The sequence below is a fragment of the Pseudomonas sp. EA_65y_Pfl1_P113 genome (assembly GCF_963970525.1).
In the GTDB taxonomy this organism is placed as follows: Bacteria; Pseudomonadota; Gammaproteobacteria; order Pseudomonadales; family Pseudomonadaceae; genus Aquipseudomonas; species Aquipseudomonas tritici.
The window spans coordinates 1-55,155 of record NZ_CAXAQM010000016.1 but is presented as its reverse complement, the minus strand read 5'-3'; the positions used below and the strand labels follow the sequence as shown (position 1 = coordinate 55,155).

General features: G+C 60.0%; 59 protein-coding genes (1 of these 59 only partly in view). 36 read left to right on the top strand and 23 right to left on the bottom strand.

Features of this window, described 5'->3' with window-relative positions:
- Window positions 1-823, bottom strand: the 5' end (the start) of a protein-coding gene (gene glyS / locus AACY52_RS16260) for a glycine--tRNA ligase subunit beta (RefSeq protein ID WP_339560617.1). It extends 1,232 nt beyond the left edge of the window; 823 of the gene's 2,055 nt are visible here — the first part of the coding sequence; it begins with the start codon at window positions 821-823; the stop codon falls past the left edge of the window.
- The gene (glyQ, locus tag AACY52_RS16255; protein WP_003187265.1) at window positions 820-1,773 is read right to left on the bottom strand and encodes a glycine--tRNA ligase subunit alpha; all 954 of its coding nucleotides are present in this window, start codon (window positions 1,771-1,773) and stop codon (window positions 820-822) included. Before glyQ ends, glyS begins: the two co-directional genes overlap by 4 nt.
- A gap of 81 nt (window positions 1,774-1,854) precedes the next feature.
- Between glyQ and AACY52_RS16250 the strand changes: the two genes are divergently transcribed.
- Window positions 1,855-2,412: a DNA-3-methyladenine glycosylase I gene (locus AACY52_RS16250; protein ID WP_339419281.1), complete on the top strand. Its 558-nt coding sequence runs from the start codon at window positions 1,855-1,857 to the stop codon at window positions 2,410-2,412.
- 40 nt (window positions 2,413-2,452) lie between these two features.
- Window positions 2,453-3,340 carry a lysophospholipid acyltransferase gene (locus tag AACY52_RS16245; protein ID WP_339560616.1) on the top strand — a complete coding sequence of 296 codons (888 nt, stop codon included), beginning with the start codon at window positions 2,453-2,455 and terminating at the stop codon, window positions 3,338-3,340.
- Window positions 3,341-3,411: 71 nt separating this feature from the next.
- Here the strand turns inward: AACY52_RS16245 and AACY52_RS16240 are convergent, their stop codons facing one another.
- The 5 genes from AACY52_RS16240 to def all read right to left on the bottom strand — a co-directional run bounded on the left by AACY52_RS16240 (window position 3,412) and on the right by def (window position 7,973).
- Window positions 3,412-3,723 (bottom strand): hypothetical protein, encoded by a 312-nt coding sequence (locus AACY52_RS16240; protein ID WP_339560615.1) that lies wholly within the window; start codon window positions 3,721-3,723, stop codon window positions 3,412-3,414.
- Window positions 3,724-3,741: 18 nt separating this feature from the next.
- On the bottom strand, window positions 3,742-5,115 hold the full coding sequence (gene trkA, locus AACY52_RS16235) for a Trk system potassium transporter TrkA (RefSeq protein WP_339419278.1): 1,374 nt from the start codon (window positions 5,113-5,115) through the stop codon (window positions 3,742-3,744).
- A gap of 21 nt (window positions 5,116-5,136) precedes the next feature.
- The gene (rsmB, locus tag AACY52_RS16230) at window positions 5,137-6,447 is read right to left on the bottom strand and encodes a 16S rRNA (cytosine(967)-C(5))-methyltransferase RsmB (protein WP_339419277.1); all 1,311 of its coding nucleotides are present in this window, start codon (window positions 6,445-6,447) and stop codon (window positions 5,137-5,139) included.
- On the bottom strand, window positions 6,444-7,397 hold the full coding sequence (gene fmt / locus AACY52_RS16225; protein ID WP_339427735.1) for a methionyl-tRNA formyltransferase: 954 nt from the start codon (window positions 7,395-7,397) through the stop codon (window positions 6,444-6,446). The genes rsmB and fmt overlap by 4 nt, the downstream gene beginning before the upstream one ends.
- 69 nt (window positions 7,398-7,466) lie before the next feature.
- On the bottom strand, window positions 7,467-7,973 hold the full coding sequence (def, locus tag AACY52_RS16220) for a peptide deformylase (protein ID WP_339427736.1): 507 nt from the start codon (window positions 7,971-7,973) through the stop codon (window positions 7,467-7,469).
- Window positions 7,974-8,108: 135 nt separating this feature from the next.
- On the opposite strand from def, the gene AACY52_RS16215 reads away from it, so the two are divergent.
- From AACY52_RS16215 to AACY52_RS16205, 3 genes are all read left to right on the top strand, one after another.
- On the top strand, window positions 8,109-8,885 hold the full coding sequence (locus tag AACY52_RS16215; RefSeq protein WP_339456382.1) for a peptidoglycan-binding protein: 777 nt from the start codon (window positions 8,109-8,111) through the stop codon (window positions 8,883-8,885).
- Between the two features lie 63 nt (window positions 8,886-8,948).
- On the top strand, window positions 8,949-10,043 hold the full coding sequence (gene dprA, locus AACY52_RS16210; protein WP_339427738.1) for a DNA-processing protein DprA: 1,095 nt from the start codon (window positions 8,949-8,951) through the stop codon (window positions 10,041-10,043).
- A 54-nt stretch (window positions 10,044-10,097) separates the two neighbouring features.
- Window positions 10,098-10,655, top strand: a complete 558-nt coding sequence (locus AACY52_RS16205; RefSeq protein ID WP_012721468.1) for an L-threonylcarbamoyladenylate synthase — start codon at window positions 10,098-10,100, stop codon at window positions 10,653-10,655.
- Window positions 10,656-10,722: 67 nt separating this feature from the next.
- Here the strand turns inward: AACY52_RS16205 and AACY52_RS16200 are convergent, their stop codons facing one another.
- On the bottom strand, window positions 10,723-11,700 hold the full coding sequence (locus AACY52_RS16200; protein WP_339438445.1) for a quinone oxidoreductase: 978 nt from the start codon (window positions 11,698-11,700) through the stop codon (window positions 10,723-10,725).
- A 159-nt stretch (window positions 11,701-11,859) separates the two neighbouring features.
- Between AACY52_RS16200 and hemF the strand changes: the two genes are divergently transcribed.
- Complete coding sequence (hemF, locus tag AACY52_RS16195) at window positions 11,860-12,792, top strand: oxygen-dependent coproporphyrinogen oxidase (RefSeq protein ID WP_339427740.1); 933 nt, start codon at window positions 11,860-11,862, stop codon at window positions 12,790-12,792.
- A complete protein-coding gene (aroE, locus tag AACY52_RS16190) occupies window positions 12,792-13,616 on the top strand; it encodes a shikimate dehydrogenase (protein WP_339560614.1) in 825 nt (274 codons plus the stop codon). The genes hemF and aroE overlap by 1 nt, the downstream gene beginning before the upstream one ends.
- Before the next feature lie 5 nt (window positions 13,617-13,621).
- Here aroE and AACY52_RS16185 read toward each other — a convergent pair whose 3' ends face one another.
- The 5 genes from AACY52_RS16185 to betC form a co-directional block, all read right to left on the bottom strand.
- Window positions 13,622-14,065 (bottom strand): type II toxin-antitoxin system death-on-curing family toxin, encoded by a 444-nt coding sequence (locus AACY52_RS16185; RefSeq protein WP_339436892.1) that lies wholly within the window; start codon window positions 14,063-14,065, stop codon window positions 13,622-13,624.
- A 2-nt stretch (window positions 14,066-14,067) separates the two neighbouring features.
- Window positions 14,068-15,081 carry a DNA-binding protein gene (locus AACY52_RS16180; protein ID WP_339438449.1) on the bottom strand — a complete coding sequence of 338 codons (1,014 nt, stop codon included), beginning with the start codon at window positions 15,079-15,081 and terminating at the stop codon, window positions 14,068-14,070.
- Window positions 15,082-15,240: 159 nt separating this feature from the next.
- Window positions 15,241-16,809, bottom strand: coding sequence for a SulP family inorganic anion transporter (locus AACY52_RS16175; RefSeq protein WP_339436890.1), 1,569 nt, complete (start codon window positions 16,807-16,809; stop codon window positions 15,241-15,243).
- 98 nt (window positions 16,810-16,907) lie between these two features.
- A complete protein-coding gene (gene choX / locus AACY52_RS16170) occupies window positions 16,908-17,822 on the bottom strand; it encodes a choline ABC transporter substrate-binding protein (RefSeq protein ID WP_339419262.1) in 915 nt (304 codons plus the stop codon).
- Window positions 17,823-17,836: 14 nt separating this feature from the next.
- Entirely contained in the window at window positions 17,837-19,354 is a 1,518-nt protein-coding gene (betC, locus tag AACY52_RS16165; RefSeq protein WP_339506634.1) for a choline-sulfatase, read from the bottom strand.
- A 103-nt stretch (window positions 19,355-19,457) separates the two neighbouring features.
- Between betC and AACY52_RS16160 the strand changes: the two genes are divergently transcribed.
- From AACY52_RS16160 to AACY52_RS16135, 6 genes are all read left to right on the top strand, one after another.
- Window positions 19,458-20,408, top strand: a complete 951-nt coding sequence (locus tag AACY52_RS16160) for a LysR family transcriptional regulator (RefSeq protein WP_339419258.1) — start codon at window positions 19,458-19,460, stop codon at window positions 20,406-20,408.
- A gap of 31 nt (window positions 20,409-20,439) precedes the next feature.
- A complete protein-coding gene (locus AACY52_RS16155; protein ID WP_339419256.1) occupies window positions 20,440-20,766 on the top strand; it encodes a DOPA 4,5-dioxygenase family protein in 327 nt (108 codons plus the stop codon).
- A gap of 164 nt (window positions 20,767-20,930) precedes the next feature.
- The gene (locus AACY52_RS16150) at window positions 20,931-21,890 is read left to right on the top strand and encodes a 2-dehydro-3-deoxygalactonokinase (RefSeq protein WP_339419254.1); all 960 of its coding nucleotides are present in this window, start codon (window positions 20,931-20,933) and stop codon (window positions 21,888-21,890) included.
- 1 nt (window position 21,891) lies between these two features.
- On the top strand, window positions 21,892-22,512 hold the full coding sequence (locus tag AACY52_RS16145; RefSeq protein WP_339506632.1) for a 2-dehydro-3-deoxy-6-phosphogalactonate aldolase: 621 nt from the start codon (window positions 21,892-21,894) through the stop codon (window positions 22,510-22,512).
- Between the two features lie 48 nt (window positions 22,513-22,560).
- Window positions 22,561-23,709 carry a galactonate dehydratase gene (gene dgoD / locus AACY52_RS16140; RefSeq protein WP_339419250.1) on the top strand — a complete coding sequence of 383 codons (1,149 nt, stop codon included), beginning with the start codon at window positions 22,561-22,563 and terminating at the stop codon, window positions 23,707-23,709.
- Between the two features lie 124 nt (window positions 23,710-23,833).
- Window positions 23,834-25,144 (top strand): MFS transporter, encoded by a 1,311-nt coding sequence (locus tag AACY52_RS16135; protein WP_339419248.1) that lies wholly within the window; start codon window positions 23,834-23,836, stop codon window positions 25,142-25,144.
- 146 nt (window positions 25,145-25,290) lie between these two features.
- Here the strand turns inward: AACY52_RS16135 and AACY52_RS16130 are convergent, their stop codons facing one another.
- From AACY52_RS16130 to trpB, 3 genes are all read right to left on the bottom strand, one after another.
- Complete coding sequence (locus AACY52_RS16130; protein WP_339560613.1) at window positions 25,291-25,731, bottom strand: anti-virulence regulator CigR family protein; 441 nt, start codon at window positions 25,729-25,731, stop codon at window positions 25,291-25,293.
- A gap of 136 nt (window positions 25,732-25,867) precedes the next feature.
- On the bottom strand, window positions 25,868-26,677 hold the full coding sequence (gene trpA, locus AACY52_RS16125) for a tryptophan synthase subunit alpha (protein WP_339419245.1): 810 nt from the start codon (window positions 26,675-26,677) through the stop codon (window positions 25,868-25,870).
- The gene (gene trpB, locus AACY52_RS16120; protein ID WP_339419243.1) at window positions 26,677-27,903 is read right to left on the bottom strand and encodes a tryptophan synthase subunit beta; all 1,227 of its coding nucleotides are present in this window, start codon (window positions 27,901-27,903) and stop codon (window positions 26,677-26,679) included. Before trpB ends, trpA begins: the two co-directional genes overlap by 1 nt.
- Before the next feature lie 111 nt (window positions 27,904-28,014).
- Here trpB and AACY52_RS16115 point away from each other — a divergent pair, with 111 nt between their 5' ends.
- Window positions 28,015-28,911, top strand: coding sequence for a LysR family transcriptional regulator (locus AACY52_RS16115; RefSeq protein WP_339419242.1), 897 nt, complete (start codon window positions 28,015-28,017; stop codon window positions 28,909-28,911).
- Here the strand turns inward: AACY52_RS16115 and AACY52_RS16110 are convergent.
- Window positions 28,908-29,234, bottom strand: a complete 327-nt coding sequence (locus tag AACY52_RS16110; protein WP_032885107.1) for a YqjD family protein — start codon at window positions 29,232-29,234, stop codon at window positions 28,908-28,910. The genes AACY52_RS16115 and AACY52_RS16110 overlap by 4 nt on opposite strands.
- A gap of 155 nt (window positions 29,235-29,389) precedes the next feature.
- Here AACY52_RS16110 and AACY52_RS16105 point away from each other — a divergent pair, with 155 nt between their 5' ends.
- Both AACY52_RS16105 and AACY52_RS16100 read left to right on the top strand, forming a co-directional pair.
- Complete coding sequence (locus AACY52_RS16105; RefSeq protein WP_049710778.1) at window positions 29,390-29,605, top strand: dodecin; 216 nt, start codon at window positions 29,390-29,392, stop codon at window positions 29,603-29,605.
- A 113-nt stretch (window positions 29,606-29,718) separates the two neighbouring features.
- Window positions 29,719-29,943 carry a DUF1161 domain-containing protein gene (locus AACY52_RS16100; RefSeq protein ID WP_049710777.1) on the top strand — a complete coding sequence of 75 codons (225 nt, stop codon included), beginning with the start codon at window positions 29,719-29,721 and terminating at the stop codon, window positions 29,941-29,943.
- A gap of 58 nt (window positions 29,944-30,001) precedes the next feature.
- Here AACY52_RS16100 and AACY52_RS16095 read toward each other — a convergent pair whose 3' ends face one another.
- Window positions 30,002-31,003 (bottom strand): LLM class flavin-dependent oxidoreductase, encoded by a 1,002-nt coding sequence (locus tag AACY52_RS16095; protein ID WP_339419239.1) that lies wholly within the window; start codon window positions 31,001-31,003, stop codon window positions 30,002-30,004.
- A 217-nt stretch (window positions 31,004-31,220) separates the two neighbouring features.
- Between AACY52_RS16095 and AACY52_RS16090 the strand changes: the two genes are divergently transcribed.
- Window positions 31,221-31,652 (top strand): OsmC family protein, encoded by a 432-nt coding sequence (locus AACY52_RS16090; protein WP_065875609.1) that lies wholly within the window; start codon window positions 31,221-31,223, stop codon window positions 31,650-31,652.
- Window positions 31,653-31,820: 168 nt separating this feature from the next.
- A complete protein-coding gene (locus AACY52_RS16085; protein ID WP_339419237.1) occupies window positions 31,821-32,060 on the top strand; it encodes a DUF1161 domain-containing protein in 240 nt (79 codons plus the stop codon).
- Here AACY52_RS16085 and AACY52_RS16080 read toward each other — a convergent pair whose 3' ends face one another.
- A complete protein-coding gene (locus AACY52_RS16080) occupies window positions 32,061-32,483 on the bottom strand; it encodes a hypothetical protein (RefSeq protein ID WP_339560612.1) in 423 nt (140 codons plus the stop codon).
- Window positions 32,484-32,625: 142 nt separating this feature from the next.
- Here AACY52_RS16080 and AACY52_RS16075 point away from each other — a divergent pair, with 142 nt between their 5' ends.
- On the top strand, window positions 32,626-33,669 hold the full coding sequence (locus AACY52_RS16075; RefSeq protein WP_339456375.1) for an aminopeptidase: 1,044 nt from the start codon (window positions 32,626-32,628) through the stop codon (window positions 33,667-33,669).
- Between the two features lie 86 nt (window positions 33,670-33,755).
- Here the strand turns inward: AACY52_RS16075 and AACY52_RS16070 are convergent, their stop codons facing one another.
- Window positions 33,756-34,415 (bottom strand): HAD family hydrolase, encoded by a 660-nt coding sequence (locus AACY52_RS16070; protein WP_339456374.1) that lies wholly within the window; start codon window positions 34,413-34,415, stop codon window positions 33,756-33,758.
- Window positions 34,412-34,954 carry a gamma carbonic anhydrase family protein gene (locus tag AACY52_RS16065; RefSeq protein ID WP_339419231.1) on the bottom strand — a complete coding sequence of 181 codons (543 nt, stop codon included), beginning with the start codon at window positions 34,952-34,954 and terminating at the stop codon, window positions 34,412-34,414. Before AACY52_RS16065 ends, AACY52_RS16070 begins: the two co-directional genes overlap by 4 nt.
- 101 nt (window positions 34,955-35,055) lie before the next feature.
- Here AACY52_RS16065 and prlC point away from each other — a divergent pair, with 101 nt between their 5' ends.
- From prlC to AACY52_RS16025, 8 genes are all read left to right on the top strand, one after another.
- Window positions 35,056-37,107: an oligopeptidase A gene (gene prlC, locus AACY52_RS16060; RefSeq protein WP_339456373.1), complete on the top strand. Its 2,052-nt coding sequence runs from the start codon at window positions 35,056-35,058 to the stop codon at window positions 37,105-37,107.
- Window positions 37,104-37,379 carry a YheV family putative zinc ribbon protein gene (locus AACY52_RS16055; RefSeq protein WP_339419227.1) on the top strand — a complete coding sequence of 92 codons (276 nt, stop codon included), beginning with the start codon at window positions 37,104-37,106 and terminating at the stop codon, window positions 37,377-37,379. Before prlC ends, AACY52_RS16055 begins: the two co-directional genes overlap by 4 nt.
- 276 nt (window positions 37,380-37,655) lie before the next feature.
- Window positions 37,656-38,408 (top strand): gluconate 2-dehydrogenase subunit 3 family protein, encoded by a 753-nt coding sequence (locus tag AACY52_RS16050; RefSeq protein WP_339427747.1) that lies wholly within the window; start codon window positions 37,656-37,658, stop codon window positions 38,406-38,408.
- A 2-nt stretch (window positions 38,409-38,410) separates the two neighbouring features.
- A complete protein-coding gene (locus tag AACY52_RS16045) occupies window positions 38,411-40,195 on the top strand; it encodes a GMC family oxidoreductase (RefSeq protein WP_339419223.1) in 1,785 nt (594 codons plus the stop codon).
- 12 nt (window positions 40,196-40,207) lie between these two features.
- Window positions 40,208-41,506, top strand: coding sequence for a cytochrome c (locus tag AACY52_RS16040; protein WP_339560611.1), 1,299 nt, complete (start codon window positions 40,208-40,210; stop codon window positions 41,504-41,506).
- 81 nt (window positions 41,507-41,587) lie between these two features.
- Complete coding sequence (locus AACY52_RS16035) at window positions 41,588-42,646, top strand: PA0069 family radical SAM protein (RefSeq protein ID WP_339427749.1); 1,059 nt, start codon at window positions 41,588-41,590, stop codon at window positions 42,644-42,646.
- 227 nt (window positions 42,647-42,873) lie between these two features.
- A complete protein-coding gene (locus AACY52_RS16030) occupies window positions 42,874-43,605 on the top strand; it encodes a carbonic anhydrase (protein WP_339419217.1) in 732 nt (243 codons plus the stop codon).
- An 85-nt stretch (window positions 43,606-43,690) separates the two neighbouring features.
- Complete coding sequence (locus tag AACY52_RS16025) at window positions 43,691-45,238, top strand: SulP family inorganic anion transporter (RefSeq protein WP_339560610.1); 1,548 nt, start codon at window positions 43,691-43,693, stop codon at window positions 45,236-45,238.
- 125 nt (window positions 45,239-45,363) lie between these two features.
- Here AACY52_RS16025 and AACY52_RS16020 read toward each other — a convergent pair whose 3' ends face one another.
- Window positions 45,364-46,011 (bottom strand): hypothetical protein, encoded by a 648-nt coding sequence (locus tag AACY52_RS16020; protein WP_339419213.1) that lies wholly within the window; start codon window positions 46,009-46,011, stop codon window positions 45,364-45,366.
- Window positions 46,012-46,379: 368 nt separating this feature from the next.
- Between AACY52_RS16020 and coxB the strand changes: the two genes are divergently transcribed.
- The 4 genes from coxB (at window position 46,380) to AACY52_RS16000 (ending at window position 50,765) form a co-directional block, all read left to right on the top strand.
- Window positions 46,380-47,507 (top strand): cytochrome c oxidase subunit II, encoded by a 1,128-nt coding sequence (gene coxB / locus AACY52_RS16015; RefSeq protein ID WP_339419211.1) that lies wholly within the window; start codon window positions 46,380-46,382, stop codon window positions 47,505-47,507.
- 58 nt (window positions 47,508-47,565) lie between these two features.
- A complete protein-coding gene (gene ctaD / locus AACY52_RS16010) occupies window positions 47,566-49,152 on the top strand; it encodes a cytochrome c oxidase subunit I (protein WP_065875623.1) in 1,587 nt (528 codons plus the stop codon).
- A 138-nt stretch (window positions 49,153-49,290) separates the two neighbouring features.
- Window positions 49,291-49,842 (top strand): cytochrome c oxidase assembly protein, encoded by a 552-nt coding sequence (locus tag AACY52_RS16005; protein ID WP_339560609.1) that lies wholly within the window; start codon window positions 49,291-49,293, stop codon window positions 49,840-49,842.
- Between the two features lie 35 nt (window positions 49,843-49,877).
- Window positions 49,878-50,765 carry a cytochrome c oxidase subunit 3 gene (locus AACY52_RS16000; RefSeq protein WP_339419208.1) on the top strand — a complete coding sequence of 296 codons (888 nt, stop codon included), beginning with the start codon at window positions 49,878-49,880 and terminating at the stop codon, window positions 50,763-50,765.
- 6 nt (window positions 50,766-50,771) lie between these two features.
- Here the strand turns inward: AACY52_RS16000 and AACY52_RS15995 are convergent, their stop codons facing one another.
- Window positions 50,772-50,975: a twin transmembrane helix small protein gene (locus tag AACY52_RS15995; RefSeq protein ID WP_339427752.1), complete on the bottom strand. Its 204-nt coding sequence runs from the start codon at window positions 50,973-50,975 to the stop codon at window positions 50,772-50,774.
- Window positions 50,976-51,003: 28 nt separating this feature from the next.
- On the opposite strand from AACY52_RS15995, the gene AACY52_RS15990 reads away from it, so the two are divergent.
- From AACY52_RS15990 to AACY52_RS15970, 5 genes are read left to right on the top strand one after another with little or no spacing between them, the layout of a single operon-like run.
- The gene (locus tag AACY52_RS15990; protein ID WP_339419205.1) at window positions 51,004-51,768 is read left to right on the top strand and encodes an SURF1 family protein; all 765 of its coding nucleotides are present in this window, start codon (window positions 51,004-51,006) and stop codon (window positions 51,766-51,768) included.
- Window positions 51,734-52,318 (top strand): hypothetical protein, encoded by a 585-nt coding sequence (locus tag AACY52_RS15985; protein ID WP_339419203.1) that lies wholly within the window; start codon window positions 51,734-51,736, stop codon window positions 52,316-52,318. The genes AACY52_RS15990 and AACY52_RS15985 overlap by 35 nt, the downstream gene beginning before the upstream one ends.
- A 10-nt stretch (window positions 52,319-52,328) precedes the next feature.
- Complete coding sequence (locus tag AACY52_RS15980) at window positions 52,329-53,408, top strand: COX15/CtaA family protein (RefSeq protein ID WP_339560608.1); 1,080 nt, start codon at window positions 52,329-52,331, stop codon at window positions 53,406-53,408.
- Window positions 53,396-54,295 (top strand): heme o synthase, encoded by a 900-nt coding sequence (gene cyoE, locus AACY52_RS15975; protein WP_339419201.1) that lies wholly within the window; start codon window positions 53,396-53,398, stop codon window positions 54,293-54,295. Before AACY52_RS15980 ends, cyoE begins: the two co-directional genes overlap by 13 nt.
- On the top strand, window positions 54,292-54,927 hold the full coding sequence (locus AACY52_RS15970) for an SCO family protein (RefSeq protein WP_339419199.1): 636 nt from the start codon (window positions 54,292-54,294) through the stop codon (window positions 54,925-54,927). The genes cyoE and AACY52_RS15970 overlap by 4 nt, the downstream gene beginning before the upstream one ends.
- The last annotated feature ends 228 nt before the right edge of the window (window positions 54,928-55,155 follow it).

Sequence of the window (55,155 nt, the reverse complement as noted above, 5' to 3'; positions counted from 1 at the left end):
TAGTGATCAGCGCTTCTTGCGGCACATCGAGGAAACGTTCTTCGAACGAGCACACCAGCGGCACCGGCCATTCGAGCAACGCGGTCACTTCGTCGAGCAGGCTTGGCGGCACGATGGCGGTACCTTCCTGCAGGCGTGCCAGCTCCTCGGTGCGCTTGCTGATCAATTCGCGACGCTCATTGGCGTCGGCCAGCACGTAGGCAGCACGCAGGTCTGTCACGTAGTTGGCCGGCGAAGTGATGCGCACGGCTTGCGGGTGGTGGAAGCGATGACCACGCGAATCACGGCCTGCTTTTTGGGCGAGGATCGTGCAGTCGATGACCTGGTCACCGAGCAGCATTACCAGCCACTGGGTCGGACGTACGAACTCTTCTTTGCGCGCACCCCAGCGCATGCGCTTCGGGATCGGCAAATCGTTCAGCGAGTCCTCAACGATGGTCGGCAACAAGCTGGCGGTCGGTTTGCCAGTGATGACCTGGCTGAACCGCAGTTTCGGGCCGCTCTGGTCGATCTCGCTCAGCTCGACGCCACACTTCTTGGCGAAGCCAAGGGCGGCTTGAGTCGGGTTGCCTTCGGCGTCGAACGCAGCCTGGCGTGGCGGGCCGTCAATGTTGATGCTGCGGTCCGGCTGCTGGGTTTCCAGTGCGGTCAGCAGTACCGCCAGGCGACGTGGCGCGGCGTAGACCTTCTTCGCTTCGAACTTCAAGCCAGCGCTTTGCAGGCCTTTTTCGATACCGGCCAGGAACGCGTCGGCCAGTGTGTTGAGGGCCTTGGGTGGCAGCTCTTCGGTGCCCAGTTCAACCAGGAAATCTTGAGCACTCATTGTGCAGCCTCCAGCTTAGCCAACACTTCATCACGCAGGTCCGGGGTTGCCATCGGGAAGCCGAGCTTGGCGCGAGCCAGCAGGTAGGCTTGGGCGACGGAACGCGCCAGCGTGCGCACACGCAGGATGTATTGCTGACGTGCGGTCACCGAGATAGCACGGCGCGCATCCAGCAGGTTGAAGGTATGGGACGCCTTCAACACCATTTCATAGCTTGGCAACGGCAGCGGCTGGTCGAGCTCGATCAGGCGCTTGGCTTCGCTTTCATAGAAGTCGAACAGTTCGAACAGCTTGTCGACGTTGGCGTGTTCGAAGTTGTAGGTGGACTGCTCCACTTCGTTCTGGTGGAACACATCGCCGTAGGTGACCTTGCCGAACGGACCGTCAGCCCACACCAGGTCGTAGACCGAGTCCACGCCCTGCAGGTACATGGCCAGGCGCTCGAGGCCGTAGGTGATCTCGCCGGTCACCGGGTAGCACTCGATGCCACCCGCTTGCTGGAAGTAAGTGAACTGCGTCACTTCCATGCCATTGAGCCAGACTTCCCAACCCAGGCCCCAGGCGCCCAGGGTTGGCGACTCCCAGTTGTCTTCGACGAAACGGATGTCGTGCACCAGTGGGTCCAGGCCGACGTGTTTGAGCGAGCCCAGGTACAGTTCCTGGAAGTTGTCCGGGTTCGGCTTCAATACCACCTGGAACTGGTAGTAGTGCTGCAGACGGTTCGGGTTTTCGCCGTAGCGGCCGTCAGTCGGGCGACGACTGGGCTGCACATAAGCGGCGTTCCAGGTTTCCGGGCCGATGGCCCGCAGGAATGTAGCGGTGTGGAAAGTGCCGGCGCCTACTTCCATATCGTAGGGCTGAAGTACCACACAACCTTGCTCGGCCCAGTATTGCTGGAGGGCGAGGATCAAGTCTTGGAAGGTACGCACGGCTGGCGTAGGCTGGCTCACGAAATTCACCTGTTACTTGGGCTGCGATTTAAAGAGCGGGAGTATACCCGATTCGGCCGCGCCACCATCCCCTGGAGCCTTATGCCACGCTGCTTTTGGTGTTCTGAAGATCCGCTGTACATGGCTTATCACGATCAGGAGTGGGGAACGCCGCTGCGCGATGCGCAGGGTTTGTTCGAGTTGCTTTTGCTCGAAGGGTTCCAGGCGGGCCTGTCCTGGATCACCGTTTTACGCAAACGCGAGCATTATCGAAAGGTCTTGTTCGGGTTTGATGCGCAACGGTTGGCGCAGTTGAGCGATGGCGAGATCGAAGTACTGATGCAGGATCCTGGCATCGTGCGCAATCGCCTGAAACTCAATGCCACCCGCCGCAATGCCGCCGCCTGGCTGGCGCTGGAAGATCCGGTCGGCTTGCTCTGGTCCTTCGTCGGTGGCAAACCCAAGGTCAATCATTTCAAGGACCGCAGCGAAGTCCCGGCGATCACGCCCGAGGCCGAAGCCATGAGCAAAGCCCTGAAAAAAGCCGGCTTCACCTTTGTCGGCCCGACCATTTGCTACGCGTTCATGCAGGCCTGCGGCATGGTCATGGACCACACCCAAGACTGCGACCGTTACGCGGACTTGGCCAACGCCGGTTAGAATGCCGGCTTTGCGCACCACACACGAACAGGAGTGACCTGTGGAAAAGTTTAAAGGCGCCTTGCTGGTAGGCGCTCTCCGGTTGTTTGCCCTGCTGCCTTGGCGCGCTGTGCAGGCCGTCGGCACGGCCATTGGCTGGGTCATGTGGAAAACCCCCAACCGCTCCCGCGAGACGGTGCGGATCAACCTCTCCAAGTGCTTCCCCGACATGGACCCCGCCGAGCGCGAAGCGTTAGTCGGCCGCAGCCTGATGGACATCGGCAAGTCCCTGACCGAAAGCGCCTGCGCCTGGATCTGGCCAGCCCAACGCTCAATCGACCTGGTGCGCGAAGTCGAAGGCTTGGACGTGCTGCACGAAGCCCTGGCTTCGGGCAAAGGCGTGGTCGGCATCACCAGCCACTTGGGCAACTGGGAAGTGCTGAACCATTTCTATTGCAACCAGTGCAAACCCATCATTTTTTACCGTCCGCCCAAGCTCAAGGCAGTGGATGAGTTGCTGCGCAAGCAGCGGGTGCAACTGGGTAATCGAGTGGCGGCGTCGACCAAGGAAGGCATCCTCAGTGTGATCAAGGAAGTGCGTAAGGGCGGCCAGGTGGGTATCCCCGCCGACCCGGAGCCGTCGGAATCTGCGGGGATCTTCGTACCGTTCTTCGCCACCCAGGCGCTGACCAGCAAGTTTGTGCCAAATATGTTGGCGGGCCACAAAGCGGTCGGCGTGTTCCTGCATGCGCTGCGGCTGCCCGACGGTTCGGGTTACAAAGTGATCCTGGAAGCGGCGCCGGAAGATATGTACAGCACCGACACCGCCACGTCCTGCGCGGCGATGAGCAAGGTGGTGGAGCGGTATGTCGGTGCTTACCCGAGCCAATACATGTGGAGCATGAAGCGCTTCAAGAAACGCCCGCCGGGTGAGGCGCGGTGGTACTGAGCCACCCCTGACTCAAGACCCATGAAGATCTTCTGTGGGAGCAGGCAAGCCAGCTCCCACAGAAGATCGGCTCAAGGTTGGCGGTCGAGTTTCTTCAGGAACACCGTCATCTCTTTTTCGGCCTGTTTATCACCATGGGCCTGTGCCGCTTCAATGCCCCTCTCCCATGCCAGCCGCGCCGCCGAACGATCTTCCAACCCCAACTGCGCCTTGCCCAGAAGCTTCCACGCCGCTGAATACTTCGGATCAAACCCGACGCACTTCTGCAGATGCTCCGCCGCCTTGGCGTTTTCCTTCACGTCCAGATAACCCTTGCCCAAACCAAACCGAAGCAGCGAGTTATCCACACCTTTGGCGAGCATTTTTTCCAGGGATTCGAGCATGTCGGTCACTCCGCTTGATCAGAAGAAGCTCAACCCCACGTGGAACAGTTTCTCCACATCGCGGATATGTTTCTTGTCCACCAGGAACAGGATCACATGGTCCCCGGTTTCGATCACCGTGTCGTCGTGGGCAATGATCACCTCTTCGTCACGAATAATCGCGCCGATGGTCGTTCCCGGCGGCAAGCCGATATCGCGAATGGCCTTGCCGATCACCTTGCTCGACTTCGAGTCACCGTGGGCAATTGCCTCGATGGCTTCGGCCGCGCCACGGCGCAGGGAGTGCACGCTGACGATGTCGCCCCGGCGCACGTGGGCCAGCAAGGTGCCGATGGTTGCCAACTGAGGGCTGATGGCGATGTCGATATCGCCGCCCTGGATCAGGTCGACATAGGCCGGGTTGTTGATGATGGTCATCACCTTCTTCGCGCCCAGCCGTTTGGCCAGCAAGGAGGACATGATGTTGGCTTCGTCATCGTTGGTCAGGGCCAGGAAGATATCGGCGTCGGCGATGTTTTCTTCCATCAGCAGGTCGCGGTCCGAGGCGCTGCCTTGCAGTACGACGGTGCTGTCTAGGGTGTCGGACAAATGCCGGCAGCGTGTCGGGCTCATCTCGATGATCTTCACCTGATAGCGGCTTTCGATGGCCTCGGCCAATCGCTCGCCGATCTGCCCGCCGCCCGCGATGACGATGCGCTTGTAGGTCTCGTCGAGGCGGCGCATTTCGCTCATGACGGCACGAATATTCGCCTTGGCGGCGATGAAGAATACTTCGTCGTCGGCCTCGATCACCGTATCGCCCTGGGGCAGGATTGGCCGGTCACGCCGGAAAATCGCCGCGACGCGGGTTTCCACGTTGGGCATGTGCTCACGCAACTGGCGCAGTTGCTGGCCGACCAGTGGGCCGCCGTAATAGGCCTTCACCGCGACCAGTTGCGCCTTGCCGCCGGCAAAGTCGATCACCTGCAAGGCGCCCGGAATTTCGATCAGGCGCTTGATGTAGTGGGTGACCACCTGTTCCGGGCTGATCAATACGTCCACCGGAATCGCGTCGTTGTCGAACAAACCGGCGCGGGTCAGGTAGGCCGCTTCGCGCACACGGGCGATTTTGGTCGGGGTGTGGAACAGGGTGTGGGCGACCTGGCAGGCGACCATGTTGGTTTCGTCGCTGTTGGTCACGGCCACCAGCATATCCGCGTCATCGGCACCCGCCTGGCGCAGCACCGTCGGGAACGACGCGCGGCCTTGTACGGTGCGGATGTCGAGGCGGTCGCCGAGGTTGCGCAGGCGCTCGGCATCAGTGTCGACCACGGTGATGTCGTTGGCTTCGCTGGCCAAATGTTCAGCCAGCGTGCCGCCGACCTGCCCTGCTCCAAGGATGATGATTTTCATCCGGTCACTCCCTTAAACCATTTAGCCGCGCGCGGCGGCAATCTTGATCAGTTTGGCGTAGTAGAAGCCATCGTGTCCGCCTTCTTGCGCCAGCAGTTGGCGACCGTGGGGCTGCTTGATGCCGGCGGTTGTGGCGAGGTCCAGCTCCCGGGCGCCGCTGGTGCGGGCAAGGAAGGCTTCGATCACCTCGGTGTTTTCAGTCGGCAAGGTGGAACACGTGGCGTAGAGCAGGATGCCGCCGACTTCCAGGGTCGGCCACAGCGCGTCGAGCAGCTCGCCTTGTAGCACGGCCAGGGCGGCAATGTCGTCGGGTTGGCGGGTGAGCTTGATGTCTGGGTGGCGGCGGATCACACCGGTGGCGGAGCACGGCGCATCAAGCAGGATGCGCTGGAACGGTTTGCCGTCCCACCAGGTGGCAGTGTCACGGCCGTCGGCGGCGATCAGCTCGGCGCTGAGGCCCAGGCGTGCAAGGTTTTCCCGCACGCGCACCAGGCGCTTGGCTTCGAGGTCGACAGCGACGACACCGGCGAGGTCGTTTTCGACTTCCAGAATGTGACAGGTCTTACCGCCAGGTGCGCAGCAGGCGTCTAGCACGCGTTGGCCGGGCGCCAGGTCGAGCAGGTCGCCAGCCAGTTGCGCGGCTTCATCCTGCACGCTGATCCAGCCTTCGGCAAAGCCCGGCAGGCTGCGCACATCAGCGGCCGCTTCGAGCACGATACCGTCGATGCTGTACACGCACGGCGTGGCATTGATGCTGGCGTCGATGAGCAATTGCAGGTAGGCGTCGCGGCTGTGATGACGGCGATTGACCCGCAGGATCATCGGCGGGTGCGCATTGTTGGCTGCGCAAATGGCTTCCCATTGCTCAGGCCAGCACGCTTTCAACGATTTTTGCAGCCAGCGTGGGTGAGCGGTGCGCACTACCGGATCATGTTCCAGTTCGGCCAGCAGCGCTTCACTCTCGCGCTGGGCGCGGCGCAGCACGGCATTGAGCAAGGCCTTGGCCCAAGGTTTTTTCAGCTTGTCGGCGCAACCGACCGTTTCACCGATGGCGGCGTGAGCGGGCACGCGGGTGTAGAGCAGCTGATAGAGGCCTACCAGCAGCAGCGCTTCGACGTCAGCATCCGCAGCCTTGAACGGCTTTTGCAACAACGTGGCCGCCAACGCCGACAAGCGTGGCTGCCAGCGGGCGGTGCCAAAGGCCAGGTCCTGGGTGAAGCCGCGATCACGGTCTTCAACCTTATCCATCTGCGTGGGCAACGAACTGTTCAGCGATGCCTTGCCATTGAGCACGGCGGCAAGGGCCTTGGCGGCGGCCAGTCGCGGGTTCATTGGGCGACCATCCCGAGAACGGTGCCCAGGGCAAACTTCTCACGACGGCTGTTGAACACATCGCTGAAATTCAGCGCCTTACCACCGGGCAATTGCAGACGGGTCAGGCACAGCGCCTGTTCGCCGCAAGCGACCAACAGGCCGTCCTTGCTGGCGCCGATGATTTCACCCGGAGCGCCTGTGCCCTCGGCCAGGGTCGCGGCCAGTACTTTCAAGGCGTCGCCGTTGAGGGTGCTGTGACAGATCGGCCACGGGTTGAAGGCGCGTACCAGGCGTTCCAGTTCCACGGCCGGGCGGCTCCAGTCGATGCGCGCTTCGTCTTTGTTCAGCTTGTGGGCGTAGGTGGCCAGGCTGTCATCCTGCACGTCGCCTTCCAGGATGCCGGCAGCCAGGCCGGCGATGGCCTGGATTACGGCGGGCGGGCCCAGCTCGGCAAGGCGGTCGTGCAGGCTGCCGCCAGTGTCTTGGGCGGTGATCGGGGTGGTGACTTTGAGCAGCATCGGGCCGGTGTCCAGACCCGCCTCCATGCGCATCACGGTCACGCCGCTTTCGCTGTCACCCGCCTCCACTGCGCGTTGGATCGGTGCCGCGCCGCGCCAGCGCGGCAACAACGACGCATGGCTGTTGATGCAACCCAGGCGTGGAATATCCAGCACCACTTGCGGCAGGATCAAGCCGTAGGCCACCACCACCAGCAGGTCCGGCTTCAGGGCAGCCAGCTCGGCCTGAGCCTCGGCGTTACGCAGGGTTGGCGGCTGCAGCACGGGAAGGTTGTGTTCCAGCGCCAGTTGCTTGACCGGGCTCGGCATCAGTTTTTGTCCACGACCGGCCGGGCGATCCGGCTGGGTGTACACCGCGACGATGTCATAAGGGCTGGCAAGCAGTGCCTTCAGGTGTTCGGCCGCGAATTCAGGCGTGCCGGCAAAAACAATGCGCAGTGGCTCGGTCATGGGTGGTCTCGGTTAAAAGCAGTCACAAAAGAAAAAGGCTTGCCGCAGCAAGCCTTTGGAAGGAGGGCATCAAGCTTGCTGGCGATGCTTTTTTTCCAGCTTCTTCTTGATTCGGTCGCGCTTGAGCGTCGACAGGTAATCGACAAACAGCTTGCCATTGAGGTGGTCGCACTCGTGCTGGATGCACACCGCCAGCAGGCCTTCGGCGATCAGCTCGAACGGCTTGCCGTCGCGGCCCAGGGCCTTGATCTTCACGCGCATCGGGCGCTCGACGTTCTCATAGAACTCCGGCACTGACAGGCAGCCTTCCTGGTATTCGCCCATCTCTTCAGTCAGCGGTTCGAACTCGGGGTTGATGTACACCCGCGGCTCGCTGCGGTCTTCCGACAGGTCCATGACCACGACACGCAAATGCACGTTGACCTGGGTCGCGGCGAGGCCGATGCCCGGGGCTTCATACATTGTTTCAAACATGTCATCGACCAACTGACGAACCTTGTCGTCCACTACGGCCACCGGCTTGGCGACAGTGCGCAGGCGCGAGTCGGGGAATTCGAGGATGTTCAAAATAGCCATAAGCGTAATTGCTGCACATGTGAGGTAGAGGCAAATCGGCGTTGGGATGGACCCAGACCGCCGGTGTGAAACACCCAAAAGCCACGAAGGCTCTGGCATTTCACGCGAACGCACATAATAAAGGAGATTCACCCCATGAGGAAATCGCTACTCGTCTTGCTATTGTGGGCCCCGTTCGCCATGGCCCTGCTGCCGCCGCCCGTGCAGCGGCTGGATCAGCCGACGCAACAGGCTATCCAGCGCTTTTTACTGCATAACCGCCTTCTTGATTCGCCTCGAGACCTGGACAACGCGCCGTACATCGTTGCCGCCGATGCTGGCCGAGTGCTGGGTGCCAATGGCGAGCGGGTATATGCCAGGGGCGACTTGGAGCCTTCCCAGCCGAATTACGGAATATTCCGACGAGGCAAGGTTTACACCGACCCGGTGACTAAAGAGCTGTTGGGCGTCAACGCCAATGATATTGGCACTGCGCGATTTGTCGTGGCGGGCGACCTTACTACCCTGACCGTACAGCGAGTCACGCAGGAGGTGCGCCCCGGAGACCGCTTGCTGCGTGCACAACCTCCTATCGTCCCGACAACCCTTGCGACCGCGCCCACCGCGCCCTTTGTCGAAGGGCACATCATCGATATCCCCAAGGGTGTTACGCACATCGGCGTGCTCGACGCCGTAACCCTCAACAAAGGGCGTCGCGATGGTCTGGTCGAAGGCCAACTGCTCAGCGTGATCAAGACCGGCGCCACCGTCCGCGATGGCCTTAGTGGCGCGTCGACGCAACTTCCTGATGAACGCGCCGGCACCCTGCTGGTGTTTCGCACCTACGAAAAGCTCAGTTACGCCCTGGTGCTCAGTGCCTCACGGCCGCTGGCGGTCATGGACCGTTTCGAGACTGCCCATCAAACACAATAAATAGCCTGCTAAATAAGTTACCAACAGAGTTATCCACAGCTTGTTCCGGTCAAGGACGATCAAATGCACCCGATACACAACCAAGAAATCTCCCCGTCAGAACTGGAAGCCCGACTACGCTTGCACAGGCTGCCGGAACTGGGTCCGAAGCGTTTTCGCTTACTGATCGAAGCGTTCGGCTCTGCGTCAAAGGCCATCAGCGCGCCTGCCAGTGCCTGGCGTTCGCTGGGGTTGCCAGCCATTAGCGCCGATGCCCGGCGCAGTCATGAAATCCGCGACGGCGCCAGTGCGGCATTGGCCTGGCTGGCGTGCCCGGCCCAGCATTTGCTGATGTGGGACCAACCGGAGTACCCCGCTCTGCTCGCCGAGATTGATGATGCGCCGCCGCTTTTATTCGTCGCCGGTGACCCTGCAATCCTGGAAAGACCGCAACTGGCGATGGTCGGAAGTCGTCGCGCGTCTCGTCCTGGCATGGACACCGCCGCTGCGTTTTCGCGCAGTCTGGCGAGCGCTGGTTTTGTCATCACCAGTGGCCTTGCATTAGGCATCGACGGCGCAGCCCATCAAGCGGCATTGGAGGTGGGCGGTCAGACAATCGGCGTCCTCGGCACCGGGCTCGAAAATTTTTATCCACAACGTCACAGACGGCTCGCGGAGGCGATGATTGACCAGGGCAGCGCCGTAGTTTCCGAGTTTCCACTGGACGCCCCGCCCCAGGCCAGCAACTTCCCCAGGCGTAACCGGATCATCAGTGGTTTGTCCCTGGGCGTACTGGTGGTGGAAGCCGGCATGGCCAGTGGTTCGCTGATCACCGCGAAGTTGGCGGCCGAGCAGGGGCGTGAGGTGTATGCGATCCCGGGCTCCATCCATCATCCCGGCGCGAAGGGCTGTCATCAGTTGATCCGCGACGGCGCGGTGCTGGTGGAGACCATCGAGCACATCCTTGAAGGTTTGCGTGGCTGGCAAGCGCTGTCGCGCCCGGCGCCGATGCCTGTCGTCCATCCGCTGGTGGCGCTGTTGCACGCAGCACCCCAGACCAGTGAGGCCCTGGTGATTGCCAGCGGGCGCCCTTTGTCCCAGGTGCTGGCGACGCTGACCGAGTTGGAGCTGGAAGGCCAGGTTATCTGTGAAAATGGGCGCTGGCTTGCGCGCTGCTAGGTTTTGTAAAGAAGATCGGTAAACTGCGCAGAGCTTTAGTCTGGAGAGTAAACAATGGTCAACCGGTGGCGTGTGCTGGAAACCGCACGAGAAATTCGCGCAGGCGCGGTGATTGCCTATCCAACAGAAGCGGTTTGGGGCCTTGGCTGCGACCCGTGGAATGAAGAAGCAGTGGACCGTTTGCTCGCCATCAAGAACCGCTCGGTGGACAAGGGCCTGATCCTGGTGGCGGACAATATCCGCCAGTTCGACTTTCTGTTCGAAGACTTCCCGCAGGATTGGATCGATCGCATGGCCAGCACCTGGCCTGGCCCGAACACCTGGCTGGTGCCTCATCAGGGGTTGCTGCCGGAATGGGTGACAGGTGTGCACGACACCGTCGCGGTGCGGGTCACTGACCATCCGCTGGTGCGGGATTTGTGCTCGTTGGTAGGGCCTTTGATTTCCACCTCGGCCAACCCCCAGGGGCGCCCGGCTGCGCGCACGCGGATCCGCGTTGAGCAATACTTCCGTGGGCAGGTGGATCTGGTGTTGGGTGGTGCGCTGGGTGGGCGCAAGAACCCAAGCTTGATTCGGGATTTGGTGACGGGTGAGGTGGTGCGGCCTTCCTGAGACCGCCTCATGGCCATCGCGGGCTTGCCCGCGATGAGGCCCTTACAGACTCCAGATATCCATTGCTTTACGGCAGGAGAATGGTCGACCCAGTCGTCCGTCGCCCCGACAACTCGGTCTGCGCCTTTGCCGCATCCGCCAGCGAATACCGCTGGTTGATATCAATACGCACCTTGCCACTGTTGATCATCGAGAACAGGTCATCAGCCATCGCCTGCAAGTTCTGCGGGTTGTTGGCATAGGTCGCCAAGGTTGGCCGGGTGACGTACAGCGAGCCCTTGGCCGACAGAATCCCCAGGTTCACCCCATCCACCGCGCCTGACGCATTGCCGAAGCTCACCACCAGCCCACGCGGCGCCACGCTGTCCAGCGACGTCAGCCAGGTGTCCTTGCCGACGCCGTCGTACACCACCGGGACTTTTTTGCCGTCGGTCAATTTCAACACGCGCTCTGCGACGTTTTCCTTGCTGTAGTCGATGGTTTCCCAGGCGCCGAGGGATTTGGCCAGTGCGGCCTTTTCCGGCGAGCTCACGGTACCGATCAACTTCACGCCCAGGGCCTTGGCCCATTGGCAGGCCAGCGAACCCACGCCACCGGCAGCGGCGTGGAACAGGATGGTTTCACCGGCTTTCACTTCATAGGTCTGGCGCAGCAGGTACTGCACGGTCAGGCCCTTGAGCATGGCGCCGGCCGCTTGTTCGAAGCTGATCTCGTCCGGCAGGTGCACCAGGTTGGCGGCGGGCAGCACGTGCAGATGGCTGTAGGCACCCAACGGACCACTGCCGTAGGCCACACGGTCGCCGACCTTGAATTGGGTGACTTCGCTGCCGATCGCGTCGACCACGCCGGCGCCCTCTGCGCCCAACCCTGAAGGCAATGCTGGCGGCGCGTACAGACCACTGCGAAAATAGGTGTCGATGAAGTTCAGGCCGATCGCCTCGTTACGCACGCGAACCTGCTGCGGGCCAGGCTCCGCAGGCGTGTAGTCGACATACTCAAGCACTTCGGGACCGCCATGGGCGCTGAACTGGATACGTTTTGCCATCTGCCTTCTCCTTGGTTCGAACTCGCGTAGCCGCCTATCGAACTCCTAAGCTTGATCTTCGTCAACTGCGGCGCAATGGGGTGGGGTGTTATCCTGTGCGCCCATTTGCCGCCGACGCCCAATGGCTTCGCGTAGCTTTGCCCGATTCAAGGTGATGCCATGACTACCCGCACCGAGGCCGTAAAGGCCTACCTGCTTGATCTGCAAGACCGCATTTGCAGCGCCCTGGAAACCTTCGAGACGGACACTCGCTTTATCGAAGACGCCTGGACCCGGCCTGCCGGCGGCGGCGGTCGCACCCGTGTGATTGCAAACGGTTCGGTGATCGAAAAAGGCGGCGTTAACTTCTCCCACGTATTTGGCAGCGGTCTCCCACCGTCCGCCAGTGCGCATCGCCCAGAGTTGGCCGGTCGCGGCTTTGAGGCCTTGGGCGTATCGCTGGTGATCCACCCGCATAATCCCCACGTACCGACTTCCCACGCCAACGTGCGCTTTTTCATCGCCGAAAAAGAAGGCGAAGAGCCGGTGTGGTGGTTTGGCGGCGGTTTCGACCTCACGCCCTACTACGGCAACGAAGAAGACTGCATCCACTGGCACCGCGTGGCCGAGCAGGCCTGCGCGCCGTTCGGCCCGGACGTGTATTCGCGCTACAAGGCTTGGTGCGACAGTTATTTCCATATCAAGCACCGCAATGAACCGCGTGGCATTGGCGGCCTGTTCTTCGATGACGTGAACGAGTGGGACTTCGACACCTGCTTCGCCTTTATCCGCGCCATCGGCGACGCTTATATCGACGCCTACCTGCCGATCGTGCAGCGCCGAAAGGCCATCGCCTACACCGAGCAACAGCGCGAATTCCAGGAATTCCGTCGCGGCCGCTATGTTGAATTCAACCTGGTCTACGACCGTGGCACCCTGTTTGGCCTGCAATCGGGCGGGCGCACTGAGTCGATCCTGATGTCGCTGCCACCGCAAGTGCGCTGGAGCTATGACTGGAAGGCCGAGGCTGGCAGCGAAGAAGCGCGCCTTACCGATTATTTCCTGCAAGACCGCGACTGGCTGGGCCTTGCTGCGCCCAAGGCGGCGGTCTGATGGACCGTTATGTGGTGTTCGGCAACCCCATCGGCCACAGCAAGTCGCCGCTGATCCACCGCATGTTCGCAGAGCAGACGGGCGAGCACTTGGACTACAGCACCTTGCTTGCGCCGCTGGAGGATTTCGCCGGCTGCGCCCGTGAGTTTTTCCTACAAGGCCGTGGCGCCAATGTGACTGTGCCGTTCAAGGAAGACGCCTACCGCCTGGCCAACACCCTCACCGAGCGCGCCCAACGCGCAGGCGCGGTGAACACCTTGAGTAAACTCGCCGACGGCACCTTGCTCGGCGACAACACCGACGGCGCCGGCCTGGTGCGCGACCTCAAGGTAAACGCCGGGTTGACGCTGCAAGGCAAACGCATCCTGCTGCTGGGCGCCGGTGGGGCGGTGCGCGGTGCGCTGGAACCGTTACTGGCCGAACAGCCGGCTTCGCTGATCATCGCCAACCGCACGGTGGAAAAGGCTGAGTTGCTCGCCGAGTTGTTTGACGATCTGGGCCCCGTATCTGCCAGTGGGTTCGACTGGCTGCGTGAGCCGGTAGACGTGATCATCAACGCTACGTCGGCCAGCCTGTCAGGCGATGTACCGCCGATTGCTGGCAGCCTGATCGAGCCGGGTAAGACCTTTTGCTACGACATGATGTATGCCAAGGAACCTACCCCGTTCTGCCGCTGGGCGACTGAACAAGGCGCAGCCTTGGCAATGGATGGGTTGGGCATGTTGGTGGAGCAAGCGGCGGAAGCGTTCTACCTGTGGCGCGGTGTGCGCCCGGCGTCGGCGCCGGTGTTGGCTGAATTGCGCAGACAGTTAGTCAGTCAGTAAGCAATTTATACTTCTCTCGATATAGCTTCAATGAGGAGGATTTTCAGTTCATCGCTGTAATCTTCTTCATATAGCAACGATTCAAGAACTTTTCCCAAAAGAACTTTGTTGATTTTTCCTTCAGCAACCCATACTGCGATGTTTTCCATACTGCGTACAAAATGATGTACGCAATACGCGTAACCATTTAACTCAAGGAAATACGCTCCTAATGCGATGCTACTACGCTTGTTGCCATCAGCAAATGCATGTGATTTATTTACTGCAAAAACTAGGTGCAGGAGCTTCTCTTCAAAGCTTGGATAATAGTCATCGTTCTGAATGTGGTTCAAAAGACTGTCTAATAGACCCAAGTCGTTAGCACCCGCTCTACCCCCAGTATTTTCAATTATCCAATCATGGACGCCTACAGCATGCTCCAAGTCGAAGTATAGAAAATAGCTGCTCATTATTATCTATCTTTTAGGCGCTTAAAAACTTCCAATGTTTTCGGATCAGACAACCGACTTTCCAAGGATTGACTGGTCTCCCCTAAAAATCTTTCAAAATCAGCGATAGGAACGCATTGAACGTAGGATTCTAGTTTTTGGTGCAAGGCGTCACGGAAATGCAAATCCCGACTGGCCATGCGCGTTCGTGCGGCATCAAGTTGAGGTGCTAAGTAAGGATTTCGTTCGACGCCAGCTATCATTTCATCTAGTTCTTTTGGAACTAGCTTTCGTTTCAATGTGCTAGACTTTTCGACCATTTGATTGGCTAAGCCGTTTTCAATGCTCGCTATCGCCTGCAACACTTCTGCATACATTGTTTCTCTTGGGTTGTCCTTTTCTGCAAGATTAAGAATCTTTTTATATTCTTTGGATCTCTCCTTAAACACAACTTGGTATATTCGGTCGGTGTAAATTCCGTACTTTATATTTCCCATTTCAAGGCAGTCGCGTAGCGCGTTGGTGAAAATTTTTCGGTAGCTAAATTCTTGGTATGCTGCTGGTAAATACGCTTCATCTCTTTGATTAATGAAGCGGGTGTGACCTCCAGCTCGTTCAGCTAATACATCCATGACAATATCAAGCATTCTGGTTCGAATGGCTTGGGCTCGATCGCTTTCAGTCAATAGCATTGCTAGGTTCAGGACTGCTCGGAAGCTAAAGATGCCCAGCGCTGGTGCTTTGTTGCCCTCACCAATGAGGGAGACATCCACCAACCCCTTGAAATTCTTGAGTTTTGTCCCTTTTAGGACGGTGTATCCGTTGAGGCGGAGCTCATCATCGTGAGTAGCAAGGTATCGCTCAACGGTGGCATCGCTGATATTGAAAAGCGCGACAATCTGAGCCTTCGTAAAGACGGTTTCGCCAGCGAAGGCCGTCCCACCCAGCGCGAGATATTCCTCTGCCTTCACAAGCGCATATCGATTGTTCAGAACATTTTGGCGATCTATAGCAGAATTGGTTAAATCTTTGCTCATTTTTATTCGCATAGACTAAATAATTTAAGAACTGATATTTTCTCAGAAAAATTTAAACATAAACTCTGCTAAGAATGCACTTGCTCCCACGAAACCACAAGAGCTGTGAGGGTACGCGTGTATGGCGCCATCCATGAACTTAAAGATTTTTTGAAAAAATCACTCTTGAAAGTTAATGGGACATTGGTCGGCCCCTTCCAGTTTTTTCAACTCATCCACCACCTGCGGCCTAGCCCGGCGCAACGTCAAACTTCGCCCCAACCCCTTCAACCTCCGCGCTTCCTGGTGCAGCATCTCCACCCCCGAATAATCGATGAAATTGATTTGCTGCGCCTCAATCACCACCCGCTCGCCCTGCAAACTTTGCAGGCGTACTTGCAGATAATGGCTGGCGCCAAAAAAGATTGAGCCGCCCACCCGCAGCACATCCTCATCCCCGTCTCGCCATTGCTGAACCCGAGGTTGCGACGTGCGTTTGAGATAGAAAAACAGCGATGCCAGCACCCCGGCGTAAATCGCGGTTTGCAGCTCTAGGAGTAAGGTGGCGACGCACGTCAGGCTCATTACCACAAACTCTGCGCGACTGACGCGGAACAACGCGCGAATGCCGCGATGGTCCACCAACCCCCAGCAAATCAGCAGGATGCTCGCGGCCATGCTCGGGATTGGAATGTGCGCGATCAGCGCCGCACCAAACAAGGCGAACAACGCCACCCACAGCGCAGAAAACACGCCGGCCAACGGCGAGCAGGCGCCCGCCTCATAGCTGAGGCCCGAACGGGTAAAGGAGCCGGCCGACAGATAACCAGAGAAAAATCCGCCAACGATATTGGATAGACCTTGCGCACGAACTTCTTGGTTGGCATCAAGCAATTGCTGCGAACGCGCCGACAGCGAGCGGGCAATCGACAGGCTGGTCACCAGCCCCAGCATGCCCACCGCCACGGCGCTGGGCAGCAGGCGCAGGATCATGTCCAAGTCCATCGGCAACGGGCTGAACGGCGGTAGCTTGCCAATAAACGAACTGACCAGCGCCACATGCCCGAACATCGCCGGCCACAACCACGCCACCAGGCTGCCCAAAGCCAGCGCGATCAACAGCGTCGGCCAGCGGGGCACCAGGTACTTGAGCAGTGCGCCCACCAGCAGAGTTCCCAGCCCCAGGGCAAGGGATGCGTGGTCCCATTCGCCGCTGTGGTGGATCAGTGCCAGCAGGCTATTGATCGCCGTGGCCTGGCTCGGTAGATCCAGCCCCAACAGGTTGGGCAATTGCCCCACGGCAATCACCACGGCGGCGCCCAGGGTGAAACCGAGCACCACCGAGTGGGAGACAAAATTCACCAGCGCGCCGAAGCGCAGCATGCCCAGCAGCCACTGGAAAACCCCGGCGAGGAAGGTGAGCAGCAAAATCAGGGTGATGTAGTCCTGGGAGCCCGGCACGGCCAAGGGACTGACGCTGGCATACAGCACAATGGAAATCGCCGCCGTGGGGCCGCAGATCAGGTGCCAGGATGAACCCCAGAGGCACGCGATCAGCACCGGGATGATCGCAGCGTACAGGCCGTATTCGGGGGGCAGACCGGCGATCAGTGCGTAGGCAATCGACTGTGGCAGGGCGAGCACGGCGCCGCTGAGGCCGACCAGTGCGTCCCGACCGACGCTGGCGCGGGTCTGGCGCGGGAGCCAGGCGAGGAAGGGGAAGAGTGTATGGCGGTTGGGCCGGGGCATCGCGAACTCGGTTTAAAGGTTTGGCGCAGAATATCAGTACTGATTAGTTCCCGTGGGAGGGGGACTTGCCCCCTCCCACATTTGGATTGCATCAAGCCTTAGAGTTTGGCTTTAACTGCAGATAGTGCGTCTTTGCCGTCCAGTGTTTTTACACCATCCAGCCATTTGTCCAACACCGCCGGGTTGGCTTTGATCCACGCCTTCGCCGCCTCAGCGTTGCTGACCTTGTTATTGGCCACCTGCGCCATGATTGCGTTCTCCATCTCCTGAGTAAAGCTCAGGTTGGTCAGCAATTTCCCTACATTCGGGCAGGCCTGTGCATAGCCCTTGCGGGTCAGGGTGTACACGCTGCCGGTGTCGCCAAAGTATTTCTCGCCTCCTTTGAGGTAGTGCATTTTCAACTGCACGTTCATCGGGTGCGGGGTCCAGCCAAGGAAGGTGACGAATTTCTGCTTCTTAACAGCCCGTGATACTTCGGCGAGCATCGCCTGTTCGCTGGACTCCACCAGCTTCCACTGGCCGAGATCAAAGTCGTTTTTCTTGATGATTTCCTGCAGCGAGATATTCGCCGGCGCACCGGAGCCGATGCCATAAATTTTCATGCCGAACTTGTCGGCAAACTTGTTCAAGTCGGCGAAGTCATGCACCCCGGCGTCCCATACGTAGTCGGGCACGGCGAGGGTGAACTCGGTGCCGTCGAGGTTTTTCCCCAGTTGCACCACATCGCCGTTGGCCACGAACTTGTCGTAAAAGCCTTGCTGCGCCGGCATCCAGTTACCCAGGAACACATCCACCTGGCCGTCCTTGAGCCCGCCGAAGATGATCGGGACCGCGAGGGTGTCGACCTTGGCCTTGTAGCCCATGCCGGTCAGTAAAAAACCGGTGATGGCATTGGTGGCCGCAATATCGCTCCAGCCTGGATCGGCCATCTTTATCGTTTCGCAGCTGGCGTCCGCGTACACATTGGCACTACTCAACACCAACATACCCAGCACTACAGTCAACTTTTGCATGGCCTTCCCTCAGTCTATTTATTGGTTTTGGCAGGTTGTGGATAACGTGCCTTGCGCTCCAGGTCGTCGAGGTCGATGTGGTTGCGCATGTACTGCTGACTGGCGTCCACCCATGGCTGGTGATCCCAGCTCTTCAGCTTGCCTTGGGTCAGTGCTTCAAACACCAGACGGCGGCGGCGTTGGCTGGCGAGCACCTGTTGGTGGATCGCCGGGACGTCCCATTTGGCCCGCGCCTCGTCAAGGAAGGCTGCAAACAGCGCCCGATGCTGCGGCGACTGGCTGAGTTCTTCCTGTTCCCGAGGGTCGTTGTGTACATCGAACAGTAGACAAGGGTCGTCTTCGCTGTAGAGGAATTTGTACGCGCCACGGCGAATCATCATCAGCGGGCTGATGGTGCCTTCAGCCATGTATTCGCCGAACACCTCGTCGTGCCCCCCCTGCCCTTGCAAGTGTGGGACCAGCGAACGGCCGTCCAGCGGCAGGCGCGGGTCCAGCTCGCCGCCGGCCAGTTCCACCAGGGTCGGCAACAGGTCGGCGGTGGACACGGCTTTGGACACGCGGCCTGCCGCGAATTGCCCCGGCGCACTCACCAGCAGTGGCACGCGGGCGGCCATTTCGAACCAGTGCATTTTGTACCAGAGGCCACGCTCGCCGAGCATGTCGCCGTGGTCGCCGGAGAAGATGATGATCGTGTCGTCGGCCAGGCCGGTGTCTTCCAGGGTTTGCAGGAGCTTGCCGACATTGCTGTCGATGTAGCTGCACGCGCCGAAGTAGGCACGGCGCGCATCACGAATCTTATCCACAGGCAGCGGCTTGTCCCACAGGTCGTAGACCTTGAGCAGCCGCTGGGAATGCGGGTCGAGATCACCTTGCGCGGGTGTTGCAGGCAACGGGATGTCGGCGTCGTCGTACAGGTCCCAGAATGGCTTGGGAATCGTGTACGGATCGTGTGGGTGAGTCATCGACACGGTCAGGCAGAACGGCTGGTCGCCGTCCTCGCGGATGTGGTCGAACAGGTACTGCTGCGCCTTGAACACCACTTCTTCGTCGAAATCCAGCTGGTTGGTGCGCACGCACGGGCCGGCTTGCAGCACCGAGGACATGTTGTGATACCAAGTGGGTCGTACGTCCGGCTCATCCCAGTTCACCGCCCAGCCGTAGTCGGCGGGGTAAATGTCGCTGGTCAGGCGTTCTTCATAACCGTGCAGTTGATCTGGTCCGCAGAAGTGCATCTTGCCCGACAACGCGGTGCGGTAGCCGAGGCGCCGAAGATAGTGGGCATAGGTCGGCACATCGGCGGGGAAATCGGCGGCGTTGTCGTAGGCGCCTATCTTGCTCGGCAACTGGCCGCTGACCAGGGTGAAACGCGACGGTGCACACAGCGGGCTGTTGCAGTACGCCGCGTCGAACACCACGCCCTGCGTAGCGAGGCGGCTTAGATTAGGCAGCTTGATAGGCGAAGAACCGTAGAACGGAAGCAACGGCGCGGCCATTTGATCGGCCATGATAAAAAGAATGTTCTTGCGCTTCATGGGTTCTCGGCATTCCATAGGCGATGTTTATGCGAATGAGCATGCAGCCCATGCAAACTGGGGTAAAGCCCATGAAAAGCAATGTCTAGGATAAGCACAGCTTATGTATGAAGCCCTCGGTGACGTGTCCCTCGATTTGCTGCGCGCCTTCGAAGCCGCAGCGCGCCACCGCAGCTTCACCGCCGCCGCGATGGAGCTGGGCACCACCCAACCGGCCATCAGCCAGCAGATCAAGCGCCTGGAAGAGCAACTGGCGAACCGCTTGTTTGATCGAATCTACCGTGGCATTGAGCTGACCGACGCCGGCGCCCTGCTGTTCGAGCATGTGCAAGGTGGCTTGCAGGCCATCAACCAAGGTCTGAGCGCAATCGCCCAACAGGATCAACATGAAGTGCTGCAAGTCGCGACGGACTTTGCGTTTGCCGCCTACTGGTTGATGCCGCGCCTGCACCGCTTTCACCACGCCAATCCCCAGGTAGACGTAAGCCTGGTGACCAGCGAACGCAACCACGCCACCCTGCGCAGCGATATCGATGTGGCGGTGCTGTTTGGCGATGGCCGTTTCAAGCAGGGCGACAGCCTGTGGCTGTTCAACGAAGAAGTGTTCCCGGTGTGCAGCCCGCAATGGCTGAAGAACCAGGCGTCACCGCTGACTGTACAAAATTTGCACGATGTTCCTCTGCTGCACCTGCGTCAGGAAAACAACAGCCAGTGGTTCGACTGGAGCGGTGTGTTTCGCGAGCTGGGTATCACCACTGCACCCACACCCGGCCAACTGCGCTTCGATAATTACACCCTGCTTATCCAGGCCGCGATTGCCGGCCAGGGCGTAGCCATCGGCTGGCGCCACCTGGTGGATAACTTGCTGGAGCAGGGCTGGTTGTGCCGGCCGGTGAGCGGTACGGTGATCTCACGTTTCGGCTATTACGTGGTGCAGCCACAGCGCAAACGCCGGAGGCAATTGGTCGAGCGGTTTGTCGACTGGCTGGTGGCCGAGCAGGCCAGCAGCGCGCAGTCGCTGACCGGGCTGGCCCTGCCGTCCATTGCGGTCTAGGATTTTGCGCACATTGGATCCGGAGTCGGTCATGCAACGTATCAAGGGCTATCACGCCCATATCTACTTTGACGCCAGCACCATTGAGCAGGCGCGCACCTTGTGCGAAGACGCCGCCAAACTCTTCCCGCTGCGCATGGGCCGTGTACACGAACGGCCCGTGGGCCCTCACCCGGACTGGAGCTGCCAGCTGGCGTTCGACGCCGAATACATTGGCGTGGTGTTGCCGTGGTTGGTGATCCATCGCAATGGGCTGGTGGTGTTCCTGCACCCCAATACCGGCGATGAGCTGAAGGATCACACCGACTACGCGGTGTGGATGGGGGCGGTGCGCGAGCTGGATCTGTCTGTTTTGTAACCTCTTTCTAATCCGCAACCCCCTGCTGCCTTAAAGGGGTGTGGGATTTTGCGCGCTCAACTCCCAGTATGTGGGACTGATATTTATATATTGAGATATTACTGGTCATAGGTTTATATTCGCCCATCTGCTTTTTTCAGCACCCACTCATTTCAGGTGAAGCGATGCAGGCGCAATTGATCGCGCTCGATTGGGGAACCAGTTCCCTTCGTGCTTATAAACTCGGCCCCGCAGGCGTAGTGCTGGAACAGCGCTCGCTGGCGTGGGGCATCATGCATTTGCCCAGCGAACCCCGCGACATCGCCGGCGTGCGCTGCAGCGATGGCTTCGAGTTGGCGTTCGACGCGGCATGCGGGGATTGGCTCGAAGCGCACCCCGACCTCCCGGTGATCGCCTGCGGTATGGTCGGCAGCGCCCAGGGTTGGAGCGAAGCGGCTTATCGCAATACGCCCGTCGACGTCGCCCGCTTGGGCCAGGCGCTGCATAAGGTGCGCAGCCAGCGCGGGGTTGATGTGCATATCGTGCCCGGTGTGATCGAGCAAAGCGGTTTGCCCAACGTGATGCGCGGCGAAGAAACCCAAGTATTGGGCGTGCTGCAAGGGTTGGGCGCCGATGTATTGATCGGCCTGCCCGGCAGCCATTCCAAGTGGGTCGAGGTGGTCGATGGCTGCATCACTCACTTCGATACCTTCATGACCGGTGAGCTGTTTGCAGTGCTGAGCAAGCACAGCATCCTTGGCCGTACCCAGCAACCGTCCGAAATATTCCAGGCCGAAGCGTTTGACCGAGGCGTGCAAGTGGCGCTCTCCAAAGACGGCCAGCGCGGCGTGCTGTCGACCTTGTTCAGCGCGCGCACCCTTGGGCTCACCGCCCAACTCGCCCCAGACGAACAGCCCGATTACCTCTCGGGTTTGCTCATCGGCCATGAACTCGCCGGCTTGCCCGGCAAAGCCAAACACACGCCGATCATTCTGGTCGGTGCAGCGCCGCTCTGTGCCCGCTATCAACGCGCCCTCGCCCTCTGCGGCTTCGCCCACGTCAGCCTGGCGCAGGAAGCCAGCGAACGCGGCCTGTGGCAACTGGCAGTGGCGGCGGGGCTCACTCAACCTGTATCGGAGGCCTGACATGCTCAAGCAAGCACTCGCGCAAAACGGTTTGATCGCCATCCTGCGCGGCATCCGCCCGGACGAAGCCAAGGCCGTTGGCCAGGTGCTGTACGAGGCCGGGTTTCGGGTGATCGAAGTCCCGCTGAATTCGCCCGACCCTTACACCAGCATTCGTATTCTGCGCGACAGCCTGCCCGCCGATTGCCTGATCGGTGCCGGTACGGTGTTGCTGCCTGAGCAGGTCGAGCAGGTGAAAGCCGCTGGTGGCCAGGTGATCGTGATGCCTCACAGCGATGCCAAGGTGTTGCGTGCCGCGAAAACGGCGGGGCTGTTCCTGTCGCCGGGTGTGGCGACGCCGACCGAAGCCTTCGCCGCATTGGCCGAAGGCGCCGACGTATTGAAGCTGTTCCCGGCCGAGCAAATGGGCCCGGCGGTGATCAAGGCGTGGCTGGCGGTATTGCCGGCAGGCACCTTGCTGCTGCCGGTGGGTGGCATCACCCCGGACAACATGCAGGTGTTCATCGACGCCGGCGCTAAAGGCTTCGGGCTGGGTTCCGGGTTGTTCAAACCGGGTATGACAGTGGATCAGGTAGCGAGCCGCGCCCAGGCTTATGTCGTCGCCTGGAAAGCCCTGAGCTGACTATAAGTTCCGCGCCCACAGGCGCTGCATCTATAAGAGAGATAACAGATGAAAATCACCAAACTGACGACCTTTATCGTCCCGCCGCGCTGGTGCTTCCTCAAGGTCGAGACCGACCAAGGTGTGACCGGCTGGGGTGAGCCCGTGGTAGAGGGCCGCGCCCACACCGTGGCGGCTGCCGTCGAAGAACTGTCCGACTACCTGATCGGCAAAGACCCACGCAACATCGAAGACATCTGGACCGTGCTCTATCGCGGTGGCTTCTACCGCGGCGGCGCCGTGCACATGAGCGCCCTCGCCGGTATCGACCAGGCGTTGTGGGACATCAAGGGCAAGGCTCTTGGCGTGTCGGTCAGCGACTTGCTCGGTGGTCAGGTGCGCGACAAGATCCGCGTGTACTCGTGGATCGGAGGCGACCGCCCGGCCGACACCGCTCGTGCTGCCCAGGAAGCCGTGTCCCGTGGCTTCACTGCGGTGAAAATGAACGGCACCGAGGAGTTGCAGTTCGTCGACAGCTTCGAAAAAGTCGACTTGGCGTTGGCCAACGTCGCCGCCGTGCGTGATGCCGTCGGCCCGAACGTCGGCATTGGCGTCGACTTCCATGGCCGGGTGCACAAGCCCATGGCCAAGGTGCTGATGAAAGAACTGGACCCGTACAAACTGATGTTTATCGAAGAGCCGGTGCTCAGCGAAAACTACGAAGCCCTCAAGGAACTGGCGCCACTGACCAGCACCCCGATTGCCCTGGGCGAGCGCCTGTTCTCGCGCTGGGACTTCAAGCGCGTGCTCAGCGAAGGCTACGTCGACATCATCCAGCCGGACGCCTCCCACGCCGGCGGCATCACCGAAACCCGCAAGATCGCGAACATGGCCGAAGCCTACGACGTGGCCCTGGCCCTGCACTGCCCGCTGGGCCCGATTGCCTTGGCGGCTTGCCTGCAGCTGGACGCGGTTTGCTACAACGCGTTTATCCAGGAGCAAAGCCTGGGCATTCACTACAACGAGAGCAACGACTTGCTCGACTATGTGAAGGACCCGCGTGTATTCGATTACGACAAAGGCTTCGTGAAAATCCCTAACGGACCGGGCCTGGGTATCGAGATCAACGAGGAATACGTGATCGAACGCGCGGCCATCGGCCATCGCTGGCGCAACCCGATCTGGCGCCATGCCGACGGCAGCTTCGCCGAGTGGTGAGTCCTGGCTGAAGGCGCGCGGTCAGAAATGTGGGAGCCGGCTTGCTCGCGCCCACATTTCTGATCCGGTTTCTTCAGTCAGCGCCATTCCAGACCTCAATAAACATAAGAAGAGGCACCCCCTCATGCACCCTGCATCCTCCACCGGGCAGGCGTCTTTAGTCACGCCTACCAGAAAGCGTTTTTTCATCATGGTGCTGCTGTTCATCACCGTGGTGATCAACTACCTCGACCGCAGCAACCTGTCGATCGCCGCCCCGGCGCTGACCAGTGAACTGGGGATCGACCCGGTGCACGTCGGCCTGATCTTCTCGGCCTTCGGCTGGACCTACGCCGCCATGCAAATCCCCGGTGGCTGGCTGGTCGACCGCGTGCCTCCGCGCATCCTCTACACCGCTGCGCTGCTGTTGTGGTCCATCGCCACTGTGATGCTCGGCTTCGCCGCCAGCTTTATCGCGTTGTTCGTGCTGCGCATGGCGGTGGGCGCGCTGGAAGCGCCGGCCTACCCGATCAACAGCCGCGTGGTCACCACTTGGTTTCCCGAGCGCGAGCGCGCCACGGCGATTGGCGTCTACACCTCGGGCCAGTTTGTCGGGCTGGCGTTTCTCACGCCGGTACTGGCTTGGCTGCAGCACGCATTTGGTTGGCACATGGTGTTTGTCGCGACCGGTGGCGTGGGCATTGTGTGGGCGCTGATCTGGTACGCGGTGTACCGCGAGCCCAAGGATTTCAAAGGCGCGAACGCTGCGGAAATCGAGCTGATCCGTGAAGGCGGCGGGCTGGTGGACATGCAGGAAAAAACCGTCAAGGCGCCGTTCAGTTGGGTCGACCTGGGCATCGTGTTGAGCAAGCGCAAACTCTGGGGGATCTACCTGGGGCAGTTCTGCCTCAACTCCACGCTGTGGTTCTTCCTGACCTGGTTCCCGACCTATTTGGTGAAGTATCGCGGCATGGACTTCATCAAGTCCGGCCTGCTGGCGTCCTTGCCATTTCTGGCGGCGTTTGTTGGTGTGCTGTGTTCCGGGATCTTTTCCGACTGGCTGATTCGCCGAGGTGCGTCGGTGGGCTTCGCACGCAAGTTGCCGATCATCAGCGGGCTGTTGATTTCCACGGCGATCATCGGCGCCAACTACGTGGACTCGACCGCGTGGGTAATTGCGTTCCTGGCCGTGGCGTTCTTTGGTAATGGCCTGGCGTCGATCACCTGGTCGCTGGTCTCGACTCTCGCGCCTGCACGGTTGCTAGGTTTGACCGGTGGGGTGTTCAACTTCATCGGCAACCTGTCGGCGATTGCTACGCCGATCGTGATTGGCTTTCTGGCCAGCGGTGATTCGTTCGCGCCGGCGATTACCTATGTTGCGGTGCTGGCGTTGCTTGGGGCGCTGTCCTACATCTTGCTGGTCGGCAAGGTCGAGCGGATCGAATTGAATGAGTAGCGCATAGTGAGCGGGCTTGACCCGCGCTGGGATGTGCAGCAGCCCAAAACCACACACCATATTCTGTCAGGCAGAAAGCGGTGTCTTCATTGGGGCGGCTTCGCCATCCATCGCGGGTCAAGCCCGCTCAAAGCTATTACTCGGCGTTAGTTGAGCACACCATCCAAAATCTCGTAGACGACGCCCGTACCCACGGCGATCAGCACCACATCCGGCCCCGAACGGCGCCATTCATAGCCCGGGTACACCGGCAGGCGTGCCAGGGCACGACCGTCGAGGCGTTCACCGTAGTAACCACGCGGCAATGGCTGGCCACGTACCAGGCGCACGTTCGGCGGAGGCGGTGCGCCACGGGAGAACTGGCCGTGATTGTCGTGGATGATCTTCCGCACCGGGCCGAAGTCCTTGGGTGGGCCGCCGCGACGGTTGTCCTGAGGGCCGCGATGCTCGTCGCCACGTTGTTCGTGCTGGCCTTGTGGGCCGCCACGGTCAGGGCCGCCTTGTTCATATGGCGCGGCTTGCACCAGGGCGCTGGCGCCGAGCACTAGCACGCCAAGGCCTGCAATCACGGATTTGGGCATTTTCATCGGGTATTCCTCAGGGCACACACACAAAAAAGGGATCTCGAACGAGGTTCGAGATCCCTTGGTCTTGCTGTTTAGGCTGTGTCCGAGCGGGTTGATTCCTCTGTATCAGGAACTTTACCTACTGGTTACGGGGCCTTTACTTACGGGCGTTACGTACGCCTTCCGACAGCGCCGCGCAGAGGGTCAACACACCGTCAATGGCTTGTTGGTCATTGCTGGCATTGGCGATGTGATCGATCAGCGCCGAACCCACCACCACACCGTCCGCCAACCGCGCGATATCCGCTGCTTGTTCCGGTGTACGAATACCGAAACCAATGCTGATCGGCAGGTCGGTATGCCGACGCAGGCGGGTCACGGCTTCTTCGACGTGCTCCAGGGTAGCGGCGCCGGCACCGGTCACACCAGCCACCGACACGTAGTACACAAAGCCGGAGCTGCCGTTGAGGACGGTCGGCAGGCGCACGTCATCGGTGGTCGGCGTGGTCAGGCGGATAAAGTCGATACCGGCGGCCTGGGCCGGGTCGCACAGTTCGCCGTTATGCTCAGGCGGCATGTCGACCACGATCACGCCATCCACGCCGGCTTCCTTGGCGTCGGCGATGAACTGCGGTACGCCGTATTTGTGGATCGGGTTGAAGTAGCCCATCAATACCAGCGGCGTGTCGTTGTTGTCCTTGCGGAACTCGCGGACCATTTGCAGGGTTTTCGCCAGGTTCTGCTTGGCTTCCAGCGCACGGATGTTAGCCAGCTGGATCGCCGGGCCGTCGGCCATCGGGTCGGTGAAAGGCATGCCCAGCTCGATCACGTCGGCGCCAGCGGTGGGCAAGCCCTTGAGGATCGCCAGCGAGGTGTCATAACCGGGGTCGCCGGCGGTGACGAAGGTCACCAGGGCGGCACGGTTTTGTTCTTTCAGCTGCGCAAAGCGGGTTTGCAGGCGGCTCATTAGTGTTTCTCCTGCTGGGACTGTTCCATGTGGTGCATCACGGTCTGCATGTCTTTGTCGCCACGGCCGGACAAGTTCACCACCATCAGGTGATCTTTCGGCAGGGTCGGTGCGCGTTTGAATACTTCGGCCAGGGCGTGGGCAGTTTCCAGAGCGGGAATAATCCCTTCCAGGCGGCAGCATTTGTGAAACGCTTCCAGGGCTTCGTGGTCGGTCACCGACGTGTACTGGGCGCGGCCGATGTCATGCAACCAGGCGTGTTCCGGGCCGATGCCGGGGTAGTCGAGGCCGGCGGAAATCGAGTGGGCGTCGATGATCTGGCCGTCGTCGTCCTGCAGCAGGAAGGTACGGTTGCCGTGCAGCACACCCGGTACGCCGCCGTTGAGGCTGGCGGCATGCTTGCCGGTTTCGATGCCATAGCCTGCCGCTTCAACGCCGATGATTTCGACGCTGGTGTCATTCAGGAACGGGTGGAACAGGCCCATGGCGTTCGAGCCACCGCCGATACACGCCACCAGGCTGTCCGGCAGGCGACCTTCCTGGGCTTGCATCTGGTCACGGGTTTCCTTGCCGATCACTGCCTGGAAGTCGCGCACCATTGCAGGGTACGGGTGCGGGCCAGCCACGGTGCCGATCAGGTAGAAGGTGTCATCAACGTTGGTCACCCAGTCGCGCAGGGCTTCGTTCATCGCGTCTTTGAGCGTGCCGGTGCCGGACACTACCGGGATCACTTTGGCGCCCAACAGTTTCATGCGGAACACGTTGGCCTGTTGGCGCTCGATGTCGGTGGTGCCCATGTAGATCACGCAGTCGAGGCCGAAGCGCGCAGCCACGGTGGCGGTGGCCACACCGTGCATGCCGGCGCCGGTCTCGGCGATGATGCGTTTTTTGCCCATGCGCCGCGCCAGCAGGATCTGGCCGATGCAGTTGTTGATCTTGTGCGCGCCGGTGTGGTTTAGCTCTTCGCGCTTGAGGTAAATCTTGGCGCCGCCGCAGAACTCGGTCAGCCGCTCGGCGAAATACAGCGGGCTTGGTCGACCGACGTAGTCGCGCTGGAAGTAGGCCAATTCCTCGTTGAAAGCCGGATCAATCTTGGCCGCTTCGTATTCACGGGCCAGCTCGAGGATCAACGGCATCAGGGTTTCAGCGACGTAGCGGCCGCCGAACGCGCCAAACAGGCCGTTGGCGTCAGGGCCGTTGCGTAGATCGGTCTGGGACTGAGTCATGGGGCGCTCCAGGAAAAGAATCGGTGTGAGAAACAATGAGGGCCACTCTACCCCTGACGGCCTATGCTGAAAACCGATAAGATCGCCGTAACCTGTCAGGAAAACTCACAGATGAGCCGAGACCTTCCACCCCTCAATGCCCTTCGCGCGTTTGAAGCCACCGCGCGGTTGAACAGCGTCAGCCAAGCGGCCGAGCAATTGCACGTGACCCACGGCGCCGTCAGTCGGCAGTTGAAGGTGTTGGAGGAGCACCTCGGTGTCAGCTTGTTCGTCAAGGATGGGCGCGGCCTTAAACTCACAGATTCCGGCGTGCGGCTTCGGGATGCGAGTGCTGAGGCGTTTGAGCGATTACGGGATGTATGCGCTGAACTGACCCAAAGCAGCGCCGATGCGCCGTTCGTGCTGGGTTGCTCCGGCAGCCTGCTGGCGCGTTGGTTGATCCCGCGCCTGGGTCGCTTGAATGCGGACCTGCCGGATTTGCGCCTGCACCTGTCGGCAGGTGACGGTGATCTTGATCCTCGCCGCCCGGGCCTGGACGCCCTGCTGGTGTTTGCCGAACCGCCTTGGCCGGCGGATATGCAGGTGTATGAACTGGCCAGCGAACGCATCGGCCCGGTGATGAGCCCGCGTTTTGCTGGCTACGAGCGTTTGCGCGAGGCGCCCGCCGCTGCGTTGTGCGATGAGGCGTTACTGCACACCACATCGCGCCCGCAAGCTTGGCCCAGTTGGGCGCAGCAACACGGCATCAAGCCGGACGCGTTGAAACACGGCCAGGGTTTTGAGCATTTGTATTATTTACTGGAGGCGGCGGTGGCCGGGCTGGGTGTGGCGATTGCGCCGCAACCGCTGGTAGCAGAGGACTTGCGGGCGGGCCGCCTAGTGGCGCCGTGGGGGTTCAGCGAAACCCCGGCGCACCTGGCGTTGTGGCTACCCAAGCGCGCCGCAGACGGGCGCGCCGGGCAACTGGCGCAGTGGCTCAAGGCTGAGCTGTTGCGCCAGCCTATTTAGTCACCACGTTTGCACAGCAGATAGGCCGCCAGCAGACCCAATGCGCCTACAGCAACGCCGGCTGTAGTCCATGGGTGCTCTTGCGCGTAATCACGGGTAGCAACACTGGTTTCGCGAATTTTGACTTTGCTTTCTTCGTAGGCATCGCTGATCAGATGACGGGAATGCTTGAGGGCATTCTCGGCATTGCTTTTCAGGGCCTTCAACGTTTTGCGCGACTCGTCGGACGCATCGTCCTTGAGGCTCTCAAGGGACTTGAGCAGGCTCGAAATCTCGGCTTCCATGCTTTCCAGCGATGCTTTGCGTAAAGAAGTGTTGGCCATGTGGACATCTCCTGAAGTGATTGAGTGGCGTGTGTAGATACCGACTGCGGCCTATTCAAAAAGTGCAGTAAATCTGAACTTTCGAGGACGAATCGTCGACAGAAGCAGTAGGAACATTGACTGCTACGCTCACTAGAGACCTCAGGAGAAACGCCATGTCTGATCATCACACCTACAAGAAAGTCGAATTGGTGGGTTCGTCCACCACCAGTATCGAAGACGCCATCAACAATGCGGTGGCTGAAGCCAACAAGAGCATCAAGCACCTGGAATGGTTTGAGGTGACTGAAACCCGCGGCCATATCGAGAATGGCAAGGTCGCGCACTATCAGGTCACGCTCAAGGTAGGGTTCCGAATTGCCAGCAGTTGATCCTGTGAGTTGAACTTGCTGACTGGCCGATTGCCATAACCTGCGCTACAACGTTGGGGTGCCGAGGCGACAGCGTCGGCACGTTCTATTCGATCAGCGTAAGGAAGTAACGGATGAAGAAGTTTCTGTTAGCAGTCGGTCTGTTGAGCATTGCAGGTACAGCCCTGGCGGCGGGCAAGCCATGCGAAGAGCTGAAAAGCGAAATCGCAGCGAAAATCGACGCCAAGGGCGCTTCAGGTTATTCCCTCGAAGTGGTGGATAAAGGCGCTTCTACCGACGCTCAAGTGGTCGGTAGCTGCGAAGGCGGCACCAAGGAAATCGTCTACAAGCGCGGTTAATCTCGTGCTCCAGACATAAAAAACCGACGCGGGTGCGTCGGTTTTTTTCGCCTCGGTTTTAGCCTTTCATTACTTGCGCGAGCAGCTCGTAGGAATGAATCCGGTCAGCATGTTCGTACAGGTCGCTGGTGAAAATCAGCTCATCGGCGCCGGTTTGCTCGATCAACACCTCCAGCTTGGCGCGGATCTTCGCCGGGCCGCCGACCATCGCCAGGCCCAGGAAGCTGCCGACCGCGTCTTTCTCGTGAGGGAGCCACAGGCCATCCATGGTGCTCACCGGTGGGCGCTGCACCAGGCTCTGGCCGCGCATCAGTGCAAGGATGCGTTGGTACACCGAAGTGGCCAGGTAGTCGGCCTGCTCATCAGTGTCTGCGGCGACCAGCGGAATGCCGAGCATCACGTAGGGTTTGTCCAGCACGGCTGAAGGCTTGAAGTGGTTGCGGTAGACGCGAATCGCTTCATGCATCAAGCGCGGTGCGAAATGCGAGGCGAATGCGTAGGGCAAACCGCGTTCGCCTGCCAATTGTGCGCTGAACAGGCTGGAACCGAGCAGCCAGACCGGCACATTGGTACCGCTGCCGGGCACCGCAATAACCCGTTGGTCAGGTGTGCGTGGACCCAAGTACGCCATCAGTTCGGCCACATCATCGGGGAAGTCATCTGCGCTGCCGGAGCGTTCACGGCGCAGCGCGCGGGCGGTCATCTGGTCGGAGCCGGGCGCGCGGCCCAGGCCCAGGTCGATACGCCCGGGGTAGAGGCTTTCCAGGGTGCCGAACTGTTCGGCAATCACCAATGGCGCGTGGTTGGGCAGCATGACGCCGCCGGAGCCGACGCGAATGGTCGAGGTGCCGCCGGCCAGGTAACCGAGCAATACCGAGGTGGCAGAGCTGGCGATGCCGTCCATGTTGTGGTGTTCGGCCACCCAGAAACGGTTATAGCCAAACTTCTCCACATGCTGGGCCAGGTCCAGGGAATTACGCAGCGCCTGCGCCGGGCTGCCGTTGGCGCGCACGGGCACGAGGTCAAGGGTCGAGAATTTTACGTCGGACAGCGATTTCATAAGCCTGCTTCTCCAATGGGGGCGCAGGCTTCTTAGACGAACCAAAACCTGCCGCTTCATGTGCATGGTCTATGCAATGAGGGCATATACCCGAGATTCAATAGCGGAATGGAAATTTCCTACTAAATTGCTAGGTTTCTCCGACAAGATGAACTTTGCCACGCCAACTATCCTCAGAACCCTTACTGAAGCAAAACCACCGTTCGAGGAGACCGCTATGAGTATTGTTAAAAAAGCATCCGCGCATTGGGAAGGTGACCTGAAGACTGGCCTGGGTTCCATTTCTACGGAGACCGGCGTATTGCGTGAAGCGCCCTACGGCTTCAAGGCCCGTTTCGAAGGCGGCAAAGGCACCAACCCTGAAGAGTTGATTGGCGCGGCCCACGCTGGCTGTTTCTCCATGGCGTTTTCCATGATTCTCGGCGACGCTGGGCTCAAGGCTGACAGCATCGACACCCAGGCTGACGTCACTCTGGATCAGGTCGAGGGTGGTTTTGCGATCACCGCCGTGCACTTGACCCTCAAGGCCAAGATCCCTGGCGCGAGCCAGGCGCAGTTCGATGAGCTGAGCAAGAAGGCCAAGGAAGGATGCCCGGTGTCCAAGGTGTTGAATGCAACCATCACCCTGGATGGCACGCTGGTTAACTGACACAGCAGATCCAATGTGGGAGCTGGCTTGTCGAATCGTCGATCCGACAAGTCAGCTCCCACACTTAGTTATGCGTTAAATCAGAACTCGTGTTTCACAAATGTGGTCCTATAGCCATTGCAGCCTTAGCCACACACTCGTGCGCAATGCATTCAGGGAGCTTCACACATGAAACGTTTTGCCTTGGCGATCTTCTGCGGTGTATTGGCCACATCGGCTGTGGCCGCTCCGAAAGATTGTGAAGAGCTCAGGAAAGAGATCGAGGTAAAGATCCAGGCCAAGGCTATTCCCTCCTACACTCTGGAAATCATTACCGCCGAAGAAGCCAAGAATCACGACAGGGCGATGCTTGTCGGTTCGTGCGAAAACGGCACCAAGCGTATCCTCTACCAGAAGAACAACGACTGATCAGATGCAGTTGACGCTACGTTCTTGCGCGAGCAACTGACGCGCCGAGTCATACAGCCGGATATTAGGTGTGAAGGCCAGCGAGCGCCCTTCCAGCACATAGCGCTGGCCAGCCTGGAATTGGTCGTATTGCAGGGTCATGAAGCAGGTGCGATACATCATCGAGCTGAGTCCGCCCAGACCACCGCCTGCCGGCACTTCAAAATCGAAGCGCACCATTAATTCGTGACTGCCGGGCGGCATTTGGAAGTAACGCCCATCATTGAGGTTCTTACCGTCCAAACGCTGTGCCATCACCAGCCTGGATCCCGGCGTCGGCGTAGTGAAATCGACCCAGGCCTGTTGCGGGTCTGCCGGTGGCACAGGGGTTGTGGTGCAGGCACTGAGGAATAGGGCGGCGACGGGAAGCAAGAGCTGACGCATGGCAGGCACTCAACGGGATGAGAGAATTAAGCCTGGCGCCGACGGCCACAGACTCCCTATGAGTATAAACACGTCATGCCATGGAAAAATTCCGCGCAGGCGCGATAGTCTGGCGAGCAAATTTCCCAGGAGCGGTCGGGGCATGGTCAGGCGTTTTCTTCCAGGGCTGATGGTGGTGCTGCTCAGCGGCTGCTCGAGCTTGAGCTATTACAGCCAATTGGCGAGTGGCCAGTGGCAATTGCTGCGGGCCCGGGAGCCGGTGGCGCAGGTCATCGCCGACCCTTCCCGCCCACCGCTGCTGCGCGAGCACTTGGCGCAATCGCAAAAAGCGCGAACGTTCGCCAGTGAGCATCTGCACCTGCCTGACAACCAGAGTTACAGGCTGTACGCCGATATCGGCCGGCCTTATGTGGTCTGGAATGTCTTCGCCACGCAAGAATTTTCCCTTTCACCTGAAACCCATTGCTTCCCTATCGCCGGTTGCGTGGCCTATCGCGGTTACTACAACCAGGGCGCGGCGCGGGGCGAGGCGGCGTTGTTGAGGCAGCGTGGCATGGATGTGTCGATTGGCGGCGTCGAGGCTTACTCCACATTGGGTTGGTTTAATGACCCGATCATGAATTCGATGTTGAGCTGGGGGGATGAACGCCTGGCCACGCTGATTTTTCATGAGCTGGCGCACCAGCGCTTCTATGTGAAGGACGACACCGAGTTCAATGAATCATTTGCCAACTTCGTTGAGCAGGAAGGCACTCGCCAGTGGCGAGCCGTGCGAGGTTTGGCACCGCTCAGCAGTGCAATACTGCAGCAGCGCGACCAATTTATCCGCCTGATTCTCGATACCCGTAAACGCCTGGAAGCGCTCTACGCCAAGCCCTTGGCGGCCGCCGTGATGCGCCAGGCCAAGGCCGCGCAGTTCGAGCGCTTGCGCAGTGATTACCGACAATTGCGCGATAGCCAGTGGGGCGGTGATAAGCGGTATGACGCCTGGATCAACCAGCCGATGAACAATGCGCGGCTGTTGCCGTTTGGGTTGTATGACAGGTGGGTACCGGCGTTTGCGGCGTTGTTTGCGCAGGAGGGTGGGGATTGGGTGAGGTTTTATGCGGCGGTGGAGAAGATGGGCGAGTTGTCGGTGGAGCAGCGTAGAGCGGCGTTGAAACAGTTGGAAGGTGTTGGGCTTTAGGGCCTCATCGCAGGCAAGCCAGCTCCCACATGGGTCCTGTGTACACCGGTCAAAATGTGCGAGCTGGCTTGCCTGCGAACGCTATCTCAAGAACGCTGCATAAACGCCTGATGCATCTGGGCCAATGTCTCAAAATGCCAAGTCGGCGCCTCGGCATTCAACTCCTCAAAACTGCCAAACCCGTACCCCACCGCCGCCGAATCCAGCCCGTTGCTGCGCGCGCCGATCAGGTCATGCTTGCGATCACCAATCATCAAGGTGGTGGCCGGGTCCAGGCCTTCCTCACTGATCAGGTGGGCGATCAACTCGACTTTATTGGTGCGCGTGCCGTCCAGCTCGCTGCCGTAGATCACGTTAAAATGCCTGGCAAAATCGAAGTGCCGGGCGATCTCGCGGGCAAACACCCAAGGCTTGGACGTCGCCACATACAGTTGGCGGCCCTGGCTATTCAGGTCCTCCAATAGCGGCATCACGCCGTCGAACACGCGGTTCTCATACAAACCGGTCACTTTGAAACGCTCGCGATAGAAATTCACCGCCTCCCAGGCCTTGGCTTCATCGAAGTCGTAGAACTGCATAAAGGCTTGCAGCAACGGCGGGCCGATAAAATGCTCCAGCTTTGTCAGGTCCGGCTCGTCGATACCCAGCTTGCCGAGGGCGTACTGGATCGAACGGGTGATGCCCTCGCGCGGGTCGGTGAGGGTGCCGTCCAAGTCGAACAGGACGGTTTGGTAGGGCAGGCTCATCGGTCGAATCCTTCAGCCAGGTGCAGGTCTTTGAGCTTCACGTAGTTCGCGGCGCTGTAGGTGAAAAAGGCGCGCTCCTTGTCAGTCAATGCGCGGACTTTTTTAACCGGGCTGCCAACATACAAAAAACCGCTTTCGAGCTTCTTGCCCGGTGGCACCAGGCTACCGGCGCCGATGATCACGTCATCTTCCACCACCGCGCCGTCCATCACGATGCTGCCCATGCCGATCAGGATGCGGTTGCCCACGGTGCAGCCGTGCAACATGACTTTGTGGGCGATGGTTACATCGTCGCCGATCAACAGCGGGAAGCCGTCCGGGTTGAACGGCCCGGCGTGAGTAATGTGCAATACGCAGCCATCCTGCACGCTGGTGCGTGCACCGATGCGGATGCGGTGCATGTCGCCACGAATCACGGTCAGCGGCCAAACCGAGCTGTCGGCGCCGATTTCGACATCGCCGATCACCACCGCCGAAACATCGACAAAAGCCCCGGCGCACAGGGTTGGCGTGTGGTTCTGATAGGTGCGAAGGGTCACGATAGCCTCTCTCTCTTCTGCTGATAGCTGCGGTGGGTGTTGATTGTAATTAAGATGGCCCCATCTTTGTCTTATCAGTTTCTTCAGCCAAGGTGCCAACCGTGAGCGCGAACAACCCTCTTCTGCAGTCCTACGACCTGCCGCCGTTCTCGGCGATCCGTGCCGAGCACGTCCAGCGGGCCATCGAACAGATCCTTGCCGATAACCGCGTTGCCATCGAAGGCATCCTGCAAAGCCAGGGGGAAAATCCGACATGGGCCGGCCTGGTCCTGGCGATGGATGAACTGAATGACCGCCTGGGTGCCGCCTGGAGCCCGGTCAGCCACCTCAACGCCGTGTGCAACAGCGCTGAACTGCGCGAAGCCTACGAAGGCTGCCTGCCCGCGTTGAGCGCCTATTCCACAGAGATGGGCCAGAACCGCGCGCTGTTCCAGGCTTTTGAAGCCCTCGCCAATAGCCCGGAAGCCGCCGGTTTCGACGTGGCGCAAAAAACCATCCTGGAACACGCCCTGCGTGATTTCCGCCTGTCGGGCATCGATTTGCCGCCGGAACAGCAAAAGCGCTACGCGCAAGTGCAAAGCAAACTGTCCGAGTTGGGCAGCAAGTTCTCCAACCAGTTGCTGGATGCTACCCAGGCGTGGACCAAGCACGTTGCCGAGGAAGCCACCCTCGCCGGCCTGACCGACTCGGCCAAGGCGCAAATGGCTGCCGCTGCCCAGGCCAAGGGCCTCGACGGTTGGTTGATCACCCTGGAATTCCCCAGCTACTACGCGGTAATGACGTACGCCCAGGATCGCGCGCTGCGAGAAGAAGTCTACGCGGCTTACTGCACCCGCGCGTCGGACCAAGGCCCGAATGCCGGTCAGAACGATAACGGCCCGGTGATGGAACAGATCCTCGACTTGCGTCAGGAACTGGCTCAACTGCTGGGCTACGCGTCCTTCTCCGAGCTGAGCCTGGCCACCAAAATGGCCGAGTCCAGCGACCAGGTGCTCAGCTTCCTGCGTGACCTGGCCAAGCGCAGCAAACCGTTTGCCGCCCAAGACCTGCAACAGCTCAAGGCTTACGCCGCTGAACAAGGCTGCGCCGACCTGCAAAGTTGGGACAGCGGCTTCTATGGCGAGAAACTGCGTGAGCAGCGCTACAGCGTGTCCCAGGAAGCCCTGCGCGCCTACTTCCCCATCGACAAAGTGCTCGGTGGTCTGTTCGCCATCGTCCAGCGCCTGTACGGCATCGAGATCGCCGAGCAAAAAGGCTTCGACACCTGGCACCCGGATGTCCGCCTGTTTGAAATCAAGGAAAGCGGCCAGCACGTCGGTCGCTTCTTCTTCGACCTGTACGCCCGCGCCAACAAGCGTGGCGGTGCCTGGATGGACGGCGCGCGCGACCGTCGCCGCACGGTTGATGGCGTGCTGCAAAGCCCGGTGGCCAACCTGGTGTGCAATTTCACCCCGGCCGACAGCGGCAAGCCTGCCCTGCTGACCCATGATGAAGTCACCACGCTGTTCCACGAATTCGGCCACGGCCTGCATCACTTGCTGACCCGCGTCGAGCATGCCGGTGTGTCCGGCATCAACGGCGTGGCCTGGGATGCGGTGGAATTGCCTAGCCAGTTCATGGAGAACTGGTGCTGGGAGCCGGAAGGCCTGGCGCTGATCTCTGGCCATTACGAAACCGGCGAGCCGCTGCCCCAAGACCTGCTGGAAAAAATGCTCGCGGCGAAGAACTTCCAGTCCGGCCTGATGATGGTGCGCCAGCTGGAATTCTCGCTGTTCGACTTCGAACTGCACGCCACCCACGGTGATGGCCGCAGCGTGGCGCAAGTACTGGAAGGCGTGCGCGATGAAGTCTCGGTGATGCGTCCGCCGGCCTACAACCGCTTCCCCAACAGTTTTGCGCACATCTTCGCTGGTGGTTATGCGGCGGGTTACTACAGCTACAAATGGGCTGAAGTGCTCTCGGCGGATGCCTTCTCCAAGTTTGAAGAAGACGGCGTACTCAATGCCGAAACCGGCCGTGCTTTCCGCGAGGCGATCCTGGCCCGTGGCGGTTCCCAGGCGCCGATGGTGCTGTTCGTCGACTTCCGCGGACGTGCGCCGTCGATTGACGCACTCTTGCGCCACAGCGGCCTGAGTGAGGACGCGGCAGCATGAGCGAAGGGCCTGTGATGACCAAAAAGCAATTCATCGCCGGGGCGGTCTGCCCGGCGTGCAGCGAGCCGGACAAGTTGAAAATGTGGACCGAGGACAACGTGCCGCATCGCGAGTGCGTGGCCTGCGGTTATACCGACACACTGAATGACCAGGGTCTGTCGGTGCCCAAGGAATTGGGTACGCGGGTCAACACCTCAGCGCTGAAAGCGCCGGCTGATCCTAACACTCAAGCCGTACAGTTTTTCCCCAACCCGAAGCTGAAAAAAGACTAGGCGTTATTCGCTGATCTAGTGTGGGCGCTGCTTGTTTGAGGAGCTGGCTTGCCTGCGATAGCATCACCTCGGCCTGATAGGACGATTGAGGTGTTTGCATCGCAGGCAAGCCAGCTCCCAAATAAGCAGCGCCCACTTTTTTTGCCCGCATTTACTCGACTTAGGTCACTGAATCGATTCCCCTCATCCTTAGCCTGCTATCCTTTGTAACTATTGATTGCCAAAAAAAAGCTCACTAGAAGCTGATAACCTGTGACCACATGATGAGGTGCCACCATGTCTGATCAAGATCAAGACAACCCCCGGCGTGACTTTCTGCGCAAATCCTTGACCTTGATCCCGGTGGTCACGGTTGCCAGCACTGGCCTCGGCGGCTCGATGCTGATGGCTACGCCAGAGCCAGCGCAGGCCGCGCCCGCCAAGCCTGCGGCCAGCGACAAAGCCTATGAGCCTACGTATTTCACCGCCGAGGAATGGTCGTTTATCAATGCCGCCGTCGAGCGCCTGATTCCCGCCGATGCCCAAGGCCCAGGTGCCCTGGAAGCGGGTGCACCGGAATACATCGACCGGCAGATGAACACGCCTTACGCCAGTGGTGCCCTGTGGTTCATGCAAGGCCCGTTCAACGCTGACGCACCGCCCGAGATGGGCTGGCAGAGCAAATTGGTACCCAAAGAAATCTATCGTCTGGGCATTGCCGCGACGGATGCATGGTCGAAGGCGTTCAACGGTAAAGCTTTTGCTGCGCAAGACAGCGCTACCCGAGACGATATGCTGCGCCGCCTCGAGGCTGGCGGTAGCGAAGTTGCTGCGCATTTCGAGACGGTGCCGCCGAAGATGTTCTTCAACCTGCTGTTGCAAAACACCAAGGAAGGCTTCTTCTGCGACCCGATCCACGGCGGCAACAAAGGCATGGTCGGTTGGACCATGATTGGCTTCCCCGGCGCTCGCGCCGACTTCATGGACTGGGTTGAACGCAACGAGCAATACCCCTTCCCGGCAGTTTCCATCCGCGGCGAGAGGGCATAAACGTGGCGACCATCATGAAAAAAGTAGATGCAGTGATCGTCGGCTTCGGCTGGACCGGCGCGATCATGGCCAAGGAGCTGACGGAAGCGGGTCTAAACGTGGTCGCGCTGGAACGCGGCCCGATGCAGGACACTTACCCTGACGGCAACTATCCGCAGGTCATCGACGAATTGACCTACAGCGTGCGTAAAAAACTCTTCCAGGACATTTCCAAAGAGACGGTGACCATTCGCCATAGCGTGAATGACGTGGCCCTGCCTAACCGTCAGTTAGGTGCGTTCTTGCCGGGCAATGGCGTCGGCGGTGCAGGCCTGCACTGGTCCGGCGTGCATTTTCGCGTCGACCCGATGGAGTTGCGCATCCGTAGCCATTACGAAGAGCGTTACGGCAAAAACTTTATCCCCAAGGACATGACAATCCAGGACTTCGGCGTGAGCTATGAAGAGCTGGAGCCGTTTTTCGACTACGCGGAAAAAGTCTTCGGCACCTCCGGCCAGGCCTGGACGGTGAAAGGTCAAGTCGTTGGTGAGGGCCGTGGCGGCAACCCATATGCACCGGACCGTTCCAATCCGTTCCCGTTGGAAGCACAGAAAATCACCGTTTCCGCACAGCTGTTTCAGAAAGCTGCTAGCGATGTGGGTTACAAACCCTACAACCTGCCGTCGGCCAATACCTCGGGGCCTTACACCAACCCCTATGGTGCGCAGATGGGCCCGTGCAATTTCTGCGGGTTTTGCAGTGGCTATGTTTGCTACATGTATTCCAAAGCCTCGCCGAACGTGAACATCCTGCCAGCGTTGCGCCAGGTGCCGAATTTCGAACTGCGGCCTAATTCTCACGTGCTCAAGGTCAACCTCGACAGCACCAAGAGCAAGGCCACCGGCGTGACTTATATCGACGCCCAGGGCCGGGAATGCGAGCAGCCGGCGGACCTGGTGATCCTCGGCGCGTTCCAGTTCCACAATGTGCGTTTGATGCTGCTGTCCGGTATCGGCAAGCCCTACGACCCGATTACCAATGAAGGTGTGGTGGGCAGGAACTTCGCCTACCAGAACATGGCGACCATCAAGGCGTTCTTCGACAAGGACACCCACACCAACAACTTCATCGGTGCGGGCGGCAATGGCGTGGCCATTGATGACTTCAATGCCGACAACTTCGACCATGGCCCTCACGGCTTTGTGGGCGGCTCGCCGATGTGGGTCAACCAGGCGGGAAGTCGGCCTATTGCAGGCACCTCGAATCCGCCGGGAACCCCGGCCTGGGGCAGCGCGTGGAAGCGCGCGACCGCCGATTACTACACCCACCAGGTGTCGATGGATGCCCATGGCGCCCATCAATCCTACCGGGGCAACTACCTGGATCTGGACCCGGTTTATCGTGATGCCTACGGCCAGCCGCTGCTGCGGATGACATTCGATTGGCAAGAAAACGACATCAAGATGAACCGCTTCATGGTAGAGAAAATGGGCAAAGTCGCCGAAGCGATGAACCCCAAGGCAATTGCCGTGCTGGGCAAAAAGGTCGGTGAGCACTTCAACACCGCGTCGTACCAGACCACCCACCTCAACGGCGGCGCGATCATGGGCACCGACCCGAAAACCAGTGCCTTGAATCGTTACCTGCAGTGCTGGGATGTACACAACGTGTTTGTGCCAGGCGCATCCGCTTTCCCACAAGGTTTGGGCTACAACCCTACCGGCCTGGTGGCGGCGCTGACCTATTGGTCGGCCCGGGCGATCCGCGAGCAGTACCTGAAAAACCCCGGCCCACTGGTTCAGGCATAAGGAGCGATGACCATGAAAGCACTTGTTATCGCGACGTTTGCCCTATTGAGCAGTTGCTCGATCAGCGCGGCTGAAACCGACCTGGTCAAGCAGGGCGAGTACCTGGCCCGCGCCGGAGACTGCGTGGCCTGCCACACCGCCAAGGGCGGTAAGCCGTTTGCCGGTGGCCTGCCGATGGAAACCCCCATCGGCGTGATCTATTCCACCAACATCACCCCGGACAAGACCGGCCTGGGCGACTACAGCTTTGAAGACTTCGACAAGGCCGTGCGCCATGGCGTCGCCAAGAGCGGTAGTACGCTTTACCCGGCGATGCCCTACCCGTCTTACGCACGTGTCAGCGAAAACGATATGCAGGCGTTGTATGCGTATTTCATGAAGGGTGTTGAACCGGTCGCCCAGGAGAACAAGGACAGCGATATTCCCTGGCCACTGAGCATGCGCTGGCCGTTGGCGGCATGGCGCTGGATGTTTGCGCCCGAGGTGGCAGACTACCAGGCACCGGCTAATGCTGATCCGGTGATCAGCCGGGGTGCTTATTTGGTGGAAGGCCTTGGCCACTGCGGCGCTTGCCATACGCCACGGGCTTTGACCATGCAGGAAAAAGCCCTGAGTGCCACTGATGGCAACGCGTTCCTGTCTGGCAGCGCGCCGTTGGAGGGCTGGATCGCCAAGAGCCTGCGCGGCGACCACAAGGACGGCCTCGGCAGTTGGAGCGAGGCGCAACTGGTGCAATTCCTCAAGACCGGCCGCAGTGATCGCAGTGCGGTGTTTGGTGGCATGAGCGATGTTGTGGTCCACAGCATGCAGTACATGTCGGAAAATGACCTGACGGCTATCGCCCGTTACCTTAAGAGCCTGCCGGCGGTGGACCCCAAGGACCAGCCGCATCAGTACGACAAGCAGGTGGCTGATGCCCTGTGGAAAGGTGATGACAGCAAGCCAGGTGCGTCGGTGTACATCGACAACTGTGCGGCCTGCCACCGTACTGACGGCCATGGCTACACGCGGGTGTTCCCGGCGCTGGCGGGCAACCCGGTGTTGCAGACGGCGGATGCCACGTCGCTGATCAACATCGTGTTGAACGGCGGCACGTTGCCGGCCACGCACGCGGCGCCGTCGACCTTCACCATGCCAGCATTTGCCTGGCGCCTGTCGGACCAGGAAGTGGCGGATGTGGTCAGTTTCATCCGCGGCAGTTGGGGCAATAAGGGCGCGCCGGTCAACGCCAGCGATGTGGCGGACCTGCGCGAGAAAGATCTGCGCACCACTTCAGGCGATGACTTGGGACAGGTGACGCAAAAGCACTGATCCTTCCCTGACCGCCAAACGGCACTGGTCAGAAACCTCGCGCCTCTATACTGTATATAAAAACAGTATAGAGGCGTTTTCATGTCTACTCCGCTGCCGCCCCGTGGCCGTGGCACGGCCACTAACCTGCATAACCGCTTTGCGCCCACCGTCAGCGTGGTCGAGGACGACGGCTGGTATCAGGAAGTGCCGCCGACCCAGGGCACCGAAGTGCGTATCGAAACGGCCAAGACCCTCATCACCCGCAACAACTCGCCGGACTTGCCGTTCGACCGTTCGATCAACCCGTACCGTGGCTGCGAGCATGGCTGCATTTACTGCTATGCGCGGCCCAGCCATGCTTATTGGGACATGTCGCCGGGGCTCGATTTCGAAACCAAATTGATTGCCAAGGCCAACGCCGCCGATGTGCTGGAGCAGCAACTGTCGAAACCGGGGTATGTGTGCGCGCCGATCAACCTGGGTTCCAACACCGACCCGTACCAGCCGATCGAGCGCGAGTACACGATCACTCGGCAAACCCTTGAAGTGTTGCTGCGCTACCGGCATCCGGTGACCATCATCACTAAGGGCTCATTGATTCTGCGCGATCTGGATTTGCTCACTGAGTTGGCGCGTCAGCGGCTGGTGGCGGTGATGATCAGCCTCACCAGCCTGGACGACGAGCTCAAGCGCATCCTGGAGCCGCGCACGGCGGCGCCGAAGGCGCGGTTGCGAGCGATTCGGGTAATGCGCGAGGCGGGGATCCCGGTGGGCGTGCTGTGTTCGCCCATGATTCCGATGATCAATGACAGTGAGCTGGAAAGCCTGCTGACCGAAGCCCACGCCGCTGGCGCGCAGAGTGCGGCGTACATGATGCTGCGCCTGCCGTTGGAGGTGGCGCCGCTGTTCGAGGAGTGGCTGGCGGCGCATTACCCGCAGCGTGCGGCCCATGTGATGAGCTTGGTACGTCAGGTGCGCGGCGGTGAGGTATACGACAGCCGCTTCGGCGTGCGCATGCGTGGTGAAGGGCCATTTGCCGATCTGCTGGCGCAGCGCTTCAGCAAGGCGATCAAGCGCTTGGGGCTCAACCAGCGGGAGGGCTTCAATCTGGATTGCACGGCGTTCTGTCCGCCAGGCAGGCAGATGGCTTTGTTGTAGACTGAAGAGGCGATTTGCGAAGTCCGTGTAGGAATAGTCGCTTTTTGACATCACTGAAACCCGCGGACTAGAGCGGTTCATTCAGTTTGAGTTAAGTTTCGGCGGTTAACGTGTTCTGCGAGTGACTGATGAGTCGGCGTCCCGCTTTGTGGCTTTTGCAACTGTTCCACACGCCCGGCGTCGAACTGACCTGAAAGCTCCCCTGTATTTAATCAAGAGGATGAATCATGAGTGACCAGGATAAACAGCCGTTGGCTGCGTCGGCTTCAGCCCCTCAGGTGGCGGAAACCGCCGATGCAGCGCTTAAGCATATTGTTGACGGCTTTTTGCATTTCCATCACGACGTCTTTCCCCAACAGGAAGAACTCTTCAAGAAACTCGCCACGGCCCAAAGCCCACGAGCGATGTTCATTACGTGCGCCGACTCGCGCATCGTGCCCGAGCTGATCACCCAAAGCTCTCCGGGCGACCTGTTCGTGACGCGTAACGTCGGTAACGTGGTTCCGCCTTACGGCCAGATGAATGGCGGCGTTTCTACTGCCATCGAGTACGCCGTACTCGCCCTGGGCGTGCAGCACATCATTGTCTGCGGGCACTCTGATTGCGGCGCCATGCGCGCGGTACTCAACCCCGATAGCCTGGAGAAGATGCCGACGGTCAGGGCCTGGCTGCGGCACGCCGAGGTCGCCAAGGCCATGGTCCATGACAACTGCGACTGCGCCAACGAAGGCGAGAGCATGAAGGTGCTGACCGAAGAAAACGTCATCGCCCAGCTGCAACATTTGCGCACCCACCCTTCGGTGGCTTCGCGCATGGCCAATGGTCATTTGTTTATCCATGGTTGGATCTACAACATCGAGACCAGCGAAATCCGCGCCTACGATGCGGATCAGTCGACCTTCCTGCCGTTGGGCGGCGAAGGGCCGATTCCTTCAGCGACGCCTAAAGCGCGCTTCTAAAACACTTCCCTGCCGGGTTTAGCGGTGGCTGCCATGGATGCAGCCAGGCTTTACCGCGCCCGGCCAATGCCTCGGGAGAGTCATCATGCGTGCTGCTCAATTGAAAGCTGTATTGCCACGGGAGCTGCTCGCTTCGGTGGTTGTGTTTCTGGTCGCCCTGCCCTTGTGCATGGGTATTGCTATCGCCTCCGGCATGCCGCCGGCCAAAGGCCTGATTACCGGGATCATCGGTGGCTTGGTGGTGGGTTGGTTGGCGGGTTCACCGTTGCAGGTCAGTGGCCCGGCGGCGGGTTTGGCGGTGTTGGTGTTCGAACTGGTACGCCAGCACGGCATGCTGATGCTTGGGCCAATCCTGTTGCTGGCAGGCTTTCTGCAACTGGTCGCCGGGCGTTTGCGTCTGGGCTGCTGGTTCCGTGTTACGGCGCCGGCGGTGGTGTACGGCATGCTGGCAGGGATTGGCGTGCTGATCGTGCTGTCGCAGATCCACGTGATGCTCGACGGCGCGCCCAAACCTTCGGGGCTGGATAACCTGGCAGGCTTCCCTGCGGCGTTGGCTGAAGCGATCCCGACCCTGGGCGGCGGCCTGGGCTGGCAGGCGGGGTTGCTCGGTTTATCGACAATGCTGGTGATGTACACCTGGGACAAATTACGCCCGCAACGCCTGCGCTTTGTGCCGGGCGCCTTGTTGGGCGTGGGCCTGACCACCGTTGTCAGTTTGGTGCTGGCGTTGCAGGTCAAACGTGTGGAGGTGCCGGAAAATCTCGCCGATGCCATCGACTGGCTGCGTCCCAGCGACTTGCTGAACCTCGCTGATCCGCAACTGTTGATCGCCGCGTTCGCCGTAGCGTTTATCGCGAGTGCCGAGACCCTGCTCTCCGCTGCGGCGGTCGACCGCATGCACAGCGGTCAGCGTTCTGATTTTGACAGGGAATTGTCCGCTCAAGGTGTAGGCAACATGCTCTGCGGCCTGGTCGGCGCCTTGCCGATGACTGGCGTGATCGTACGCAGCTCGGCCAATGTGCAGGCCGGTGCAACTACGCGCTTGTCGGCGATGTTCCATGGCCTCTGGCTGCTGGGGTTCGTACTGTTGTTGTCGAGTGTGCTGCAGAGCATTCCGGTGGCGAGCCTGGCGGGTGTGCTGGTGTATACCGGGATCAAGCTGGTGGACATCAAGGCGTTCAAGGCGCTGGGGCGCTATGGGCGGATGCCAATGTTTACCTATGCGGCCACGGCGTTGGCGATCATCTTTACCGACCTGCTGACCGGCGTGCTGGTGGGCTTTGGGTTGACGTTGGTCAAGCTGGCGTTCAAGGCGTCACGGCTTAAAGTCAGCCTGATCGACTTGCCCCAGGTCGGTGAGATGGAGCTGCGCCTGGCGGGGGCTGCGACCTTCCTGAAAGTGCCGGCATTGACCCAAGTGCTGGCGACAGTGCCCGCTGGGACGACCTTGCACGTACCGCTGAACAACCTGAATTATATTGACCATTCTTGCCTGGAGTTACTGGAAGAATGGGGGCGAGCCAATGCGGCGAAGGGTTCGACGCTGGTGATCGAGGCGCGTGGGTTGAAGCGCCGGTTGGAAGGGCGGGTGCGAATGACGACGTGGATAGGTTCGGCGCCATCTGTGAGCTGACGAAACCGGATCAAAATGTGTGCGGGCTTGCTCGCGAAGGCGTGTCAGTCACCGGAAGTGTTGACTGAACCATAGCATTCGCGAGCAAGCCCGCTCCCACATGGGTTTTGTATTAGATCTAAGATCTAGGCCGGCTGATCCAACGCCAACTCAACCCCCAACTGCCGCGACAGGCACGGCCAGCGCTTCCACGCGGCCTCGGTGTTCGGGCTCTTGAGCGTTTCGCGGTAAGCCTCCACCGACTCCAGCGCAAAGCTCTCTTCGTTCAGCATCTCATCCACTGCTTGATGCACCGCCTCATCCAGTTGATTAGCGAATGTTTCGCCAATCAGTTGGTGGGCAATCACGTTAGCCACAGTGGTATCCGCCGGAATCAACGGCTGACCGAAATGCTTGATATACAGATCGTTGACCTCTTCCACCAGGCGATGGGCCAGGTAAGCCTCATCCAGCAGGCCGTCGAGCCCCTCGTGGCCTGCCAGGATCGCAGGCGGCTGCAGGAAGAAATGCTCGGCGATCTTCAGCACCGGCTTGATCTGGCTTTCGATACCGGCCTCGCGGGCTACGTCGTTGGCAGCGTCGAGCAAATCCGGGACGAGGTCGATGTAGGCGGTGACAAAGCGGGTCATGACAACGTTGCGATCACCGTCAGCCAGGGCAATGGCCGAATGCAGGTGCGGCAATTGTTTTTCCAGTTGCTGGGCAAGCTGGCCCGTGCTGGTTTCGTGTTGGTGGGCACGGGAAATCTGCTCGCGCAATGCGGCGGTGTTCATGAAGGCTCCAGTGATGCAGGTGTAGGAAAAGGGAGAGGATAAGGTAGCTCGTTTGTACGAGCGCCTCAGACGCATTTGTCATAATTATTTCATGGTTATGCGCAGGCGTTATATCGAATCGCGATAGCGCACCGCATAAACGATTCCGCAGCCTGTTTCATTAAGCCCAAGTGCCTCATTTCAGCTCATTTACCCCTACACATTGCGGGGTTGCAGAGCCTGTCTATACTCGGATTTGTACGCGATTAGCTGATGACGCCAGACTGCATAAGCAGGCAAGGCTAAGCGGTTGTAAGCAGTATGGAAGCCGCTCCCTTCGACGCAGGTGCAAACCGGCGGGATAACAAGAACGATAAGGGGAACCCGCAATGATGCGACATCCACACGTTTGGATGGGCCTCCTGTTGTGGTCAGTATTCGGCCAGGCACATGCCGCCTGGACAACGAATATGGCGCCAGGGGCGACAGAAGTCAGTCACGCTGTGTTCGACCTGCACATGACCATTTTCTGGATATGTGTGGTGATCGGCATCATCGTGTTTGGCGCGATGTTCTGGTCGATGATCGTTCATCGCCGGTCCACGGGCCAGGTCGCGGCGAAGTTCCACGAGAGCACCACCGTGGAGATCCTCTGGACCGTAGTGCCCTTGCTGATCCTGATCGCGATGGCCATTCCTGCGACCAAGACCCTCATCAATATCTACGACAGCAGTGAATCGGATATCGATATCCAGGTCACCGGCTACCAGTGGAAGTGGCATTACAAATACCTGGGCCAGGACGTGGAGTTCTTCAGCAACCTGGCCACGCCCGCCGAACAGATCCACAACCAGGCGACCAAGGGCGAACATTACCTGCTGGAAGTCGACCAGCCGCTGGTGTTACCGGTGGGGGCCAAGGTGCGCTTCCTGGTGACGGCCGCGGACGTGATCCACTCGTGGTGGGTGCCGGCCTTTGCGGTCAAGCGCGACGCCATTCCCGGCTTCGTCAACGAGGCCTGGACGCGTGTCGAGAAGCCCGGCATCTACCGTGGCCAGTGCGCCGAACTGTGCGGCAAGGACCACGGCTTCATGCCCATCGTGGTCGAGGTCAAGTCCAAGGCCGATTACGAAACCTGGCTCGGCGAGCGCAAGGCAGAGGCCGCCAAGCTCAAGGAGCTGACCTCCAAAGAGTGGACCCTGGAAGAACTCGTGGCGCGTGGCGATAAGGTCTACCACACCACCTGCGTGGCGTGTCACCAGGCTGAAGGCCAAGGCCTGCCGCCGATGTTCCCGGCGCTCAAAGGCTCGAAAATCGCCATCGGCCCGAAAGACGGCCACCTGAGCATCGTCTATCACGGCAAGCCCGGCACCGCGATGGCCGCGTTCGGCAAGCAGCTCTCTGAAGTGGATATCGCCGCCGTGGTGACCTACGAGCGCAACGCGTGGGGCAACAACAAAGGCGACATGGTCACGCCTAAAGACGTGCTGGCCATCAAGCAGGCGGAAAGCCAATGAACTCTTTCATGGCGTTTACCTCGACCTGCCCTGCCCACTTGCTCTCAGGAGAACGGCCATGAGCGCTGTGATTGATGACCATGGTCACGCTGACCATGCCCACGGCCCCGCCAAGGGTTTGATGCGCTGGGTGCTGACCACCAACCATAAAGACATTGGCACACTGTACCTGTGGTTCGCCTTCACCATGTTTCTGCTCGGCGGTTCGTTCGCCATGGTGATCCGTGCCGAACTGTTCCAGCCCGGCTTGCAGATTGTGGAGCCGGCGTTTTTCAACCAGATGACCACCATGCACGGGCTGATCATGGTGTTCGGCGCGGTCATGCCGGCGTTTGTCGGCCTGGCCAATTGGATGATTCCGCTGATGATCGGCGCGCCCGACATGGCCCTGCCGCGCATGAACAACTTCAGCTTCTGGCTGCTGCCGGCGGCATTCCTGCTGCTGGTATCGACCCTGTTCGCCCCCGGTGGTGGGCCGAATTTCGGCTGGACCTTCTACGCGCCGCTCTCCACCACCTATGCACCGGAAAGCGTGACGTTCTTTATCTTCGCCATTCACCTGATGGGCATCAGTTCGATCATGGGCGCCATCAACGTGGTCGCCACCATCCTCAATCTGCGCGCTCCAGGCATGACGTTGATGAAAATGCCGCTGTTCGTCTGGACCTGGCTGATCACCGCGTTCCTGTTGATCGCGGTAATGCCGGTGCTGGCAGGCTGCGTGACCATGATGCTGATGGATATCCACTTCGGCACCAGCTTCTTCAGTGCGGCCGGTGGCGGTGACCCAGTGCTGTTCCAGCATGTGTTCTGGTTCTTCGGCCATCCCGAGGTGTACATCATGATCCTGCCGGCGTTTGGTGCCGTGAGCTCGATCATCCCGACCTTTTCTCGCAAGCCACTGTTTGGCTACACCTCGATGGTCTACGCCACGGCGAGCATCGCATTCCTGTCGTTCATCGTATGGGCGCACCACATGTTCGTGGTCGGTATTCCGTTGGTGGGCGAGCTGTTCTTCATGTACGCCACGCTGCTGATCGCCGTGCCGACCGGGGTGAAGGTGTTCAACTGGGTCAGCACCATGTGGCAAGGCTCTCTGACGTTTGAGACGCCCATGCTGTTTGCGGTGGCCTTCGTGATCTTGTTCACCATCGGCGGGTTTTCCGGGCTGATGCTGGCGATTGCCCCGGCCGACTTCCAGTACCACGACACCTACTTCGTGGTGGCGCACTTCCATTACGTACTGGTGCCCGGCGCGATCTTCGGCATTTTTGCCTCGGCCTACTACTGGCTGCCGAAATGGACCGGCCACATGTACGACGAAACCCTGGGCAAGCTGCATTTCTGGCTGTCCTTCGTGGGCATGAACCTAGCGTTCTTCCCGATGCACTTCGTCGGGCTGGCGGGCATGCCGCGGCGGGTGCCGGACTACAACCTGCAGTTCGCCGACTTCAACATGGTCTCGTCGATTGGTGCCTTCATGTTCGGCGCCACGCAGATCTTCTTCCTGTTCATTGTGATCAAGTGCATCCGTGGCGGTACACCCGCACCGGCCAAGCCTTGGGATGGCGCCGAAGGCCTGGAGTGGAGCATCCCTTCGCCTGCGCCGTACCACACGTTCACTACGCCGCCGGAGGTCAAATGAACCTGACGCCGCAAATCCCCTGTGGGAGCGGCCTTTCTCGCGAAGACGGTGTGTCAGTCAGCCTCATCATTGGCTGTGAAACCGCATTCGCGAGCAAGCCCGCTCCCACATTGATCGCGTTCGTCTCAGGTGAGCATCATGGCTGACTCCGCTGCGCTCAAACGCCTGGTCACCCGCCTGCTGATCCTGGTGGTGGCGATGTTCGCCTTTGGCTTTGCGCTGGTGCCGATCTATGACGTGATGTGCAAGGCGTTCGGCATTAACGGCAAGACGGCCGGACAGTACGAGGGCTCGCAGGTGGTGGACGCCTCACGCCAGGTGCGGGTGCAGTTCTTGTCCACCAATGCCATCGACATGGTTTGGGATTTTTATGCCAAGGCTGACGAAGTGGTGGTCAACCCGGGTGCGGTGACCGAGATGCTGTTCGTGGCCTACAACCCTACCGAAAAACCGATGACTGCCCAAGCCGTGCCGAGTATTTCGCCGGCTGAAGCGGCGATGTACTTCCACAAGACCGAGTGCTTTTGCTTCACCCAGCAAGTGCTGCAGCCAGGCCAGCGCATTGAGATGCCGGTGCGCTTCATTGTCGACCGCGACATGCCCAAGGATGTGAAGCATCTGACCCTGGCGTACACGCTGTTTGACATCACTGCGCGCCAACCGCCCGTGGCTGTCCATACCGGCGGCTAGCTACTGTTTGCCCGCTCAATCAGGAGAGCGAATACATGTCGACTCATGATACGTACTACGTACCAGCGCAAAGCAAATGGCCGATAATTGCCACCTTTGGCCTGTTGATCACTGTGTATGGCTTGGGTGTGTGGTTTAACGACTTGAAGGCAGCGCGCCCGGAATCCCACGGCCCGTGGATCTTTTTCGTCGGTGGCCTACTGTTGGCCTACATGATGTTTGGCTGGTTCGGCGCGGTGATCAAGGAAAGCCGCGCCGGTTTGTACAGTTCGCAGATGGACCGCTCGTTCCGATGGGGCATGAGCTGGTTCATCTTTTCCGAAGTGATGTTTTTTATCGCGTTCTTCGGTGCGCTGTTTTACGTGCGGCACATGTCCGGCCCGTGGCTGGGCGGGGAAGGCCACAAGGGCATCGCGCATATGCTGTGGCCGAACTTCGAATTTGCCTGGCCTTTGCTCAACAACCCAGACCCGAAAATGTATCCGGCGCCGGAAGGCACCATCAGTCCTTGGGGCCTGCCACTGGTCAATACCATTCTGCTCGTGAGTTCCAGCGTGACCATCACCATCGCCCACCATGCCTTGCGCAAAGGCCATCGCGGCGCGCTGAAGATTTGGCTGGCGATCACCGTGCTGCTGGGCCTTGCATTTCTTGGGTTCCAGGCCGAGGAATATATCCACGCTTATAAAGAGTTGGGGCTCACGCTCGGTTCGGGCGTGTACGGCGCGACCTTCTTCATGCTCACCGGCTTTCATGGTGCGCACGTCACCATCGGCACCATCATTCTGTTCGTGATGCTGATGCGCATCCTGAAGGGGCATTTCAATGCCGAGCACCAGTTCGGCTTCGAAGCGGCGAGTTGGTATTGGCACTTTGTGGACGTGGTGTGGATCGGGCTGTTTTTCTTCGTCTATGTGCTGTGAGGCGCCTTACCACGGCGCATGAGAAACCAGCTGGCCGCTAAAAAAGCCCCAGGCGATCAGCGCCACGGTGATCACGGCCAGTACCACGCGCACGGTCAGGGCAGTGACGAGGCGGTTGGAGTTGCCCTCGTCCTTGACCAGATAGAACAAGCCACTGAACAGGCTCACGACAGTCGCGATCAGCATCAGGGCAATAGCGGCTTTGAGCATGGTCTGGCTCCAATTGGATGGGCGGGCAATGAAAACAAGTATAGCCAGCGCCATAAAAAGCTTTCGCCCCGGGATTGCGCCGACGCTGGTGGTGTTGGTGCTGCTGCCGTTGATGGTGGGCCTGGGGTTCTGGCAATTGTCCCGAGGCCATGAAAAACAGCTGATGGTGGACAGTTATGCCGAGCGGCGCGCGGCTGATCCGATCAGCAGTGCACAGCTTAACGAACTGGCTGACCCGGCTTTTCGTCGTGTGCGCCTGCGCGGGCAATTCGACGCCGAACACAGTGTGTTTCTCGATAACCGCCTGCGTGACGGCAAGGCCGGCGTAGAGCTGCTGCAACCCTTCCACGACCAGGCCAGCGGCCTGTGGCTCTTGCTCAATCGCGGCTGGCTGCCTTGGCCGGATCGGCGCACGCCGCCCGTCTTTGCCACCCCTGAGCAGCCCTTGAACCTGGATGCCTGGGTTTACGTCGCCCCCGGCGAAACCTTCCAACTGCATGCTGACCCGACGAGCGCGCAATGGCCGCGCTTGCTGACCGCCCTGCATCCGGCCGCGCTGTGGGCTGAACTGGGGCGCAGTGGTTTCGCCTACGAGCTACGGGCCGAAGCAGGCCCCGGCACCTACGAAACCACCTGGCCCATCGTGGCCATGGGGCCCGAAAAACACCTGGCTTATGCCGTGCAGTGGTTCGCCATGTCGCTGGCCCTGCTGGCGCTTTACCTCTACCTCGGATGGCACAACAAAAAGGAGAAGCCCCATGGGAGCGGCCATGAATCCACTCAACATGTCTGACGTGCCTGATCGGCGCAAAGGCCGTTGGCAGCTGTTGCTGATCCTGATGATGGTAATCGGCCCGATGGCGCTGGCGACCTTCATGTACAAATTGCAGTTCTGGGTGCCGGAAAGCCGCAGCTACCATGGCGAGATAATCGGCAACGGCCAGACCCGCGCCGATATTGGCGTGCAAGCTGATGAACAGCGTTGGCAACTGCTGGTCACCGCGCCCGCTGCCTGTGCCGCAGATTGCCAGCAACTGGTGTACCTCGCGCGCCAGTTGCAGATCGGCCTCGGCCGCGACGCCTCCCGTGCCAGCCACGCCTTGGCCAGTGCGCAGCCGGTCACCACCGACTACGAGGCCAAGCTCAAGGCGCAATATCCGCAACTGCAGCGTTACCCGCTGGACCTGGCGACCTTCACCAAGGACGCCGGCGCGCCGGGCGATGCACAGCTGTGGATCGTCGATCCCCACGGCAACCTGGTGCTGCGCTATGACGCCAAGGTCAAGGGCAAGGACGTGCTCAACGACCTGCGCCATCTGCTGAAACTGTCGAATATCGGATAAGGGCATCGTCATGGCCAAACCTGGATTTCGCCTCGCGTTGTTTGCCACCTTGCTGGCGCTGATCGTCGTGCTGCTGGGCGCTTATACCCGCCTGACCCATGCTGGACTGGGGTGCCCGGACTGGCCCGGCTGTTACGGTTTTATCAGCGTGCCGCAAAGCGAGGCTCAGCTGGCCCATGCCGAACTGCATTTCCCCGATACACCGGTTGAGGCGGACAAGGGCTGGAGCGAGATGATTCACCGCTACTTCGCAGGCACTTTGGGCCTACTGATCTTGCTGCTCGCGGCGCGCTCGTGGAGCCATCGGCGTGATCCCGGTCAGCCGGTGAAATTGCCGCTGTTTCTATTGGCGGTAGTGTTTGCACAGGCGGCGTTTGGCATGTGGACGGTCACGTTGAAGCTGTGGCCGCAGGTGGTGACGGGGCATTTGCTCGGGGGCTTTGCGACCTTGAGCCTGCTGTTTCTGCTGACCCTGCGATTGTCGGGCGTGCTGCCTGCGTTGATTGTCCCCAAGCGCCTGCAATATTGGGCGACGGCAGGCTTGGTGCTGGTGATCGGGCAGATTGCGCTGGGCGGCTGGGTCAGCTCCAACTACGCGGCCGTGGCCTGTGTTGATCTGCCAACGTGCCATGGCGAATGGTGGCCGGCGGCGGATTTTGCCAATGGCTTTCATCTTACCCAGCATATTGGCCCTAATTACCTTGGCGGGCAGTTGGACAGCGAAGCGCGCACGGCCATTCACTTGACCCACCGCATCGGCGCCGTGATCGTCAGCCTGGTATTGCTTGGCCTGGCCTGGCAACTGCGCGCGGTCGGCATGACGCGGCTAGCGGGTTTGTTGCTGATCGCCCTGGCTGCACAAATCTGCCTGGGCCTGAGCAATGTGGCGTTCGGGCTGCCGCTGGCAATAGCTGTAGGCCATAACGCAGGAGGCGCCGTGTTGTTGCTGAGCCTGGTGCTGGTCAATTACCACGCCCGCACCAGCCTGGTCCGGGTGCGTAATCAACGGCCGTTCGGCTGGCGTTTTATCCCGCGCAAACACGTATCGGGCCTCATCACCCTTAAAGGAGAGATGCCATGGCGACCTTGAGCGGCGCGCGTCACGGCCAGGCGATCTGGCGTGACTACCTGGAGCTGACCAAGCCGAAAGTGGTGGTGCTGATGCTTATCACCTCGCTGGTGGGGATGTTTCTCGCAACGCGCGCGGGTGTGCCGTGGACAGTGCTGGTGTTCGGCAACCTGGGCATTGCCCTGTGTGCCGGTGGCGCGGCGGTGGTGAACCACGTGGTGGACCGGCGGATTGATGCGGTGATGGCGCGCACCCATAAGCGGCCGCTGGCGCAGGGGCGTGTGTCGCCGTTGGCTGCTTTGGCCTTTGCATTGTTCCTGGCTGTTGCGGGATTGGCGCTATTGCTGGCCTTTACCAACCCATTGGCGGCATGGCTGACCTTGGCTTCGCTGCTGGGGTACGCAGTGATTTACACCGGTTTCCTGAAGCGTGCGACGCCTCAAAATATCGTCATCGGCGGCCTCGCCGGTGCTGCGCCGCCATTATTGGGCTGGGTCGCTGTCACCGGCCATGTCAGTGCCGAACCGCTGCTGCTGGTGCTGATCATCTTCGCCTGGACCCCGCCGCACTTCTGGGCGCTGGCCATCCACCGCAAGGAGGAATACGCCAAGGCCGATATCCCCATGCTGCCGGTCACCCATGGCGAGCACTACACCAAGGTGCACATCCTGCTCTATACCTTCGCCCTGCTGGCGGTGAGCCTGATGCCCTATGTGATCCATATGAGCGGCGTGTTGTACCTTGCGTGCGCGCTGATATTGGGCGGGCGCTTTCTGCAATGGGCCTGGGTGTTGTACCGTGGCGCTCGGCCGCACGCGGCGATCAACACGTTCAAGTACTCTATCTGGTACTTGCTGCTGCTGTTCATCGCCCTGCTCGTAGACCACTACCTACTGTTGAACCTATGACTCGAACTCAAAAAACTGTCTTCATCCTGGTGGCCCTGGTGGCATTGATCATGGGCCTGACCGTCAACAAAGTGCTCTCGGGCAAAGGCCAGGGCGACCCCACCGCTTTGATCGACGCCGGTATCATCCTGCTGCCGCAAAGCCGCCAGCTACCGCCGGTGACCATGACCAATCAGGAAGGCCAACCGGTGCAGGTTAATGAGTTGAAGGGCAAGTGGAGCCTGCTGTTCTTCGGCTACACCTTTTGCCCGGACATCTGTCCGACGACCCTCGCCCAGCTGCGCCAGATCAAAAGCGAACTGCCCAAGGACGTTGTGGATAAGTTGCAGGTGATCCTGGTCAGCGTCGACCCGCACCGCGACACGCCGACTCAGCTCAAGCAGTACCTGGGCTACTTCGACCCGCAGTTCCAGGGCCTGACCGGCGCGAATGTGGAGGATGTGCAGAAGGTTTCAAATGCGGTGAGCATTCCGTTCATTCCGGCGGATACCAGCAAGCCGAACTACACCGTCGACCACAGCGGCAACCTGGCGCTGATCGGACCGGATGGGACGCAGCGTGGGTTTATCCGGGCGCCGTTGAACAATCAGAAGCTGGTGGTGCAACTGCCGGTGTTGCTACAGCGCAAATAGGCCGGACGCCAACCCAGCCAACACCACAAAACAAATGTGGGAGTGGGCTTGCTCGCGAATGCGGGGTATCAGTCGACGAAGATGTTGACTGGTCCAGCGCATTCGCGAGCAAGCCCGCTCTTATCAAACAAAAAATAACTCATTGTTTTTGCTCTTAAAATTTAAGCCGCTTTAACCAGCTGCAATCCAAGTTTGCGTGCCTTGCGTTCCAAGGCGCGCATCTGCCGA

Bases quoted from the DNA above. Each gene is read 5' to 3' on its own strand.
- AACY52_RS16250 (WP_339419281.1), top strand. From the start codon at position 1,855: ATGCCACGCTGCTTTTGGTGTTCTGAAGATCCGCTGTACATGGCTTAT.
- AACY52_RS16240 (WP_339560615.1), bottom strand. From the start codon at position 3,723: ATGCTCGAATCCCTGGAAAAAATGCTCGCCAAAGGTGTGGATAACTCG.
- trkA (WP_339419278.1), bottom strand. From the start codon at position 5,115: ATGAAAATCATCATCCTTGGAGCAGGGCAGGTCGGCGGCACGCTGGCT.
- rsmB (WP_339419277.1), bottom strand. From the start codon at position 6,447: ATGAACCCGCGACTGGCCGCCGCCAAGGCCCTTGCCGCCGTGCTCAAT.
- fmt (WP_339427735.1), bottom strand. From the start codon at position 7,397: ATGACCGAGCCACTGCGCATTGTTTTTGCCGGCACGCCTGAATTCGCG.
- def (WP_339427736.1), bottom strand. From the start codon at position 7,973: ATGGCTATTTTGAACATCCTCGAATTCCCCGACTCGCGCCTGCGCACT.
- AACY52_RS16215 (WP_339456382.1), top strand. From the start codon at position 8,109: ATGAGGAAATCGCTACTCGTCTTGCTATTGTGGGCCCCGTTCGCCATG.
- dprA (WP_339427738.1), top strand. From the start codon at position 8,949: ATGCACCCGATACACAACCAAGAAATCTCCCCGTCAGAACTGGAAGCC.
- AACY52_RS16205 (WP_012721468.1), top strand. From the start codon at position 10,098: ATGGTCAACCGGTGGCGTGTGCTGGAAACCGCACGAGAAATTCGCGCA.
- AACY52_RS16200 (WP_339438445.1), bottom strand. From the start codon at position 11,700: ATGGCAAAACGTATCCAGTTCAGCGCCCATGGCGGTCCCGAAGTGCTT.
- hemF (WP_339427740.1), top strand. From the start codon at position 11,860: ATGACTACCCGCACCGAGGCCGTAAAGGCCTACCTGCTTGATCTGCAA.
- aroE (WP_339560614.1), top strand. From the start codon at position 12,792: ATGGACCGTTATGTGGTGTTCGGCAACCCCATCGGCCACAGCAAGTCG.
- AACY52_RS16185 (WP_339436892.1), bottom strand. From the start codon at position 14,065: ATGAGCAGCTATTTTCTATACTTCGACTTGGAGCATGCTGTAGGCGTC.
- AACY52_RS16180 (WP_339438449.1), bottom strand. From the start codon at position 15,081: ATGAGCAAAGATTTAACCAATTCTGCTATAGATCGCCAAAATGTTCTG.
- AACY52_RS16175 (WP_339436890.1), bottom strand. From the start codon at position 16,809: ATGCCCCGGCCCAACCGCCATACACTCTTCCCCTTCCTCGCCTGGCTC.
- choX (WP_339419262.1), bottom strand. From the start codon at position 17,822: ATGCAAAAGTTGACTGTAGTGCTGGGTATGTTGGTGTTGAGTAGTGCC.
- betC (WP_339506634.1), bottom strand. From the start codon at position 19,354: ATGAAGCGCAAGAACATTCTTTTTATCATGGCCGATCAAATGGCCGCG.
- AACY52_RS16160 (WP_339419258.1), top strand. From the start codon at position 19,458: ATGTATGAAGCCCTCGGTGACGTGTCCCTCGATTTGCTGCGCGCCTTC.
- AACY52_RS16155 (WP_339419256.1), top strand. From the start codon at position 20,440: ATGCAACGTATCAAGGGCTATCACGCCCATATCTACTTTGACGCCAGC.
- AACY52_RS16150 (WP_339419254.1), top strand. From the start codon at position 20,931: ATGCAGGCGCAATTGATCGCGCTCGATTGGGGAACCAGTTCCCTTCGT.
- AACY52_RS16145 (WP_339506632.1), top strand. From the start codon at position 21,892: ATGCTCAAGCAAGCACTCGCGCAAAACGGTTTGATCGCCATCCTGCGC.
- dgoD (WP_339419250.1), top strand. From the start codon at position 22,561: ATGAAAATCACCAAACTGACGACCTTTATCGTCCCGCCGCGCTGGTGC.
- AACY52_RS16135 (WP_339419248.1), top strand. From the start codon at position 23,834: ATGCACCCTGCATCCTCCACCGGGCAGGCGTCTTTAGTCACGCCTACC.
- AACY52_RS16130 (WP_339560613.1), bottom strand. From the start codon at position 25,731: ATGAAAATGCCCAAATCCGTGATTGCAGGCCTTGGCGTGCTAGTGCTC.
- trpA (WP_339419245.1), bottom strand. From the start codon at position 26,677: ATGAGCCGCCTGCAAACCCGCTTTGCGCAGCTGAAAGAACAAAACCGT.
- trpB (WP_339419243.1), bottom strand. From the start codon at position 27,903: ATGACTCAGTCCCAGACCGATCTACGCAACGGCCCTGACGCCAACGGC.
- AACY52_RS16115 (WP_339419242.1), top strand. From the start codon at position 28,015: ATGAGCCGAGACCTTCCACCCCTCAATGCCCTTCGCGCGTTTGAAGCC.
- AACY52_RS16110 (WP_032885107.1), bottom strand. From the start codon at position 29,234: ATGGCCAACACTTCTTTACGCAAAGCATCGCTGGAAAGCATGGAAGCC.
- AACY52_RS16105 (WP_049710778.1), top strand. From the start codon at position 29,390: ATGTCTGATCATCACACCTACAAGAAAGTCGAATTGGTGGGTTCGTCC.
- AACY52_RS16100 (WP_049710777.1), top strand. From the start codon at position 29,719: ATGAAGAAGTTTCTGTTAGCAGTCGGTCTGTTGAGCATTGCAGGTACA.
- AACY52_RS16095 (WP_339419239.1), bottom strand. From the start codon at position 31,003: ATGAAATCGCTGTCCGACGTAAAATTCTCGACCCTTGACCTCGTGCCC.
- AACY52_RS16090 (WP_065875609.1), top strand. From the start codon at position 31,221: ATGAGTATTGTTAAAAAAGCATCCGCGCATTGGGAAGGTGACCTGAAG.
- AACY52_RS16085 (WP_339419237.1), top strand. From the start codon at position 31,821: ATGAAACGTTTTGCCTTGGCGATCTTCTGCGGTGTATTGGCCACATCG.
- AACY52_RS16080 (WP_339560612.1), bottom strand. From the start codon at position 32,483: ATGCGTCAGCTCTTGCTTCCCGTCGCCGCCCTATTCCTCAGTGCCTGC.
- AACY52_RS16075 (WP_339456375.1), top strand. From the start codon at position 32,626: ATGGTCAGGCGTTTTCTTCCAGGGCTGATGGTGGTGCTGCTCAGCGGC.
- AACY52_RS16070 (WP_339456374.1), bottom strand. From the start codon at position 34,415: ATGAGCCTGCCCTACCAAACCGTCCTGTTCGACTTGGACGGCACCCTC.
- AACY52_RS16055 (WP_339419227.1), top strand. From the start codon at position 37,104: ATGAGCGAAGGGCCTGTGATGACCAAAAAGCAATTCATCGCCGGGGCG.
- AACY52_RS16050 (WP_339427747.1), top strand. From the start codon at position 37,656: ATGTCTGATCAAGATCAAGACAACCCCCGGCGTGACTTTCTGCGCAAA.
- AACY52_RS16040 (WP_339560611.1), top strand. From the start codon at position 40,208: ATGAAAGCACTTGTTATCGCGACGTTTGCCCTATTGAGCAGTTGCTCG.
- AACY52_RS16035 (WP_339427749.1), top strand. From the start codon at position 41,588: ATGTCTACTCCGCTGCCGCCCCGTGGCCGTGGCACGGCCACTAACCTG.
- AACY52_RS16030 (WP_339419217.1), top strand. From the start codon at position 42,874: ATGAGTGACCAGGATAAACAGCCGTTGGCTGCGTCGGCTTCAGCCCCT.
- AACY52_RS16025 (WP_339560610.1), top strand. From the start codon at position 43,691: ATGCGTGCTGCTCAATTGAAAGCTGTATTGCCACGGGAGCTGCTCGCT.
- AACY52_RS16020 (WP_339419213.1), bottom strand. From the start codon at position 46,011: ATGAACACCGCCGCATTGCGCGAGCAGATTTCCCGTGCCCACCAACAC.
- coxB (WP_339419211.1), top strand. From the start codon at position 46,380: ATGATGCGACATCCACACGTTTGGATGGGCCTCCTGTTGTGGTCAGTA.
- ctaD (WP_065875623.1), top strand. From the start codon at position 47,566: ATGAGCGCTGTGATTGATGACCATGGTCACGCTGACCATGCCCACGGC.
- AACY52_RS16005 (WP_339560609.1), top strand. From the start codon at position 49,291: ATGGCTGACTCCGCTGCGCTCAAACGCCTGGTCACCCGCCTGCTGATC.
- AACY52_RS16000 (WP_339419208.1), top strand. From the start codon at position 49,878: ATGTCGACTCATGATACGTACTACGTACCAGCGCAAAGCAAATGGCCG.
- AACY52_RS15995 (WP_339427752.1), bottom strand. From the start codon at position 50,975: ATGCTCAAAGCCGCTATTGCCCTGATGCTGATCGCGACTGTCGTGAGC.
- AACY52_RS15990 (WP_339419205.1), top strand. From the start codon at position 51,004: ATGAAAACAAGTATAGCCAGCGCCATAAAAAGCTTTCGCCCCGGGATT.
- AACY52_RS15985 (WP_339419203.1), top strand. From the start codon at position 51,734: ATGGGAGCGGCCATGAATCCACTCAACATGTCTGACGTGCCTGATCGG.
- AACY52_RS15980 (WP_339560608.1), top strand. From the start codon at position 52,329: ATGGCCAAACCTGGATTTCGCCTCGCGTTGTTTGCCACCTTGCTGGCG.
- cyoE (WP_339419201.1), top strand. From the start codon at position 53,396: ATGGCGACCTTGAGCGGCGCGCGTCACGGCCAGGCGATCTGGCGTGAC.
- AACY52_RS15970 (WP_339419199.1), top strand. From the start codon at position 54,292: ATGACTCGAACTCAAAAAACTGTCTTCATCCTGGTGGCCCTGGTGGCA.